The sequence below is a fragment of the Polaromonas sp. genome (assembly GCF_012927485.1).
GTDB lineage: Bacteria > Pseudomonadota > Gammaproteobacteria > Burkholderiales > Burkholderiaceae_C > Polaromonas.
Map to the genome: position 1 here is coordinate 1 of NZ_JABBPC010000018.1, position 57,671 is coordinate 57,671.

A 57,671-nucleotide genomic window follows, 5' to 3' on the forward strand; every position below is an offset into this window, starting at 1 on the left:
ATCGTCCCTTTGAACAACCGGGAGTATTTGCGGATCTCTTCAAAATCAACCGGCAACACAATCGCTTGCGGGCACAGCTTGGCGGCCTTCATCATGCCCATCGCCGAACCCACGCCAAATGTCCGCGCCGCGTAGGTTGCCGTGGTAATCACGCCGCGTCCCACATAGTCTTTGAGCAGCGGAAAATCTTCCACTGAAATAAACCGAAGCGCTCGCTCGCCCTGGGTTGCCAGCAGGGCCTCATCCACTGTGCGCCGCCCACCGCCAATCACCACCGGCAAGCCCTTCAGTTGCGGATAGCGCAGCAGCTCAACCGACGCAAAAAAAGCGTCCATGTCGAGGTGGGCGATGCGGCGAATTTTGGGCAAGGTGTTGAAGGGCAAGGTCGCGGTAACCGGATCAATGAAGCAAAAGTAAGCCAATTAAATTCGACGTCGTGAAAACCGAGCCCTCGATTATTCAATACGCCGCAATAAGGGCGGGAAAATAGTTATCCCGTTCCACGAACCGAGGGTATCGGAGGAAGCTTAAAAAGTAGAAAGATTGAGAGTGGGCGACCATAGGCGGGAACCTACAGTGTCCCTCGCTTTCCACCGACAGGCCAGCGCGGGAAGGTGTCAAAGAATAATGTTTTTTAGTCATTCCAAGGAAAGCCTCTCATGAATTACATCGCCACTGCCGATAAAACCAAGCTGTACGTTAAAGATTGGGGCAGCGGCCGTCCGGTCATTCTGCTTCATGGCTGGCCGCTGTCCTCCGATAGCTGGGATGATCAGGCCATGGCGATCGCGGATGCTGGTTGCCGCGCCATTGCCTACGACCGGCGCGGTTTCGGCCGTTCTTCGCAGCCCTGGAGCGGCTATGACTACGACACGCTTTCCGATGACCTGGCGGCGGTAATCGAACAAACTGGCGCGACGGATGCAACCCTGGTGGGGTTTTCCATGGGCGGCGGAGAAGTTGCGCGCTACATGTCCCGCCATGGCGGCAAGTCGGTCACGAAAGCCGTTCTAGTCTCTTCGGTTGTCCCTTTCATGCTCAAAACAAACGACAACCCGGAAGGCACGGACCAATCTGTTTTCGACACCATGGCCCAGGCCATGAAAGAAGACCGTGCGAAGTTTTTTGGCGGGTTCTTCAAGGATTTCTATGGTTCCAGCATGCTTTCCCATACAGTTAGTGAGGAAGTTCTTCAGTGGTCGCGCAGCGTTGCGATGCAGGCCGGTTTGAAACCAACCCTGGCATGCGCAAAAGCCTTCGCGTCCACAGATTTCCGCGGTGACCTGGCATCGTTTAAAGTTCCGACCTTAATTATTCACGGCACGGGGGACAAGACGGTTCCGATCGACGCCGCTGGCCGGGCTGCAGCCAAAGGCATCCCGGGCTCCACACTGATCGAATATGGGGGTGCGCCACACGGATTGTTCGCAACTGAAAAAGAGCGGTTTACCAAAGACCTGCTCGATTTCATCCAAAGTTAGTACGCTACGCTACGCTACGTTGCGTGCGATGACCACGGCGGGCGGGATGGCTTGATTGTCGAGGTCCCGTCTCTCGTCGGTCAAAACGTTCCCGGAAGCAGGATGCTTTGGTCGACCGTCTCGATGTCGGTCTTTCCGCAAAATGCCATCGTCAGGTCCAGTTCGTTGCGGATGATCTTTAGCGCTTTGGTGACGCCAGCCTCACCCATGGCACCCAAGCCATAGAGAAAGGCGCGGCCGATATAGGTTCCCTGGGCGCCCAGAGCGCGGGCTTTAAGAACATCCTGACCGGAGCGAATACCGCCGTCCATGTGCACCTCGATCTGGCTACCCACGGCATCGACGATGGCGGGCAAGGCGTGAATGCTGCTTTGGGCGCCGTCAAGCTGGCGGCCGCCGTGATTGCTGACGATCAGCGCATCGGCACCGGAATTGACGGCGAGCCTGGCATCCTCCACATCCTGAATGCCTTTGAGAATGATTTTGCCGCCCCAACGTTTTTTGATCCACTCCACATCGCCCCAGTTGAGTGCCGGGTCGAACTGCTTGGCGGTCCATTCGGACAGGCTCCCCATGTTTTCCACACCCTTGACGTGACCCACGATATTGCCGAACTGCCGGTGCTTGGTTCCCAACATGCCCAGTGCCCAGCGGGGCTTGCTGGCGATGTTGATCAGGTTTGCAAGGGTCAGCTTGGGCGGGGCCGACAGGCCGTTCTTCAAATCCTTGTGGCGCTGCCCAATAATTTGCAGGTCCAGCGTGACCACCAAGGCCGAACAGTTCGCGGCTTTAGCGCGATCAATCAGGCGTTCAATGTAGTCGCGGTCTTTCATGACGTACAACTGGAACCAGAACGGATGGCCATCCGTGCTTTGAGCGACGTCTTCGATGGAGCAAATGCTCATGGTAGACAGGGTGAAGGGGATGCCGAACTTTTTGGCCGCCTGCGCCGCCAGGATTTCACCGTCAGCGTGCTGCATGCCCGTCAGGCCCGTGGGCGCAATGGCCACCGGCATGGCCACCTTCTGGCCGATCATCGTGGACGCAGTGCTTCGGTTTTCCATGTTGACGGCCACGCGTTGTCGTAGCTTGATGGTCTGGAAATCGGCTTCGTTGGCGCGATAGGTGCTTTCGGTCCACGAGCCCGAATCGGCATAGTCGTAAAACATACGGGGAACGCGTTTTTGCGCCAGCACGCGCAGGTCTTCGATGTTGGTAATCACGGTCATGTCTGGTCTCCTGAAGCGCCAAATTTCAAAACATTGATGCTACCGGTTTGAGAGCGAGGGCGATTGAATAAATTTTTGACCTGGACAATTTATTTCAACAAGGCAGGATGACGCACCGCAAAACGCCGTCAAGGCGCCCGCCCGTTGACTGCGTTTATCGCCTGACACGGCAATAAAAAAGGCGGGTTCAAGCCCGCCTTTTTCCCGTTGCCCTTCAGCGGGGCAGCCGCTCAGCCGAGATTCACCGGAACAAAAATCTTGCTGTCGCCTCGTTGGATCAGCAGGGCCACCGACTTGTCCGATTTGGCGACCGCCGCTCGAACCTGATCGAGGTTTTTCATCGGCACGCCATTGATGGAGATCAGCACGTCGCCAGATTGCACGCCCGCCAGCGCCGCTGGCCCTGTGGCCTGCTGAACCAGTAAACCGCTGTCGATACCCGCCTCCTGTTTCTCATCGGGTTGCAATGGACGCAGTGCCAGGCCTAGCTTGCCTTGGTTGGGCGCGTCTTTTTTGCTGGCCACCTGGACTGATTTATCGTCGGCATTGGCAAGGCGTGCAGTGAGTTCTTTCGATGAGCCCTGGCGCCAGATGTCCAGCTTGACGGTGTCGCCAGGGGTCGCCAAACCTATCAGCGCTGGCAGGTCGCCTGAAGACACGATAGGCTGCCCATTGACCTTTCGGATCACGTCGCCCGACTGCAAGCCGGCCTTTTCGGCGGGGCTGCCTTTTTCCACTGTCGACACCAGGGCGCCTTCCGGCTTGTCCAGCTTGAAGGAGTCTGCAAAGGCCTGGTTAACTTCCTGCACCGCCACCCCCAGGCGCGCATGCTCGACTTTTCCGGTGGCCACAATCTGGTTCTTGATCTTTGCGGCGACGTCAATCGGAATGGCAAACGACAGGCCTTGGTAACCACCGCTCCGGCTGTAGATTTGCGAGTTGATGCCCACCACCTCACCGCGCGTATTGAACAGCGGTCCACCGGAGTTGCCGGGATTGATGGGCACATCGGTCTGAATAAACGGAACGGCGCTGTCGTCGGGCAACGACCGACCTTTGGCGCTGACGACGCCGGCAGTGACGGTGTTTTCAAAACCGAAGGGAGAGCCTATCGCGAGCACCCACTCGCCAACCTTGAGATCACTGGTTTTCCCCAGAGCGACCACCGGTAGATTTTTGGCGTCAATTCTCAGCACGGCGATGTCGGTTTTGGGGTCGGCACCGAGTACCTTGGCGCGGAACTCACGCCGATCTGTCAATTTGACCGTGACTTCCTTGGCATCGCGGACCACGTGGGCATTGGTCAGGATAATGCCGTCGCTACTGACGATAAAGCCGGAACCCTGGACGTGGGTCGGTGTTGACTCCTGCCCGCCTTGTTCGCCGGGTCCTCCGCCCGGATGCTGGTGCTGCTGAAAGCGCCGGAAAAATTCGAAAAATGGGTCGTTGGGCATCCCCTCTCCATCACCCCGCGCTACCGGCGAGTCATCCGCCACCTTGGTGGTGCCGGTCACGCTGATGTTGACGACTGCCGGGCCGTAGCGTTCAGTGATCTGGGAAAAATCCGGAAGTGCCATAGGGGTGGCAGGGATGCCACTGGCGACCATGGCGGCGGGTGGGGCTGCCGTGGCGGTTGAATTTATTGCGTTGAAGGCGCCAACCCCTGCGCCCCCAATGGCGCCAGCAGTCAGCAGCGCGACGACCAGCCGGGTATTTCTCAATGCAGCGGATTTCATGAATAAATTCCTTGAGTTAAAGGCACGCAGCGGGTGCTGATGTCCAAAGTATGAGGAGGCTGCCTTAGCCGAAACTTAAACTTGGCGTGCGTGAAGAGCCGAATGCGCAGCGGCTGAAGTTCACGCGTCAACGCGGCTAGGTATTGGCGTCGTAGTGGCTGGAATAGCCGGAAAACGCAGCTCGACTTTCAATCCGCCCAGCCGGGTTGAGCGGTCCAACGCGATTGTTGCGCCATGCCGCTGGGCGATGACTTTGACAATCGCCAGCCCCAGGCCACTGCCGGTTTCGGCGGGTACATCACTGGCGCGAAAGAAGCGGTCGAAGACGCGTGGGAGGTCTTCCGGCTGGATGCCGGGTCCGCTGTCTTCGATGTTCAGTACCGCTTGTGCCTCCTGGACCTGAAGGGAGACATCCACTTGGCCGGATGTGGGCGTGTATTTGATCGCGTTATCGAGCAAATTACGCAGCAAAATGCGCAAGGCCTCGCGTTGACCTTTTATCTCGATAGCGGTCTGCCCCCTCTGGTTGTCTGTCAAACCCAAGTCAATATGTTTGTTCCCGGCCTGCGGCAGAACGTCCGCCACCGCCAGTTTCACCACTTCTTGCAGGTCAACCGGCTCACCACCGGCTTGCCCCGTACCAGCCTCTTCCCGGGCCAGTAAAAGAAGCTGTTCCACGAGCCGGATGGCGCGGTCTATGCCACCGTTCAAACGGGCGATGCCGGCTTCACGGCTGGCGGGATCTTCCTCAGTGCGACGCAGGGCTTGGGCCTGAAGCTTTAATGCCGTCAGTGGCGAGCGCAACTCATGCGCTGCATCGGCCACGAAGCTGGTCTGTGCATCGAAGGCGCTGCGCACTCGTCCGAACAGCAAGTTGAGCTCGTCCACCAGGGGGCGCACTTCATCTGGAAGCCCCTCGTCGGACAGGGGTGAAAAATCGTCGGCGGCGCGGCTGGCGACCTCACGGCGTGCGCGTTCTATCGGGGCCAAGGACCGGGTGATCACCCACCAAACGGCCAGCATCAGCAAGGGCGTCAGAAAAGCGAAGGGCAGAACAGCCTTGAGGGCTAGCGATCGGGCCCGCGCCGTGCGCGCGCCCAGGTCCTGCGCGATCTGAACGGTTTGCGCGGCGGTTTGCAGCGAATAGACGCGGTAATGGTTGCCATCGGCCTCGACATCGGAAAATCCCAAGACCGCGCGGGGAGGCAGTACGGAATGGGTGGAACGGAATAGCTGGGTGCCGTCCGGTCCCCATATCTGGACGTAAAGATCAAAATTATCGTTAACGCCGCTTTCTGCCAAAGGAAATCCCGGCGGCACACCACCCTGCAACGAGCGGGCCATTTGCTGCAGATGGTCGTCGAATAAAGCGTCGGCCTGTTGCAGCGCACCCCGGTAGGCGGTGATGGCCTGCAATACGGCGGCTAGCAAAATTGCCACCAGCACAAACCAAAGCAGCCGCCCTCTGAGCGAGTGCGATGTTTTCGATGTCATTCGGTTCATTGCTTGGGCACCAGATAGCCCAGGCCCCGCACGGTCTGTATGACCTCATTGCCAAGTTTTTTACGCACGCCGTGAATGTAGACTTCGACCGCGTTGCTGCTGATCTCGTCCTTCCAGCTGAAAAGCTTTTCTTCAAGCTGTGCGCGCGACAGCACCACGCCGGGCCGGGCCAATAGCGGTTCCAGCACCGCCCATTCCCGCGCAGACAGGGACACCGGTTGGCCCTGCACGGTCGCTTCGCGGGTCGCGGGGTTCAGGCTGACACCCTTGTGTTCAAACACCGGTTCGCCCCGACCGGCACTGCGGCGTATCAACGCCCGTATACGAGCCAGCAGTTCGTCGGTGTCGTAAGGTTTAACCACATAATCGTCGGCCCCGGCATCAAGGCCGGCAATTCGGTCACCTACGGCGTCTCGCGCCGTGGCGACCAGCACTGGAACGGTGCTGCGCCTGGCGCGAAGTGCCCGCAGAACGTCCAGGCCGTCGCGCCGCGGCAGACCGAGGTCCAATAAGACCAGGTCGTACTGCGCGCTCCGCAGGGCCTCGTCCGCCATGTTGCCGTCCTTGACCCAATCCACGGCATAGTGTTCTGCGCGCAGCACGTGCAGTACCGTCTCTCCAATCATGGTGTCGTCTTCAACCAGAAGTAAACGCATTGTGGATTCCTTGCAGCCGCCCAGTGTGCAGTCTGGTGCTTAGACGAATCTTAAAGGGCAGCGCCGGAATGTCGCTCTCCGCGGAGTCAGCTTTGCGCCAGTCGCACCTGATGTCGTGCGATCTGCGCCTGCACCTGCAGCGGGGCGGTACCGCCCAAAATATTGCGGGCATTGAGCGAGCCGCGCAGACTGAGCACCCCGTAAACGTCTTTCTCAATTTTCGGGTTGAACTGCTGCAGCACTTCGAGGGGTAGTTCAGACAGGTCCACGCTGTGTGAAATCGCGGCCTTCACGGCATGCGCCACGGTTTCATGGGCGTCGCGAAAAGGCAGGCCCTTTTTCACCAAGTAGTCGGCCAGGTCGGTGGCGGTGGCATACCCTTTCAGGGCGGCGCGTTCCATCGCCTCGGGCTTGACGGTGATGCCGCCCACCATTTCAGCGAAGATGCGCAAGGTGTCCTTCAGCGTGTCCACGGTGTCGAACAGAGGCTCCTTGTCTTCCTGGTTGTCCTTGTTGTAGGCCAGCGGCTGGCCCTTCATCAGGGTGATCAGCGCCATCAAATGACCGACGACGCGGCCGGTCTTTCCGCGCGCGAGTTCGGGCACGTCGGGGTTCTTTTTCTGCGGCATGATGGACGAGCCGGTGCAGAATCGGTCGGCAATGTCGATGAAACCAAAGCTCTGGCTCATCCACAGCACCAGCTCTTCGCTCAGGCGGCTGATGTGCACCATGGCCAAGGAAGCGGCGGCGGTGAATTCAATCGCAAAGTCGCGGTCACTGACGGCGTCCAGGCTGTTTTGGCAAACTTGAGCCTGGCCTTGGTCATCGACCATGCCCAGCGTGCGGGCGACGCGCTCGCGGTCCAGCGGGTAGCTGGTTCCGGCTAATGCCGCCGCGCCCAAGGGGAGACGATTAACCCGTTTGCGCACCTCCAGCATGCGCTCAGCGTCGCGGCTGAACATTTCCACGTAGGCGAGCAGGTGATGGCCAAAGCTGACCGGTTGCGCCACCTGCAAATGGGTGAAGCCGGGCAGGATGACCGCTACATTTTTTTCGGCCATATCGACCAACGCCTTTTGAAAATCAGTCAGCAAGCCACTGATCAGGTCAATCTCGCCGCGCAGCCAAAGGCGCACATCGGTGGCGACCTGGTCGTTGCGGCTGCGACCGGTGTGCAGGCGTTTGCCCGCGTCACCGACGATTTGCGTCAGACGGGCTTCGATGTTGAGGTGCACGTCTTCAAGATCCAGCTTCCATTCAAAAGCGCCTGACGCGATCTCAGTGGTGATCTGCGCCAGGCCTTTCTGGATTGATGCGTGGTCGGCTGGCGCGATGATTTTTTGCGCCGCGAGCATGTCGGCGTGAGCCAGCGAGCCAGCGATGTCGGCTTGCCAAAGACGCTTGTCAAAAAACACGCTCGCCGTGTAGCGCTTCACCAGGTCGCTCATGGGCTCGGAAAAGAGGGCGGACCAGGCTTGGGATTTTTTGTCGAATTGATTCACGTCGGGCTTTCTTTGGGCGGTCACGGGTCGGGCGGTGCGGGCTGCAGACTAAGCGTCCAGCTGCGCTATTCTGGGTTCGGTTTAAATAGTGGTTCAACCTGTGGCGGGAAGACCATGGCCGGTGCAATACTCATGCCTGAGATTTTATCTGTGCCGAAAACTTCCTTGGAAAACCCGGTCGGTTTGGCCGAGAGGCTTCAATGTCGCCAACAATAGTAAAAGAACTGATGACACCGTCTCCTAATCCAAAGACCTTTGACGAGTCCACGCTACGGGGAACCCTCAGTATGAAAGACGAGGACATGATGCCGCGCCTGCCGGAGAGTGCGACCTTGTTTGACGCCTGTCACGTGGGGTTGGTGTTGCGTGTGGTGTTGTTTGTGGAAGCGGTGGTGGCGGTGGGGTCCCTGTTTGGGGAGGGTCAAGCGGTTGACTGGCTGCTGCGGTTTGCGCTGCTGACCGCAGGGGCGCTGCCTGCCACGTTGGCGTGGCTGGTCGCTATCTGCGCATTCAAAGTACGCCTGTGCAGGTTGAACGCTGCACTCCAATGGACGGCGGGTGTAGTGCTGGGGTTGGCGGCGGGGCTATATGGCTGCGGCTTGCTGACGGCTATGGGGTTGTTGAAACCGCCCCCATGGTGGGGCAGTGGCGCTGCAGGTGCTTTGCTCTCTGCGATGGTGCTGGCGGGCCTTTTCTGGCGCGCGAAGGCCCGCGCACCGGCGACTGCGGCGGCTCGACTGGCCCAATTGCAGTCCCGTATTCGGCCGCATTTTTTATTCAATACCCTCAACAGCGCTATCGCCTTGGTGCGTGCCGAGCCGGCCAAAGCCGAGGCTGTGCTGGAAAACCTGAGCGAGCTGTTTCGCAACGTACTGGCCGACCCGGCGGAGACGGTCACGCTGGGGCAAGAAATTGCGCTGGCCCGGCGTTACCTGGAAATTGAGCAAATTCGCTTTGGGGAGCGCTTGCAGGTGGAGTGGAGTCTGGATGCCGGCGCGGACCTGGCCAAACTGCCGCCACTGCTGCTGCAGCCATTGGTGGAGAACGCGGTTATTCACGGGGTAGAGCCCAGCCCCAGCGGCGCGAAGATCAAGATATCCACGCTCAAGCGCGGAAGCACCGTCGTCATCAAGGTGACTAATTCAACGCCCGCCGGGGTGGGCGTGCGGGGTCAGGGGCTGGCACTGGCGAATGTGCGGGAACGCCTGGCCCTGCTGCATGATGTTCAGTCCCGCTTCAGGATCAGGTTCAAGGATGGCGTATTTCAAGTCAGGCTGGAGATTCCCCTATGAGCCTGAAAGTATTGGTGGTGGACGACGAGGCGCTGGCCCGTTTGCGCCTTCGCACCTTGTTGGGGGATTGCGTGGCGCCCGCTGCCGTGGTGGGTGCCGAAGCGGCGGATGCGGTGCAGGCCATGACCGCCCTGCAGCGCGAGCACTTCGATGTGGTGTTGTTGGACATTCGCATGCCGGGGGTAGACGGCATTAAGCTGGCCCGAACCCTTGCCGCTTTGCCCAAGCCGCCCGCTATCGTGTTTGTTACGGCGCATTCCGAACATGCCGTGGAGGCCTTCGAGGTCGAGGCGGTGGACTACTTAACCAAGCCGGTGCGGCTGGATCGTTTGCAGCAAGCACTCTTAAAAGCGGAGCGCCAAACTCAATTGGAACGGGTTCTTCTACCTGATTCTCCTGATCAAGTACTGATCATCCAGGATCGGGGCAGGACCGAACGCGTACCGCTGGCCGAGGTGCTGTACTTCAAGGCTGAACTTAAATACATCACCGTGCGAACCGCCAGCCGCAGCTATATTCTGGACGGCTCGTTGAGCGAGCTGGAAGAACGCCACGCCGCGCAGTTCATGCGGATACACCGCAATGCACTGATTGCACGGCGTGCCGTGCGGGCGCTCGAAAGGCATTTCGATCCCGAGGAGGGCGAAGGCTGGGCGGTGCGGCTCAATGGCATTGATGACCTGCTGGTGGTTTCACGCCGACAGCTCAGCGCAGTGCGGGAAGTCATGGCGGGGTGATGCGGGTGCGCGGCCCGGGCCTCAGGCCTCCATCAGTTACGCGCACGCTCTTTTCCGGCGCAAGCGTCCTACAGCGTTTTGCTGCCGAGTCGTGTTGAATCAAGGCACAACAAGGGCGGCTTTATGGAGCAACAACATGACTGAAGAACACGCTGTGGACACGCCACTCGCTGATGCTGACGCTCGCGCGGTGGCCGTGCCCGACCCGGAGCGAGTGCTCCTTCACATGCCGGTAGACATCCGTAATTTGTCGCTGGTGGTGCTGGCCGCCCTGGCGAGTCTTTTCGTGCTTCACTGGGCCAAGGCGGTCTTTATCCCGGTGATGCTCAGTGTGTTGTTCAGCTACGCGCTTTCGCCGCTCGTTAACTGGATCGAGGTCCGGCGCGTGCCGCGCTGGTTGAGCGCCGCGGTGCTGCTGCTGACGATTATTTGCGCCATCGGATTCGCTGCTTATTCGCTTGCCGATCAAACGGTGCGACTCGTGGAAGCCCTGCCGGTCGCCGCGCAAAAGCTCAGACAGGCCGTGAAAACCCACGGCGGGAAATCGAACAATACGCTGGAAACCGTACAGAAAGCCGCCGCTCAACTGGAGCAGGCGGCCCAAGAAAGCAATGTGGCGGCCGGCCTCGCACGCGGCACCATGCGGGTGGTCGTCGAGCCCTCTCACTTCAACATCAAGGACTATCTATGGTCGGGTACTGTCGGTCTGATCGCCCTGATAGGCCAGGCCGCGGTAGTCGTCTTCCTGACCTATTTTCTGATGCTCTCCGGCGACACCTTCCGTCGCAAGCTGATCAAGCTGGCCGGCCCCACTCTCAGCAAGAAAAAAATCACACTTCAGGCATTGCAAGAAATCACGGGGCAAATTCAACGCTATCTGCAGATGCAGCTGCTGATCAGTGCATTGGTGGGCGTTCTGACCTGGCTAACCTTGCTGGCGATAGGACTCGACAATGCTGCGGTGTGGGGTGTTGTCGCAGCGGTATTGAATTTAGTGCCCTATGCAGGCTCGATGATCATGGCGGCGACCTCGGCGCTGGTTGGCTTTTTGCAGTTCGGTTCGCTCAACATGGCCTTGGTGGTGGGCGGCGCCTCGCTGGTCATTCACACCCTCATCGGTAACCTGCTGGCGCCCTGGCTGACCAGTCGAACCAGCAGCATGAGCCCGGTGGCGGTGTTTGTGGGGCTGCTCGCCTGGGGCTGGTTGTGGGGGGTGTGGGGCCTGTTGCTGGGCATACCCATCCTGATGATCGTCAAGTCCATTTGCGACCGGGTGGATGACTTGAAATCGATTGGCGAATTTCTGGGGTCATAGGGGCTGGCGTTTCCCCAGGGACGCCACGCTCGCCGGTAGCGATTGGTTTTAGGGCGGTCCGGGCGATCGGTGTCACCCTGATCGGCTGGGAAACGCATAGTCCGGTTGTGGGGTGGGTACCGCTTCGCCTCGCACAAGCAACACGGCTCGCGCAGGCAGGGCATCGAGCTCAACCCATTCGCCCCACGCCACCAGTTGATCGGCCACCAGCGACGGTTCAGCCTCGGCGTCGCGCTGCCAGTGCACCGTGATGTCGCGCCCCTGTAGCTGCAAGCGAATTTCCACGGCGGGCCAATGCGCCGGCAAGCGCGGCGACAAGGACAACCGCCCGGGTCGCACGGCCAGGCCCAGCAGCGTTTCTAGCGCGGCCCGATAAAGCCACGCGGCCGAGCCGGTGTACCAGCTCCAGCCACCCCGGCCGATGTAGGGGGCGGCGCTGTAAACGTCGCCGGCCATTACGTAAGGCTCAAGTTCGTAGGCCGGGCCACGTTGGGCATGCTGACTTCGGTGCGCCGGGCTAAGGTCTTGAAAACTTTGCCACGCCCCTTCGGTATCTCCGCTGAGGGCCTGGGCCATCAGCGCCCAGACACCCGCGTGCGAATACTGGCCCCCGTTTTCGCGCACGCCCGGTGGGTAAGCCTGGATGTAGCCGGGGTTGTTCTCGGAGTTTCTCAATGGCGGATCCAGCAGCCGCAGCAAACCGGCCTGTTCATCGATCAGCTGGCGCTTGAGTTCGTGCATGGCGGGGATCGTGAACGCTGGCGTGGAGGCGCCTGACAGCACCGCCCAAGCCTGCGCGATGAGGTCGATGCGGCATTCGCTGTTGGCGGCCGAGCCCAGCGGTGCGCCGTTGTCGAAAAAGGCGCGGCGAAACCAGGCGCCGTCCCAGCCTGCATCATGGAGCGCGGCGATCCAGCCGCTGCGCGCCTCGATCCAGCGCGCCGCACGCGTATCGTCGCCGCGCCTTTTGGCCAAGGGCTGGAAGATCTCGACCACGCTGCACAAAAACCAGCCTAGCCAAATTGATTCTCCGCGGCCCTCATGGCCCACCCGGTTCATGCCATCGTTCCAGTCGCCGGTGCCCATCAGGGGCAAGCCGTGCGCGCCCACCGCCAGGCTGTGGTCGATGGCGCGGGCGCAGTGCTCGTAAACAGTGGCAGACTGCGCACTGACTTGCGGTGCATAGTAAGCGTCCTCGGCGCCCCCGGGAATCTGCGGGCCGTCGATGAAAGGGACGGTTTCATTGAGCAAGGCGACATCGTCAGTCACCTGGATATAGTGCGCGCAGGCGTAAGGCAGCCAGAGTAAGTCGTCGGAAAAATGCGTGCGCACGCCTTCCCCGCTGGGGGCGTGCCACCAGTGCTGAACGTCTCCTTCGGGGAATTGGCGCGATGCATTCAGCATGATTTGCTCGCGCAGGCGCGCTGGATCGGCCAACGCCAAGGCCATCGCGTCCTGCAACTGGTCCCGAAAACCGAAAGCGCCGCCGGCTTGGTAGAAACCGGCCTTGGACCAGAGGCGGCACACCACCGTCTGGTAAAGCAGCCATCGGTTGACCAAGGCGTCGAACAGGGGGTCGGGCGTTCGCACCTGCACCTTGCCGAGCAGTTGCGACCACCAGTTCTTCACCTCGGTCAGGGCTTTGTGGGGATCGCGCCGGGTCCATTCCAGAACCATTTGCTCCGCAGCCGTGGCATTGCCGGCATGGCCCAGGATGAAACTGAATTCCGCCGCATGGCCGCTGACGAGGTCGAATTCGCCTGTGAGCGCGGCGCAGGGATCCAGTGCGCCGCCATAACGACGCCCCAATGTGGCGGGAAGCACCAGGCGTCCCAAGGCGTCGAAGAATTCGCCTCGGTCGCAGGTCCATTGAATGTCGGCCGCTGCACCGAAATCCTGCTGAAGAGCAAGGAACGCCGTGGAGCCGCCAAAGCCGTCCTGGCTCTCGCGTTGCTGCGCCAACACGGCCGCCTGCGTTGGGCTGTTCCAGGTCTGGAGCGTCCGGCGCGCGCCGCGCGATGCGCCCAGCTGCCATTCCACCATGCCGATGGCGCGCAATCGGCGCCGGCCAGTGCCTTCAAGCCGGACCTGCACCTGCACGACTTTTACCGCCTCGTTGAGGTCGGCGTAAAAAGTCGTCTCCAGTCGCAGGCCCCCTTGCAGTCCTTCAAACACTGAATAACCTTGACCATGGCGCACGCGCCAGCGGCTTTCCGGTGCAGCGAACAAGGACGGCGCCAATGGAAAGACCTGGCCGCTGTCCACGTCCTGCAGCAGCCAATGCTCAAAGGCGGGGTCGCTGACCGGATCGTTAGACCACGGCGTGATCTGGTGCATTCGACTGTTGGTTGCCCAGGTGTAGCCACTGCCGGTTTCGGACACCTGGAAGCCGAAGCTCGGATTGGCAATCACGTTGACCCAGGGCTTGGGCGTTCGCTGGCCGACTTGCAACTCGAAAGAGAATTCGCCGTTGGCCGGGTCGAAGCGGCCTCTGGGTGCCATATCGGTCGCCATCGTGGCCGGCGGCACCGCGCCGGAAAGTAGTTTCCGGGGAATGGCGCGATTGCGTTGCGGAAGCCAACTCTCGTGCAGCGCCGCCACCTGCATTTCCAGGGGTCGGCCATCGGCCGTGAGCACGACACGCGCCAGCCCGGCCAGCGCGGTTTTTTCGGTGGTCGCCGTTTCCTGCTCGCGCAGCAGATAAAAACCGGCGGAGGAGGCCGCCGCGTCATTGCGCGGAAAGCTGTGTTGCACGTCCTCTATCAACCGATCGCGCAGCGCCAGAATATCGCGCTGCAGCGGCATCAGGTAAGAGTTGGGTTCACTGTTAAGAACCACCACATCCACCGCCAGCCCGCCAAAAGCCCACCAGGGTTGCGCCCTCAATAGCGAATGTACCAACGGTATTCCGCTGGGCGAATGAATGTGTACCAGCACGATCGGCTTGTCACCCGAGAGGCCGAAGCGCCAGAGTTGGCGTTGGTCCAGCGGCAGGCGTTCAGCCCCTGGCCGGGGCATGCTGTACATCAGCGCGGTGGTCAGGTCCTGCAACGCCAGATTTTCCTCGGGGGTCAATGCCAGGTCGCGCAAGCGCACCTGCGCCAGCGTGGCGGCCATGCGGGTCGCCCGCTCCACATGCATCGGCTGCAGGTACTTGTCGATGCGCGCTGCCAGCTCGTCTTCGGTTTCCGCAGCGGCGGTGGCGAAGCTCAACTTTGCCATGGCCCCGGGTGCCAGTCGCAGCTTCACGCGCAGGCTGGCCACCGGGTCGAGACCGTTGATCGGGTTGCCCTCCGCGCTCTTGGGTTGCGGCATCAGGGCCGGCTGGTGCGCGGGGTAGTTACGGCCAGCGAATACCCGGCGGTCGACGATGCAGTCCACCGAAATCAGGTCGGCCTCTGCCTCGGCCAGGAAGTGCGCCACGGCCATTTTGGGGTCCCCGTGCAGCCGAGGCTGGCGCGTCAGCATCAGCGTGCGCCATGACGGCTCCCAGCGGGTCTGCACGAATAGATTGGAGAAAGCGGGGTGCGCTTCATCGGCGCGCGGGTCGGCCAGCACGGCCTCGAAGCACGAAAGCAATTCCAGGGTTTGTTCGGTGCGGCCTGAATTGTGCAGAGTCACCGTGCGCAGTTCGGTGTCATCCTCAGGGCTCACGAGCACGGTGATGGTGGCGCTCAGATCGTCGTCCTGAGCATCAAATTGGACCCGGTCGGCCATGAACCGCGCCTGGTAGCGCCAGCCGGGGCCAGGCGCTGGCATGCTGGTGAGCGAGGTCACGTCGGGTCGCCCGCTCTGGCGCAGGTAAAAGAAGCTGCCGTAGCCGTCTCGCAACAGGTCGTCGCGCCAGCGCGTGACGTTGCGGCCGCTCCAGCGGCTGACGCCAGCGCCGTTGGCGCGCAGCGCGACGCTGTAACGGCCGTTGGACAAAAGATGAGTAGGTTGCCAGCCCGGGTTAAGGGGATTGACGTCGCGCGACTGGAACACCGGCTCCGGCACGTAGCCACCCGGCTCCGGCGGCAAGCGCGGCTCCGCGCTCTCGACGATCTGGCGCGGAGTACGCTCATGCAGCAGCGCCTCGTGCGCGGCCACCTGCGGGTCGGCAGAAAACCAGCGCCGTGGCGCATCGCCGCACAGCACATTGCACAAAGCCGCCAGCGCCATGCCCTGATGGTGCGCCATGTAGGCCTCCACGACGCTGAAAGCCTGATCGTCGGATTGGCGCGAGACGGTGAAGTCGAGTGACTCGAACAGACCCAGTTCGCCGCGCGCACCCAGCCGCTCCAACTGCTGGAGATTGAGTACGGCTTCACGCGGTTCGAGTGCAGTGGCCAAAAGGGTCGCATAGGGCGCGACCACGCGGTCGGTGGGTGGTGTGCGCCGCAAGGCCAGGCGGGGTACGCCAAACGGCGAATACTGAAAAGCCAGCGAATGGTCCTGCGCGAAATAGGCCGACTCGGAAACGCCCCAAGGCAACTGCTGCGCCGCGCCGAACGCCCGCTGCTCGGACACCGCCGCAGACGCTGCCGTGTTCAGCAGGCCGTGCTCGGGCTCATGCATCAGCAGCGACGGCATCAGGTATTCGAACATGGATCCGGACCACGACTTCAGCCCCGGTACCACGCCGACCGACAGGAAGGGCCGACCAAGGGCGGCCCAGTGGCGCCGCGGCACGTCGCCCTTGGCGATGGCCAGAAAGCTGGTCAATCGCGATTCAGAGGCCAGCAGGTCGTAGTAGCTCGCGTCGAGCACTTGCTCCTGCACCCGCAGACCGATGTGGAAAAGGTGACGTTTGCTGTCGTACAGACCGCGAAAGTCCATCGCGGAGTACAAAGACTGGCAGCGCTGCGACAGGCGTAGCAAGGCGGCCTGCGCTGGCTTGCCGTCGGTAGCCCCCTGTCCCAGGTCGATGCAGGCCTGCGCGACCGCCAGCAAGAGGCCTGCAAGGTTGCCGCTGTCGACCGCTGACACGTAGCTCGGCTGAAGAATTTCAAGCGTGCGCGTGTCGTACCAATTCAGCAGGTGACCTTCGTGCTTCGGGAGCCGTTCAATGGTGTCGAGAGAGGATTCCAGCCGATGGATAAGCTCGCCCGTGCTAATCCAGCCAAACTCACGCGCGCAGCAGACTGCCAGCAGGTATAAACCGACGTTGGTAGGGGAGGTACGGTGTGCCAGCGTGGGCTCCGGCACCAGTTGCAGGTTGTCTGGTGGCAGGTGGTTGTCTTCGGGGCCGACGCAGCGCTCAAAATAGCGCCAGGTGTCGCGCGCCAAAGCCTGCAGGTAAAGCCGGTCCTTGCTTTGCAGATTTTGTGCGGCGCTGCGTAAGCTGGGCACGCTGGCCCACCAGGCCGGCAATGGTGATAAGGCCCACAGCATGAACAGCGCAATTCCGGCCAGCGGATGCACCCCCGCCGGCGCGGCCATTACAAGCGCGGCGCAAATCAACGAAGCCGCGGCATGCTGCCGCACGAACACCGCCAATTCGTTGCGGGACGAGGCCCGGGCCTGCGCGGCGGTGGTCCATTCGAGAAGCATCGTTCGACTCACCGCCATGCGCCAGAGCGAACGAAAAGCCGCGTCCAGCAGAATAGTCGCCTGCGCGGGGATTTGGCTGAACTGCCAGAGCGCGCTGACAAAGGTGCGCAGCAGTTCGTTGCGACCCACGTGAAAGAAGTGGCGCCAGGCAATGCCCCGGCGTGTGGGCACCAGTCCGGCCAGCGCCCCGAGCAGGGGTCCGGCCAGCAGGGCGGCGAAGGTTGCAAGCAGGGCCGTGGACAGCGGCATCGCCCCTGTAAAGACGACCCAAACGAGCAGGCCGAACGTGGCGGGCACCACCAGTGAGCGGCGCAAGTTGTCGGCCATCTTCCACAGGCCCAGCGCGTCCACCCCGTAATGCCTGGCGTGCCACATGAGGGGCAGCAGCTGCCAATCGCCGCGGGTCCAGCGGTGCAAGCGTGACGCAGCCACGCCGGCATGGTGCGGATGATCTTCAATCAAGATCACGTCGCTGACAAAGCCACAGCGCGCGATGCTGCCTTCCAGCAGGTCGTGGCTAAGTACGGATTCTTCCGGCAGGCGCGCGTCGAGCACCGCGTGAACTGCCTCAACGTGAATCAGCCCTTTGCCGCTAAAGCTGCCGGTGCCGAACAGGTCCTGGTAGACATCCGAGACCCCGCTGTTGTAGGGGTCGATGCCACATTGGCCGGCAAACAGTTGATGGTAGGGGGTGCGTTCTGCAGCACCCGGCAGGGGCGTGACAATGCGCGGCTGAAGAATGCCGTAACCGCCGACCACGCGGCGTGAGTCGGTATCGATCCGGGGCGCGTTCAGCGGGTGGGCCGCGACGGATACGAGCTCGCTCAGCGCACCGGGTGGCAGGCCGGTGTCGCTGTCCAGGGTGACCACGTAGCGGATGCCGTCTGCCAGCCTGAGGCCTGGTGCCATCGGCGCGAAACCTGCCATGCTGCCCGTAACCAGCGTGCGCAGTAATTGTTCCAGCTTTCCACGCTTGCGCTCCCAGCCTAGCCAGCGCTGCTGCGTCTCGCACCAGCTGCGCGGTCGGTGAATCAGCAGAAAGCGCGGTGGGTGACCTTCAGGTGCCAAATACCGTGCGTTCAGCACCGCTATGTGTGCCAGCGCGTCCTGGATCAGCGTGACGTCGCCGGGCACACTGGCGCTGGGCGCATCGTCCCAGTCCGTAAGCAGCGCAAACTGCGCTTCCTGCTCGCGGTTGGCCAGCCAATGCATTTCAAGCCGCTGCGCCAGTTCCCGCGTGGCAGCTGCCGAGGTGAGCAAGGTGGGCACCACCACCAGCACCCGGTGTTCTGGCGGGATGCCACTAGCGAAGTCCAGCCTCGGCAGGAAATGCATCTTTAGTGATTCTGCGATCAATCGATGTACGAAGGCGGCGGCGGCTTCAGACGCTGGCCATGCCAACAGAAATAGTGCGATCCACCCTTGCCAGGCAATGACGCCCATGCGTTGTGCGGCTGCGAACAAAAGGACTGCGGTACCCAGCACGATGGCACCGATGTAGAGACCCAGTCGCCAGTCGCGGGGTAGCGGGCCTGTCGCGACACCGCGCCCGGGCATGCCAAGCACCGCTTCCAACCGAGGCCGGCCGGAAACGATCAGGTGAAAGCCGGCAGTGCGCTCCGCGGCGGCTGCGGGCATAGCGAAAGGGACCGCCTGCGCCGCAGCGACGACGGCCTCAGCCACTTCGCACTCGGATTTGCGACTCTGCCGCGCCAGCCGCTCCATCGCCTGAGTGATTTGCTGGCGTGTGAGTTCGCTTTCCAGCGCGAAGCTGGGCAGCCGCCTCAGCAACCGCAACGAACAGCTCACCGGCTCGATGAGATCCGCCCAATCGATCTGGCCGATCAGGCGCAAGGTGGTGATGATGTTGCCGACGGTCAGGTTGGCCGCCACTTGCGCGGTCTGACTTTCAGCCATCAACGCGTGCCCGTTGGGGCAGTGCCGCTCAGTCCACAGCACCAGCGCGGGCGAACTGTCGAGCCGCTCCGTGGGCATGCGTTGCCACAGCTGCGTCAGGTAGTTGCGCTGCAGGCCGCGCTGCTTCATCAGCGCATCAAGCGAGTCAAGGGCGGCATCATCCAGCTGGGCGGAACAATCCCAAACGGCATGAGCTACTTCGCGCGCGACCTTGCCTTGGGCAATCTCGTCGGCCATTCGGCGCAGGTTCTCAAGCAGTACCACGCGCAGCGTTGTCGGCAAGGCCCATAGTTCGTTCAGGCGCAGTTCGCTGTGTTGCTGGTAAGCGTTGAGAAATGCCGTGAAGACATCCGGGTTCAGGACGCTGTCCGTGTGCGCGACGTAGGCCCACGCGATGCCATAGACGCGAGGTAGTCCCTGTAAAGGCGCAGCCGCCAGTTTGGGCAGGCTGGCGTAATAGCGACGCGGTACGCCTTCCCGGATCTGCTGCAACTGGGCTTCGACCAGCGGAAAATTGTCCAGCAGCCACTCGGCGGCCGGCGTGACGTAATGGCCGCTGCGCGAAGTGAGCGCTACATAATCGTAGGCCTCGCGCAGGGCGGCGAGGTTTTCCTCAACGCGTGGGAAAAAGGAGAGGTGGTGGCGCGAGTTGCCATCGGCTTCAACCACCTGAGCCTGCGCCAGACTGCGCCCGTGCTCCTCAAAGCGCTGGATACCGAACAGTTCAGCCCGAATCGGCGGTTCCGCTTCGCCCAGGCGCGACAGAAGAGTTTTGCGGGCGTGTGGGGTTAGTGCTTCGAGCCGGTCAAGGACGGACGCGTCCACCCGTCAGTCCGCTCAGGCCAAGGCCAGTAGGACCAGGCCGCAGATGACGAACAACGCTCCCGTGGTCACGATTCGCGGCGACACGAGGGCATGAAGTGACTCCACCGCGGCGCGCAGGAAGAAAAGACGTCCGCGCGATCGCTCGCAGTCATTCATGTGCGAAGCCAGGGCGATAAAGTCACTAGAGACGAATTCATTGGCAATTGCAAAGCGACTTGTTGCTGGTGTATTGGACGGGATCATGATTGTCGGTCTCCTGAGGGGTGCCGCCTGAACCGCGAACCAGTGGCAGGTTTGTGGGGCGCATTATCTATCCTAGGAGCCGAAAACGTTGAACGCCATCAGACGCGTCCGCCCCGGCTGTAGGACCGGACCGACAGTAAGGCGTCAGCCGGTATTTCGCAGCCCGGCTGCGATCCCGTTGATCGAAATATGAATGCCCGTTTGTACTCTCTGGTCGGCCTGGCCTGCACGGTAACGACGCACCAGCTCGACTTGCAAATGGTGCAAAGGATCGATGTAAGGAAAACGGTGGCGGATGGAGCGCTGCAGTGAGGTGTTACCGGCTAGCCGCTGCTTTTTCCCAGTGATCAGAGTCAGGGCTTCTGCGGTACGGTGCCACTCCGCCTCAATCGCAGTAAAAATCTTTTTACGCAGTTTGGTATCGCTTACCAACTCGGCATAGCGCGAAGCCAGCGCCAGATCGCTTTTGGCCAGCACCATGTCCATGTTGCTCAGCAGGGTGCGAAAAAAGGGCCATTGCCGGTACATTTTTTGCAGCAAGCCGAGCGCTTCTTTGCGACTCGCGGGCGAACCGCCTTGCTGCAAAAATTGCTCAATTGCAGAGCCAAAGCCCAACCAGCCGGGTAAGGTCAGACGGCATTGGCCCCAGCTGAAGCCCCAGGGGATGGCGCGCAGGTCTTCAATTTTCTGCGAGGCTTTGCGTGAAGCCGGGCGCGAGCCGATGTTGAGTTCGGCAATCTCGCGGATGGGAGTAGCGCTAAAAAAATATTCCGTAAAGCCGGGGGTTTCGTACACCAGCGCGCGGTAGGCCGCCATGCTGGCTTGCGACAACTGGTCGGCGGTCTCCAGAAACACCTTGGTTGCGGGTTTGGTCGGTTGAAGCAGGGTGGCTTCTAATGTGGCGGCGACCAGGGTTTCCAGATTGCGGCGGCCAATTTCGGGATTGGCGTATTTGGAGCCAATCACTTCGCCTTGTTCCGTCAGGCGAATCTGTCCGCGTACGGTGCCGGGAGGCTGCGCCAGGATGGCCTGGTAGCTGGGGCCACCGCCGCGGCCCACCGTGCCGCCGCGCCCATGGAACATCCTTAACTGGATGCCGTGGGAGCGGGCTAACTGGTCGAACAGTTCCACCAAGGCGATTTCGGCGCGGTACAACTCCCAGTTGCTGGTAAAAATTCCGCCGTCCTTGTTGCTGTCGGAATAGCCGAGCATGATGTCCTGCTCACTGTACTGATCAGGACAGCTGCGCTGCACCATCGGTGCCACGCCGGGCAGCGCGTAAAACGCCCGCATGATGGGTGCCGCATTGCGCAGGTCTTCAATGGTTTCAAACAACGGCACCACAATCAGGTCGCAGGTCGCCTGGTTGTCCAGCGTGCCGTGCATCAGCCCCACTTCTTTTTGCAGCAGCAACACTTCGAGCAGGTCGCTCACCGTTTCGGTGTGGCTGATGATGTAGTGGCGGATGGATTCCTTGCCGAAACGCGCCCGCGCCGTACTGGCAGCTTCAAAGATGGCCAGCTCACTTTGAGTGTGCGCCGAGTAGGGGGCGCCCACCACGCGCAGAGGCCGTGCGTCGTTAAGCAGTCGCATCAGCAGCGCGCGTTTCGCGGTCTCGTCCAGCTTGCCGTATTGGGCCTCGATGCGCGCCACGGCCAGCAGCTCGGCGACGACTTCTTCGTGCTTGTCGGAACTCTGACGCAGGTCCACGGTGGCCAGGTGGAAACCAAACACTTCCACCGCGCGGATAAGCGGGTGCAGGCGCCCGGCGCTCAGCGCTTCGCCATGGTGGCTTCGCAGTGAGTCCTCAATGGTGCGAAGGTCGGCCAGAAAATCTTCAGCCAGGGCGTAAGCGTTTTGCGGCGCCACCGCATGACGGGCAGCATCGCCTCCCGTCAGATCCTTCAGCGTAGCCGCCAACCTGGCGTAAATCCCGGTCAGGGCACGACGGTAGGGTTCGTCCTTGCGGTGCGCGCTGGTGTCGGGTGAACTTTCGGCCAGGGCGCGCATCCCGGCGCTGAAATCCACCAGCATCGCCGATAGTGACAGCTCACTGCCCAGAAAATGCACCTCGGTCAGGTAGTGGCGCAGCGCCACTTCGGCCTGCCGACCCAGCGCATAGTTGAGTGTTTCGGCGCTGACATTCGGATTGCCATCGCGGTCTCCGCCTATCCACTGACCCATGCGCAAAAAGCTGTGTACGGGGAGGTTGCTTAATTCGCGCTCAAGGTTGGCGTAGATTTTGGGGATCTCGCGCAGAAAAGTGGCCTCGTAGTAGCTCAGTGCGTTTTCGATTTCGTCGGCTACCGTGAGCTTGGAAAAGCGCAGCAGGCGCGTTTGCCACAGCTGCATCACGCGGGCCCGCAGTTGGGCTTCGTTGGCCGCCAGTTCGCGCGGAGTCAGCGCATCTTTGGCGGCATTTACAGCGTGCGCGAGCGCCTTGATTTCATCGCGCGCAGTCAGCAGCTGCGCAATCGCGCGTTCGGCATCCAAAATGCTTTTTCGTTGCACTTCGGTCGGGTGGGCGGTGAGCACCGGCGAGACAAAGCTGTGGGCCAGGGTGTCGGCTATGGTCGCGGGGGCGATTCCCGCCCAGCGCAAACGGGCCAGTGCCACTTCTATGCTCCCCTCCTGGGTGTCGCCCGCGCGCTCGTGGATCGCCCGGCGGCGAATATGGTGCCGGTCTTCGGCCAGGTTGGCCAGATGGCTGAAGTAGGTGAACGCGCGGATGACGCTAACGGTTTGATCTCCCGACAAACCTTTGAGTAGTTTTTTAAGCGCCTTATCGGCCTCATGGTCGGCATCGCGGCGAAAGGCTACGGAAAGCTTGCGCACCTGTTCGATCAGTTCGTAGGCGGGCACGCCAACATGGTCGCGAATCACATCGCCGAGAATCCGGCCCAACAGCCGAATGTCCTCCACCAAAGGACGCTCGTTGTCTCTGGCTCGGCTGGGCGCCTTGTCTCTGGCGTCCTCCGCAACGTCTTCCCTGATTGCTTTTGCACGCACGGAATTGACCATCTTTACCCTCTGTTTCTGAAGCTCGCATGCTAGCATTCACCTTCTTTCAAGATTACAGATGGGCTACGAGTGTCTCCAGAGTTTCAAACCGTCAAGAAAGTTGTGAAAAGAGTGGTGATCGCGACGCGCGAAAGTCGTCTCGCGCTTTGGCAGGCGGAGTATGTCAAGGCTTTGCTTGAATCGCGTCTGGGCTGGCAGGTGGATCTGCTGGGAATGACGACCCAGGGCGATCAGATTCAGGACCGGTCTTTAAGCAAAGTGGGCGGCAAGGGCTTGTTCGTCAAGGAACTCGAAGTCGCGCTCAGCGAAGGCCGGGCCGACCTCGCGGTGCATTCCTTGAAGGATGTACCGATGGATTTGCCGGAAGGATTCGCGCTGGCATGTGTGTTGGCGCGCGAAGACCCGCGCGACGCCTTTGTGTCGAACCAGTTTGCGTGCTTGTCCGATTTGCCGCAGGGCGCGGTGGTGGGTACTTCCAGCTTGCGCCGACTGGTGCTGCTCAGGGCTTTGCGACCAGACCTAAAAATAGAACCGTTACGCGGCAACCTCGACACACGCCTGCGCAAACTCGATGAAGGCCAGTACAACGCGATTGTGCTCGCCGCTGCCGGGCTCAAACGGCTGGGCCTGGAGGCGCGCATTCGCAGTACTTTTGCGCCCGCTGACATGCTGCCCGCAGCCGGGCAGGGCGCTTTGGGGATTGAAGTTCGGACCGAGCGCGGCGACTTGATGGAGGCGCTGGCAGCCTTGGCGCATCAGCCTACCTGGCTGGCGGTCACGGCGGAACGAACCGTTTCGCGCGCCATGGGCGGCAGTTGCTCCATGCCTTTGGCGGCCTTCGTTGCCGCTCCGGTTCCCAGTCCGGGAAGCGCAGACGGCAGCTGCGCCATGCGACTGGAAGCGGCTTGGGGGGACCCGACAAGCGTTCCGGTTTCATCTGGGGGTATCGAGTCGTCGAGTGGTTTGCCAGTCCCCCTCGTCCGGGCCCAAAAAACTGCAATGGTTCGCAACTTTGAAGAGGCGGAGGCCTTAGGCGAGGAGGTCGCTGCGCAGTTGCGCGCGGGCGGCGCGGTCTGGGCCAGCAACCCCGCCGTCCTGTGATGTCTGGGGCCGGTGTGAACGCTGCCCGCGTCATCGTGACGCGGCCGGCGCGTGAGGCTCAGCACTGGGTCCAGCAGCTACAACAAAGCGGCGTACAGGCCGAAGCCTTGCCCCTGATCGAAATTGTCGCGGCCTCTGCCGCCGCCAATCTGGAGGCACTGGAGCAAGCCTGGAAAACACGGGACCAATACGCCGCTTGTTTGTTTGTCAGTGGCAATGCGGTGGAGTACTTTTTTAAGGGAAAAGAGGCGTTAAGCTTTTTTTCTTGGTCACAACCAGCGATGGATAAGGTAGCAAACACCGGGAGTCCAGTCGTCAGTGGCCTGCGTTGTATGGCCCCCGGCCCAGGCACCGTGACGGCGCTGTTGGCCGCCGGCATTCCTATCGAGCAAATTGATGCGCCGGCTGCGGATGCCCGTCAATTTGACTCTGAAGCCTTGTGGAGCGTCGTTGGCCAGCGAGACTGGCGGGGGCGGCGAGTGCTGGTGGTGCGCGGGGAAAGCCTTGCATCTGCGGGGGTTTCTGAGGGCGGTGACGGCGCATCACCGGGGCGCGACTGGATCACCCGTCAGTGGCAGTCTGTCGGTGCGCAGGTTGATTTTGTGGGGGTGTACCAGCGCCGCGCCCCCCAGCTGACCGATGCGCAGATCCGGCGCGCGCAGGCGTCCAGCACGGATGGATCGGTGTGGCTTTTTAGTAGCTCGGAAGCGGTCGCGAATTTGACCAGACTGCCAGCACTGTCCGCCATGGACTGGCGTTGTGCGCGTGCTGTGGCAACGCACCCGCGTATTCTTGAGGCCGTGCGGGCCGCTGGCTGGGGTGTTGCTGTGGAGTCACGCCCGGCACTGAAGGACATCAGGGACACGCTTCGATCGATAGAATCGACTTATCCATGAGTGACCTCCAGCCCGCACAGCCCGAACCACTTGCACCTGACGGCGAAGCCGTGGTGCCAGACACTTGGCGGCTGCCCCGAAAATGGGCGCTTTTAATGGCTGCGGTGGCTGCCGCAAGTTTACTGTTCAGTGGTTTGCTGTGGCAAAAACTCGGCACTATCCAGGAGGAACTCGCCCGCCGCAGCGCGGATTCGGGCGCCCAGGCGATTGAAGCGCGAACTCTGGCCCGCCAAGCCCAGGACAGTACGCGTGAACTGTCGACGCGTTTGGCGATGCAGGAATCCCGCATCAGCGAAGTCAGCCTGCAGCGCACCCAGCTCGAAGAGTTGATGCAAAGCCTGTCCCGATCCCGGGATGAAAATCTGGTGGTGGATGTAGAGTCGGCGCTGCGGCTAGCGCAGCAGCAGGCGCAGCTTACCGGCAGCGCGGAGCCTTTGCTCGCCGCACTTAAATCGGCCGACCAGCGCCTGTCACGCGCCGCTCAGCCCCGGCTGAACCCCTTGCAGCGCGCGATGGCGCGGGACATGGATCGCATCAAATCGGCCAGCCTTACCGATGTGCCCATGTTGCTGATCAAACTTGACGAGCTGGCACGCCTGACTGACGAACTCCCCGTGGCCAACGCAATGGTGACGGGTAGCGCGGCCCGCAGCGCTGGCTCGTCCGCTTCGACCGTGCCCGCACCAAGGGCCTCGGTCCCCGGCTCCGGCAAGACCTCGCTGCTGGTGTTTGACAAACAGGTGTTCGCTGCCTGGTCGCAGCGCACGCTGGACAGCGTTTGGGAGGAGGCTCGCGGGCTGCTCCGGGTAAGTCGCATCGACCAGCCCGAGGCCGCCTTGCTGGCACCTGACCAGTCCTTTTTTCTGCGTGAAAACCTCAAGCTGAGGCTGCTCAATGCGCGCCTGGGCTTGTTGTCGCGCCAGACCGAAGTCGCGCGCGCCGATTTGGCCCGAGCCAACGCCTGGTTGGATAAATACTTTGATCCGACTTCGCGCAAAACCCAGTTGGCGGTTCAGTTGCTCGCCCAAGTGCAGAGCCAGCTGAAAACCAGTGAGTTGCCGCGTCTGGACGAAACCATGGCCGCGCTGACCACCGCGGCTGCAGGCCGCTAAAGGGCAGAGGCTGACCATGCGTGCTGCTCTTTGGTTTCTGGCCTTGTTTGGCGTGGCGGTCGCGGTGGCCCTGTTTGCGGGCAACAACCAGGCCGTGGTCAGCATCTTCTGGCCACCCCACCGGGTCGATATTTCGTTCAACCTGATGGTGCTGCTGCTGGCGGGGCTGTTCCTGCTGATGTACCTGGCCTTGCGCGCTATTTCGGCCGTATTCTCCTTGCCGGCAGAAGCCCAGCGCTGGCGCGCCCAACAAAAAGAGCGCGCCATGTACGGTGCGCTCATGGACGCGCTGGCGCACTTGCTGGCCGGGCGTTACATCCGTTCAGCCAAGTCGGCCCAAAACGCGCTGGCTCAGGAAAAAAGTCTCGGGGTGTCCGCCGATCAATCTGGTCTTGCAACCGGTCATAGTGAGAGCCGCGCCAGCCAATTGCGTTCGCTGGCGCACCTGCTGGCGGCTCAAAGCGCGCAATCGCTGCAAAACAAGGCGCTGCGGGACCAGCACCTGCAATTGGCGCTTCAGAGTTCGGCCCAGCGGAATGCGCAGGAGGCGCGTGAGGGCGTACAGTTTCGCGCGGCGCGCTGGGCGCTGGATGATCGGGACGCGGGTGCGGCACTCGATTGGCTGGCCCAATTGCCGCAAGGCGCTGCGCGGCGCACGCTCGCGCTGCGCATGAAGCTACGCGCCGCTCAGCAGGCCCGGCAAACCGCCCAGGCGCTGGAAACCGCACGCCTGCTGGCGAAGCACCGCGCCTTTTCTCAGACCGCTGCGCAGAGCATTGTGCGCGGCTTGGTGCTGGAGTTGCTCAATGAGGCGCATGACCCGGCGCAACTGCAGCAGGCTTGGCGCTCGCTGGACGAAAATGAACGCGCCATGCCCGAGCTGGTGGTGCATGCGGCATCGCGCCTGATGGCGCTTCACGGCGATGCCGAGCTCGCCCGTTCGTGGTTGCTGAAGGTTTGGGACCAGACAATGCAGCCTGGTTATAGCTTGGGCGATAACTTGGGCATCAAGCTGATCACCGTGCTGGAGGCCAGCCTCGATTCCTTGGATGCCGCCTGGCTGGCCCGAATTGAAACGGCTCAGCTCAACCGTCCGCGTGATGCCAACCTCCAGTATCTGGCCGGCATGGCCTGTCTGAGTCGTCAGTTGTGGGGCAAAGCCCGCCAGCTCCTGTCGCAAGCCGCACCGGCTTTGCAGGATACAACGCTACGCCGCAATGCTTGGCGAGCCCTGGCGGCCTTGGCCGAGCAGCGCGAGGATGAAGCGGCCGCCGCGCAAGCGTACAAGCAGGCCGCGCAGGTATGACCGCAGTGCGCCTTTAGTCTCAGCACGGGCTTAAACAACTTCAAATTCCCGACCAAAAGTTACGTCGGTAGGCTTGGTTTTCCCTTTCACCTCCCATTCCTACAGGGTTCTTTGCAGGCGCTGGCTATGCCTCACTCGGGAACAAAGGACGTCGGCGCGCGAAATCGGCCATGGCCACAAAAAAAGGCCTGCAAAGGCCTTTTTTTACGGAGGACGCTACTTCTTTCCGGGAATCAATCTGCCAATTTTTCAAACGGCAGCGGCATGGTGCTCAAATCACGCTTGGTTTCAACCAGCACCAGCGGAGCTTCGTCCGATACCACCCGTGGAGCGCGAAGGCGTGGCACCTGAACAGGCTTGACTTCCGCGGCCATGGCGGCTTTCGCCTCGGCAATCTTGGTCGCGTCAGAATTGATCCACTGGAGACCTGAACCCTGGGCAACCTGCGCTAAATCCTGCAAGGACAGGTCGTAGGATTGAACCTTGGGCAGTGCAATGACCGTCGATACGGAAGTCGCCGCTTGCGTTGGAGCAGGCGCCGGCGCAGCGGCGGGCAGTGATGTTGCGTATGCTGGTGGCGCTGCAGTTGCTATTGATTCAGTAGCAGATGGAGCCCTCTCCTGAGGAGCTTTAGCCGGATTCGACTCCAAGGCTTCCGAATTAGCGGAAGCACCGGAGCCGTCAGCCGGCGTTTCGATGCGCTCGCCCCGTTCGCGGCGGTCGCGGCCATAGCGGTCGCGGCTGCGACGTTCGCGAGGCTGGCGGTCTGGACTCTCTTCCTGTCCTTCGGTGCGACCTTGCAGGTCCCTGGATGAAGCGGGGACAACCGGATTGCCGGCCTCATCCAAAACCGCTACGACTGCAGGGTGAGCGGCATCAAAGCTGTCAGTGCGAGTGCTTGCGACGGGCGGTGTATTGCCATCCGTGCGATCGTTGCGCTGATCGTTGCGTCGTCCGTTGCGCTCGCCACCGCGTTCACGTCGGCCATCGCCGCGCCCATCTTGCTGGCGTTCGCCGTCACGGCCCATTTCCTGAGCGGCTCTCTGGGTGGGTCGGTCCTGGCGCTGTCCAGTCGCTTCGCCACTTGCGGCTGCTGCCATCGCGGCCTGGTTGGCCAGCGCGAGATCCTGCTCGACGGCATCGCGCGGGATGCGGTCACCCCGCTCACGGCGATTGCGGTCACCCCGTTCACGCCCTTCACGGCCGTCGTTGCGAGGTTGTTCGTCGTTGCGGCCTTCCTGGCGATTTTCGCTAACCGGACGTTCCTGGCGATCCGGGCGGCCTCCTTCGACACGTCCTTCGGGATTGCGCTCACGGCGTTCGCCAGTTCGGCCGTCGTTGCGATTTTCGCTGCGACCTTCGGCGCTGCCTTCAACCCGGTTTTCAGGCCGCCCATCACCGCGGCCACGGCCGCCGCGACGTCCATCCCGGCCACCGCGCTCTGAACGCTCGCCGCGCTCCGGCCGCTCGCTGCGTCCATCAGGGCGTCCGTCGGGGCGGGCGTCACGTCGTCCTTCGCCGCGCTCGCTGGTTGGGACTTCCTTGACCGCCGGTGCCACAGCGGGTGTTTCCGTACCGCTAAACAGGCTCTTCAACCAGCTGAACATTCCTTTTTCAGCAGCTGCCGGTGTACGAGCGGATGAGGGGGTCTCGGGGCGTGGAACTGCTCGGGGTGCAGCAACGGGCTGCGCCTGCGGCCTAGGCTGAGCTGCAGGGGCGGGTGCGTCGGGCAACACGCCCTTGATGATCGGTTCCTGCTTGTTGTGCTTTTCCTGGCTGCGGCGCGTCACCGTCGTCGGATCCTCAATTTCTTCGGCCAGCTTGTAGCTGGCTTCAATATTGTCCAGGCGCGGGTCATCGTGCTTCAGTCGCTCAAGGCGGTAGTTGGGCGTTTCCAGGGTCTTGTTGGGCACCAGCAAGACGTTGATGCGTTGTTTGAGCTCGATCTTGGCGATTTCAGATCGCTTTTCGTTCAGCAGAAATGACGCCACGTCGACAGGCACCTGGCACAGCACGGAAGCGGTACTGTCCTTCAAGGATTCTTCCTGAATGATGCGAAGAATCTGCAGCGCGGAGCTTTCAGTGTCGCGGATATGGCCGGAGCCGCCGCAACGTGGGCAGGGGATCGAAGCGCCTTCATTCAGTGCCGGGCGCAGGCGCTGGCGGCTCATTTCCATCAGACCGAATTTACTGATGGTGCCGAACTGTACGCGTGCCCGGTCTTGCCGCAGGGCGTCGCGCAAGCGGTTTTCAACATCGCGGCGGTTGCGCGACTCTTCCATGTCAATAAAGTCGATCACGATCAGGCCACCCAAATCGCGAAGACGCATCTGGCGAGCCACTTCATCGGCGGCTTCCAGGTTGGTGCGAGTGGCCGTTTCCTCGATGTCGCCGCCTTTGATCGCGCGGGCCGAGTTGACGTCGACCGATACGAGCGCTTCGGTGTGGTCAATCACAATTGCTCCGCCGGAAGGCAGTTGCACGGTACGTGCGTAGGCCGACTCAATCTGGTGCTCGATCTGGAAGCGGCTAAACAGTGGCGCGTCGTCCCGGTAGCGCTTCACGCGGTGCTCGTGCTCAGGCATCACATGGGCCATAAACTGGCGCGCTTGTTCGTACACATCGTCGGTGTCAAACAGGATATCGCCGATGTCGCTGTTGAAGTAATCGCGGATCGCGCGGATGACCAGGCTGGATTCCTGGTAAATCAGGAATGCGCCTTTACCGCCTTTGCCCGCGCCGTCAATCGCGGTCCAGAGCTTTAGCAGGTAGTTCAGGTCCCACTGCAATTCGGGTGCGCTTCGGCCAATGCCGGCGGTGCGCGCGATGATGCTCATGCCGCCCGGGTATTCGAGTTGGTCAAGAGCTTCCTTGAGCTCCGCGCGGTCCTCGCCTTCGATGCGGCGCGACACACCGCCGCCACGGGGGTTGTTGGGCATCAGCACTACATATCGACCGGCCAGAGACACAAAGGTCGTCAGGGCCGCGCCTTTATTTCCGCGCTCTTCTTTTTCGACCTGTACCAGCAGTTCCTGACCTTCTTTGATCACATCGCTGATGCGCGCCTGGCTGACCGGTACGCCTTGCGCAAAGTATTGTTTGGAAATTTCCTTGAAGGGCAGAAAACCATGGCGGTCTTCGCCGTAATCGACAAAACAGGCTTCCAGCGAAGGTTCGACGCGGGTAACGACGGCCTTGTAAATATTGCCTTTGCGTTGCTCACGCCCTTCAATTTCAATTTCGTAGTCGAGGAGTTTTTGTCCGTCAACAATCGCCAGCCGGCGTTCTTCGGCCTGTGTGGCATTTACCAGCATCCGTTTCATGGTGCTTTTCCTTTATCGTTCTTCATTCTGATGGTTCGACCCGTCTCTTGGACGTTTCGAAGCATCGCATGCCCAAAATGAACCAACGATGCCAGAGTGGACGCAGTGCGAACGTGGGGAATTGCCGGAGAGCTTTTGACAGCACCGAGGCCAACTGAAAAATCAGTCAGCTAAGTGGTCTGGGCGTTGGCGCGTGGATGGAGTGAGCAGGGGTCCGACAGATAATTGCTACCAAGAAGATAGCTTCATATGCCTTCTGTACAAGATCTACAAGCTGATTTCTGCCCAAACCGAGGGCCAAAAGGCGCCGGTGGCATATGAAAATCAGACTGACCAGTGTTGTCATCAGAAGGCTACCCGTTGAAGGACTTGAACTCAGCTGGATCCGCATGCAGCCCTTCGTGAGGGACTTGGGCTGCACACATGGTATTCCGTAGTTGTATTCGCAAAACGTCGACTCGTCTGCCGTGCAATATGCTCGCCGCGAGGTGTCTGGCACCCGTCGCTTGCGCGCCATTGTCAGCATTGGCATCGACCTTCCAGCGAGGCTGTTTGTGGCCTTTTTAGGGGCTTGGGATTGGCGTGGATTAAACTCCAAGCAAATCAACTACTTACAGCTTATCGCTAGTGAAACACATTATAGGGGCAGCTTCAAGCAAGGTAAAACGAACGGTTAAAGCGCCCTTCCAGACCGCCATGCCCCAACGCCAAGCCAAGCCCGATCTTGAAATTCCTGTTGACGTAGCGAAGGCCGCTCCACAGGCGACCTTGGTGACGGTGGACGAGGATTACGCGGGGCAACGGCTCGACAATTTTCTGATTCGCCAGCTCAAGGGCGTGCCTAAAACCCATGTTTACCGCATCATCCGCAGTGGCGAAGTGCGGATCAACAAGGGCAGAGCGCAGGCTGACACCCGTCTGAAAACAGGGGATATCGTGCGCCTACCGCCTGTTCGGACCTCGGAGCGGGCTGAACAAAAAGCCCAGGCTATGGCCGAAGAGGTGGCCCGGCACGGTGCCAGTTCCACCGTCGGCGGTTATGCGCCCTCGCGTGAATTTCCGGTTCTTTTCGAAGACGACTTTCTGCTGGCCATTGACAAACCGGCGGGTGTTGCGGTGCACGGCGGCAGCGGCGTGAGCTTTGGAGTGATAGAGCAACTGCGCATGGCGCGGCCCGAGGCTGATTTTTTGGAGCTGGTGCACCGGCTGGATCGCGACACCAGCGGCATTTTGCTGATTGCCAAACGACGTATGGCCCTAAAATTACTGCAAGAGCAGTTCAGGGAGCGCGAAACCGATAAGGTTTATCTGGCGCTGGTGAGTGGCAATTGGCCGGCCAATCACCGTGTCATCGACCAGGCGCTGCACAAATACCTGCTGCCTGACGGCGAGCGTCGCGTGAAGGTGGTCGCCAGCGATCATCCCGACGGGATGAGGTCGGTCACCTTGATCAAGGTGAAGGCTGCCATTGCGGCCAATCCTGCCGCACCATCGACGCCATTTACATTGCTGGAAGTGACCATCAAGACCGGCCGCACGCACCAGATTCGAGTGCACTTGGCCAGCGAAGGACATCCGATTGCCGGAGACGATAAATACGGCGACTTTGAACTGAATCGGGCGCTACAAAAATCCGGCGCTGGTGGGCCCTCGTTGAAACGTATGTTTTTGCATGCCGCGAGTCTGAAATTCAGTCATCCCAAGACGCGAAAAGCCATTCATCTGGAGGCGAGATTGCCCGAAGAGCTGCAGCAGTTTTTACCCGCTCGACCTGTGAAGGACTGAGAAATCGCGACGACTGCGCCCGGCAGCGTTTGGCCGGGCCAGCGACAATACCGGGATGAAACTTAGAAATTTCGACCTGATTGCATTCGACTGGGACGGTACGCTGTACGATTCCACCAAAATTATCGCGCGCTGCATCCAGGCTGCGGTGCGTGACGTGGGTGGTACGGTCCCTAACGACGAGGCGGCAGGCTACGTGATCGGCCTGGGTCTGATGCAGGCATTGGCCCATGCCGCGCCCGATGTACCGCCCGAAAAATATCCGGAACTGGGCCTGCGCTATCGTCACCACTATGCCGCTCACGCCAACGACCTGAGCCTCTTCGAGGGCGTTTTGCCTTTGCTTGATGGGCTAAGGGCGCGCGGCCATCTGTTGGCTGTGGCGACCGGAAAATCAAGGCTTGGGCTGGACGAAGCGCTTCAAAGCGTTGAACTCAAGGGTGTTTTTGACGCCTCCCGCACCGCCGATGAGACGGCCGGAAAGCCGGATCCGCGCATGCTTCACGAGCTGATGGCGCAGCTTGATGTTCCGCCCGAACGGGTCTTGATGGTGGGAGACACCACGCACGATCTTCAGATGGCCCTCAATGCGGCCTGCGCCAGCGTCGGGGTGAGCTACGGTGCGCATCAGCCGGACGCTTTTGTGGCCTTTGGCCCGCGCCATGTCGCGCACTCGGTGCAGGGTCTGCACGACTGGCTTCTCGCCCACGGTTAGCGCGCAGCGCCTTACCTGACTTTTAATCCACCGATGAACCAGTTGTTGCCCCTTTGCAATTCCAGTGATCTGCTGGAGGGCGGCCAGGCAGTGCCGTTTGATCTCAACTATGCCGGCGAGACCTGTCGGGCCTTTGCAATCCGTTATGAAGGTTTGCCCCATGCTTACTTGAACCGCTGCACGCATGTGGCGATGGAGTTGGACTGGCAGCCTAACCGGGTTTTTGACGACAGTGGCCAGTGGCTGTTGTGCGCCAGCCATGGCGCGGTGTACCAGCCCGAGACCGGCCAATGCGCAGGTGGCCCGTGCCATGGCGGACTGGTCAAAATAATGCTTTCAGAAAGTTGCGGAATTGTTTATTGGCATTCCGCTTACAACCTCAAGCCAGTACAGTTCTAATACTTCTCTAAACTAGCGACTATGAACGATTCAAACCGCCCCGGCAACACCGACCCTTCTTTTGATCCGCCACACGATCCAGGCCATCCAAATCAGCCTGTCTCCCGTTCTCAAAAATCGGATGGAATTGACCCGTCGGCCGCTCCGGGTTGGGAGCGGGCGGCGCTAGAGAAGCTGGCGTTTGCATCGCTCAGCGAACAGAAAGCCTCGCGTCGCTGGAAAACATTTGTTCGCCTCTCTTGGCTGGCGTTCTTTGTAGTCCTGGTGTGGATTGGATTGCACCGCGGTGCGCCGGTCAGTGACGCGACCACCCCGCATACGGCGGTGGTGGAGATCAAAGGTGAAATCGCTGCCGGCGCTGACGCCAGTGCCGAGTTTGTGAATGCGGCGCTGCGTGCTGCGTTTGAAGACGAGGGTGCCAAGGCTATTGTGCTGCTGATCAACTCGCCTGGCGGTAGCCCGGTGCAGGCCGGCATGATGAATGACGAAATCTTGCGCCTCAAGGCGAAATATAAAAAACCGGTTTACGCCGTGGTGGAAGAAACCTGCGCTTCAGCTGCGTACTACATCGCCGTGTCAGCTGACAAAATTTATGTAGACAAGGCGAGTATCGTTGGCAGCATTGGCGTGTTGATGGATGGTTTTGGATTTACGGGTTTGATGGAAAAGCTGGGCGTGGAGCGTCGGTTGCTGACCGCCGGTGAAAACAAGGGCTTTCTTGACCCCTTCAGCCCGCAAAGCGAGAAGCAGCGCGCCTTCGCGCAGAGCATGCTGGACCAGATTCACCAGCAGTTCATCGCAGTGGTCAAAGCCGGGCGTGGCAAGCGCTTGAAGGAAACGCCGGAGATGTTCAGTGGCCTCTTCTGGAGTGGTCAGCAGGCGGTGGAGCTGGGCTTGGCCGACCAACTAGGCAACTTGGACTACGTCGCGCGCGAAGTGGTCAAGGCCGAGGAAATCATCGATTACACGCGTCGCGAAAACGTGGCGGAGCGGCTGGCCAAAAAGTTTGGTGCCGCCATGGGGGAAGGTGCCGTGAAGGCTTTCAAGGCGATCCCTGCGATTCGATAAGCGCTTGGGTGGGCGGCTCTCCACGCCGCTTTAAGCAGTCGCAAAAAAGTGTGGCGGGAGTTTTTTGCCGACTTTTTGACTTCGACTGCGGCTGGATGCTCGTCAGCGGCCTATGGAAAAAACCGTGGGTAAGTCCAGCGCTGCGACCGGTTTACCCTGTTTCCAAGCACTCACCTGTGCGCTGCGCGACCACCCCGTGTCCATCGTCAGACCGCAACTTAGTGCCAGCCGGGTAGTTCCCTGCAGCGTTTGCAGCAGCGACTGGAAAAGGGCGGCATTGCGGTAGGGCGTTTCAATAAAGAGCTGTGTCTGACCGGTTTTGAGGACCAGCGACTCCAACTCACGGAGGCGCTGTGTCCGTCCGGCGGGGTCTTGCGGCAGATAGCCGACAAACGCGAAGCTCTGGCCGTTGAGACCGCTCGCGGCCAACGCCAGCATCAGCGACATAGGACCTGTCAGTGGCACCACCTGCAGACCGAGGTCATGGGCTGCGCGCACTACCGACGAGCCCGGGTCGGCAATGGCAGGCATACCCGCTTCGCTAACCAGACCCATGTCGCGGCCTTCTACCGCAGCCACGAGCAACGGTCGCGCGTCGAAGTTGCCGGTGTGGTCCCCCTTTTTATGAACTTCGCGCGGCAACTCTTGAATTTGCAACGTTTGCAGTGTGTGCGCCAAGGGCTGGAGCTCGTTTATGCGCTTCAAATAAGCACGCGTACTTTTGGCGTTCTCGCAAATCCAGCAGGGCAACTGGGCGGCGATCTGCAACGTGCGCAAAGGCATCACATCCTGCAGAGGCGCTTGAACCTTGCAGCCAAAATCAAGCGGGGCGGGTACCAGGTAGAGCTTGCCAAGCACCGCATTTGACGCTTCATTCATGATTGGACCTCGCGGTTGGCTAGAACGGCCACGCCGGCTGCCCGAATCATTCTGCAGGTACGAATCAGCGGTAGCCCGACCAGTGCTGTAGGGTCATCGCTGTCAATCGATTCCAGCAGTGCAATTCCCAAACCCTCGCTTTTGGCGCTGCCTGCGCAGTCATAGGGTTGCTCTGCACGCAGGTAGTTTTCAATCTCGTCATCAGTCAGATCGCGAAACCTCACTTTGACTGCGGCCAGACTGCTCTCCTCAAAACCGCTTTCCAGGCACACCACGGCTACTGCGGTTTGAAAAACCACGGTTTGCCCCCGCATCCTGCGCAATTGGGCGACTGCCCGTTCATGGGTACCCGGTTTGCCCAGCGACAGACCGTTCAGGTCTGCCACTTGGTCGGCTCCAATAACCACCGCATGCGGGGCGGAGTGAGCAACCGCCCGCGCCTTGCTCAGTGCCAGACGCGTGGCGAGCAGCCGGGGGGTTTCGCCGGGTAACGGGGTCTCGTTCACCTCGGGGGCGACCACGGTAAACGGTACTCCGAGTCGCTGCAGCAGTTCGTGGCGATAGCGCGAGGTTGACCCCAGAATAAGTGGGCGGGTTCTTGGCGATACGTTTACCAATAAGGTGTCAGGATTCATGCCTCGATTCTCTTACACTGCAAGGATGTCCAGATCTCATCAAGCCAACCGGCTCAACATGCAGGGGCTCGCTCAAGACGGCGTGCCGCTGATCGAAACCACTTTGCTGCAAAATTTGGAGCGCCTTGCACAAGAAACGCAAGGGCTACAACCCGATTCGGCCGTTCAGTGGCAGGCTCGCGGTGAATTGCGTCCCCACGACGGCGCTGATGACGAGGTGTGGTTGCATCTTCAGGCCAAAGCCTTGATCCCGTTGACTTGTCAGCGTTGTATGGGTGTTGTTTTCACGCCCGCAGAAGTCAATCAGTGGTACCGTTTCGTGGCCAGCGAAGACATCGCCATGGCGGAAGACGACCAGTCCGAAGAAGACCTGCTGGTGATGACCCCTCAATTTGATCTGCTGGCTGTCCTGGAAGATGAGTTGTTGATGGCCCTGCCACTGGTACCTATGCATGACAGCTGCCCAGTCGCTTCTGCGTTGCAGGCTGGCGAGGCTGACATTGCAGGTGACACTGGTGTGAAAGTGAATCCTTTTGCCGTGCTGGCGCAACTCAAGAAAAAAAATTAGTTGCGGGGTGTTAAATTAAGAGTCTCGAATGCAGCGATTGTCTGGACGCCTAGAAAACGGAAGTAAGTCACCCTGTATCGAGCTATAATCAAAAGCTTCGCGTACCGACGTAGTGACACGGCCTCATACGGTCCCGCTATCCGTTGTGCGTAATTTACCAACCCCTACACCCCCTCAGGAGCGGATTATGGCCGTCCAGCAAAACAAAAAGTCACCTTCGAAGCGCGGGATGCACCGCTCGCACAATGCACTGACCGTGCCAGGTATCGCTGTGGAATCAACCACCGGTGAAACCCATTTGCGCCACCATATCAGCCCAACGGGTTTTTACCGTGGCCGCAAGGTGCTGAAATCCAAAAGCGAAGCGTAATTTCACGCTTTAAGTACTGGCCCGCACTTATACTGCGGGCCTTTCTCTTTTTAAAGTCAAATTCTTGACTGCGCGGGTTTGCTCATGATTAGGATCGCTGTAGATGCCATGGGGGGCGACGTCGGCCCCTCCGTCACTTTACCGGCAAGTCTGGCCTTTCTGGACGGCCACCCCGAGGCGGCTTTGGTGCTGGTGGGTAAACCAGAGCTTATGGCTGCGCATCCGCTATATGCCCGGCTACGTTCACATGAACGTTGCAAAATAGTTGATGCCAGCGAGGTCGTCACCATGGATGATCCGATAGAGATAGCCTTACGGCGCAAGAAGAATTCATCCATGCGGGTGACCATTAATCAAGTTCAAAACGGTATTGCCCAGGCTGCAGTGTCTGGCGGCAATACGGGCGCTTTGATGGCAATCGCTCGCTATGTACTTAAAACGATGGACGGTATCGATCGTCCGGCAATTGCCTCACAGTTGCCCAACGCGGCGGGTGGGGCCACAACAGTGCTCGATCTGGGTGCCAATGTGGACTGTACCGAAGACCATTTGCTTCAGTTTGCGGTGATGGGGTCTGCACTGGTCGCTGCCATTACCGACAACCCCGCGCCCAGTGTCGGGCTGCTGAATATTGGTGAAGAGGCCATAAAAGGCGGCGAAACCATCAAAAAGGCGGGAAAACTGTTGCGATCCGCCTCTGATTCTGGCGATATAAATTTCTATGGAAATGTTGAAGGAAACGATATTTTCAAGGGCACGACCGATATTGTGGTCTGCGATGGCTTTGTTGGTAATGTGGCGCTCAAAACCAGCGAAGGGCTGGCCAATATGATTAGTGACTTTATCAAGGCAGAATTTTCGCGCAATATGTTGACGAAGATTGCGGCTATCGTTGCTTATCCGGTGTTAATTGCATTTAAAAATAGATTTGACCATCGCCACTACAACGGCGCCGCGTTACTCGGCTTGAAGGGGTTGGTATTCAAAAGCCATGGCTCGGCGGACGCCTTTGCTTTTGAGCGGGCGCTCAATCGGGCTTATGATGCGGCTCGGAATAACTTGCTTGAGAGGGTTCGCGAGCGTATCGCCCATGCCGCGCCGTTGCTGGGTGCGGCGCAAATAGCGCTGTCAACCAAGATGGCGCTTCCGGTTTCTTCAATACCCGTCGATTCTCCAGTTTCGACACCGGCACATTAATCCATGACTCGTTATTCACGCATTACCGGCACGGGTAGTTATTTGCCACCCCGCCGACTGACCAACGCCGAACTTGCTGCCGAACTGGCGGTCAAAGGTGTTGAAACGTCCGACCAATGGATTGTGGAGCGTACCGGGATTCGGGCCCGCCACTTCGCCGCCCCAGATGTTTCCAGCAGTGACCTTGCTTTTGAAGCCGCCAAAAAGGCACTTGAAGCCGCGGGTTTGCAAGCGTCCGACATTGATCTCATCATCGTTGCCACCTCAACGCCGGATATGGTGTTTCCATCAGTGGCCTGCATCCTGCAGAACAAGCTGGGTATTAGCGGATGTCCGGCTTTTGATATCCAGGCCGTTTGCAGCGGATTTATCTATGCGTTAACCGTGGCTGACGCCATCATCAAAACCGGTTCGGCGACCAAAGCCTTGGTCATAGGCGCGGAAGTGTTTTCGCGCATTCTCGATTTTTCAGACCGGACCACCTGCGTGCTCTTCGGCGATGGAGCGGGCGCCGTGGTGCTGGAGGCATCCGACACGCCCGGCATCCTCGCCAGCGATCTGCACGCCGATGGCAAACACGTCGGTATTTTGTGTGTCCCCGGCCATGTATCGGGTGGCCAGGTGTTGGGCGACCCGCTACTGAAAATGGACGGGCAGGCCGTGTTCAAGCTGGCCGTAGGCCTTTTGGAAAGTACGGCCCGCGCCACACTGGCGAAAGCGAATCTGACTGACGCCGATGTGGACTGGATGATTCCCCATCAAGCGAACATCCGCATCATGCAAAGCACAGCCAAGAAGTTGAAAATGCCATTCGAGAAAGTCATTGTGACGGTCGATCAGCACGGCAATACTTCTGCGGCGTCGATTCCGTTGGCGCTGGATGTGTCGGTGCGAAGCGGCAAGGTCAAAAAAGGCGACACCCTTTTGTTTGAAGGGGTGGGCGGCGGCTTCACGTGGGGTGCCGTGCTTCTTAATTATTGAGATGCTGGCATTAATCCACCGTCCAGCTTCTGACAGACAGGTGGTCCCTTGGCTCTCAGACCGTCAGTTTTAACAATCTGGGCAGACCGTTTCACAGCCCTGTTGCTGGCGGGCGCTTTTGCCGTTGCGGGCTGGAAAATTATTAATCGTGATCCCGCTGGAAACTTTTTAGCAGTTCCTCAGCAGTCTGCGTTTCCGCCAGGCGCTCAGCGCGCCGTCGCGACAGCCGCGCCGGCTAAAAGCGCTCTAGCACGACATCTGTCACCGGATGGGAGGTTCCGGTTTGATGCGCAGTTTGTTTCAGCAAAACCAGGCCAAGCGGTGCATGCCGCCTCCATCGTCGAGTTGAACGATGGCCAATTGCGGGCCGTCTGGTTCTCGGGGTCTCGCGAGGGTGCCGGCGACGTCACCATTCAAACCGCAGTGATGGATGCCACCAGCCAGCATTGGAGTGGGGAAAGCACGATCTTCAACCGGCAGCAAGTTCAACAGGGCCTGTGGCGCTATGTCAAAAAACTGGGTAATCCGGTAATCGCCCGTGCACCTGATGGATCACTTTGGTTGTGGATGGTCAATGTTTCCTTGGGCGGATGGGCCGGCAGTTCCATTAGTTGGGCGCGTTCCGTGGACGATGGCGTCACTTGGAGCGTTCTCCGGCGACTGGTCACCTCCCCCTTTCTCAATATCAGCACCTTGGTCAAAGGCGCGCCGATTTTTTACCAAAACGGTTTTATTGGACTGCCGGAATATCACGAGTTTGTGACGAAATTTGGCGAAATTTTGCAAATCAACGCTCAGGGGCAGGTGGTCGATAAAATCCGCATCCCGGGCAGCCGGACCAGCCTGCAACCGGTGATGCTGGTGTCAGGATCAGAACAGGCGCAGGTGTATATGCGCTCGGGCAGTGCCCGCAACGTGATGACGTCAGCCACAAACGATGCTGGCAAAAATTGGCAGACAACGCATGAAACGACGTGGCCCAATCCCGATTCAGCGCTGGCTGGGGTTGTGACCAGTACGGGAACGCAGTGGATGGCCTTAAACCCGACCCACCGGAGCCGCGAGATTCTTGCGCTGTTGCAGACAAGCGCAGGGGGTGATTTTGAGGGCGCTCCAGAATGGGTCGTGGAATCGTCGACCAGCCCCCAAACAAACCTCTCAATCGGCAATTACGAACGTTTATTAGCTAACGAACTCAGGAGCGAAGGGGCGAGCGAAGAACAGAACCAAGCCTATGTGGCCAGCGCCAAGCGCCAGTTGTGCGGCGCTCAGAACTGCGCAGAGGAGTTTTCATACCCCTATTTATTGCAGAGCCGCGACGGCTATATTCACCTTGTGTATACGTGGCACCGTACGCGCATCAAGCATGTGCGGTTTGATCCGTTGCAGTCCCTCCAACCTGTTCGCGCCGCCCTGGCCAGCCCCCTCGATGCTCCCGCCCCTCACTGATCTGATTGCTTTGCTGGGCATCGATTTGGTGCTATGCGCCGGGTGCTTGCGCGGGCTGAACGGGCGGTCCGGAGTGACGCGTGTCAGCGGACCTGCCAAGTGGATCACCGCAATGGTTTTTGTGGTCTTGTGGTTCCCTTTGGGAGCTGACCACCTTCCGATCCTGGCTTATGTGCGCGGCATCAGTTCAGACTTAAGTGTTACGTTAGTGGCGCTCGCTGCTCTGGACTTGTCCCGTCGCTTTTTTGGGCTTCGGGCAGTGGGTCAGCAGGAGTGGAGGACGCTGAGCGGTGTGGTCGCTTGCGCAGCCTTGGTTTTATATCCGCTGGCGCTGGGGTGGGGTGATTGGGACGCCTATCGGGCCGGGTGGGGCACTCCCGGCATGTGGTTGGCTTTGTTGACGATAGCGCTTTTTTGTTGGGCCAAAGGATTGCGGCTTTTGCCGGTATTAGTCGCCCTGGCCTTGCTCGCATGGAGTGCTGGACTCCTTGAGTCCACCAATCTGTGGGACTATCTGATGGATCCCTGGTTGGCCACTGCGGCGCTTTTTCAATGCATAAGGTGGGGCGTGGTGCAATGGCTGGCACGATCCAAGCGACCAGCTTCGGGTCCTGTACCCTCGTCGCCCTGACCCGCCGCAAGCAAATCTATTTCAGCATTGAATGGCTATGGCGCGTTTTCTTAAAATGGTCGTCGATACTCTCGGGGCTGGAAGAAGTTAATAACTGGAGTAATTATTTGAAACCGTTCGCTTTTGTGTTTCCCGGGCAGGGCTCGCAGTCGGTGGGCATGCTGGATGCTTGGGGCGACCACCCTGTTATCGCGCAAACTCTGGCGGAAGCCTCTGAAGCCCTGGGTCAGGATATTGGCAGGTTGATTAAAGAAGGACCGAAAGAAGCGTTGGCCTTGACCACCAACACCCAGCCTGTGATGTTGGTCGCGGGTGTGGCCGCTTACCGAATGTGGATAGCTGAAACCGGCGTAGCGCCGACTTTGATGGCCGGCCACTCTCTGGGCGAATATTCCGCCCTAGTGGCTTCGGGCGTACTGTCCTTGTCGCAGGCCGCGCCGCTGGTGCGTTTTCGGGCGGAGGCGATGCAGGATGCCGTTCCTGTGGGTGTGGGCGCGATGGCCGCGATCCTGGGCATGGAGGCAGTTAGGGTCATTGAAGGATGCGCGGAGACGGTGCGGGCGTTTGGGCCTGATAGTTCTGAGGTGGTTGAAGCCGTCAATTTCAACGATCCTATGCAAACAGTCATTGCGGGCACGAAAGCGGCCGTGGAAAGAGCTTGCGAAGTGCTCAAAGCCAACGGTGCCAAACGTGCCCTGCCTTTGCCGGTCTCGGCGCCTTTCCATTCCAGCTTGATGAGGCCGGCTGCCGAAAAACTTAAAGAAAGATTGGCCGCGGTGGATTTTGCGGCGCCCCAAATTCCGGTCATCAACAACATCGCAGTCGCCGTCGAGATACAAGCTGACCGCATTCGGGAAGCGCTTTATGCACAGGCGTTTCGCCCGGTGCGCTGGGTAGAATGCGTCCGGGCCATCAAGGCGCAGGGGGTGACCACCCTGGTTGAATGCGGACCGGGCAAAGTGCTCGCCGGGATGGTTAAAAGAATTGATTCAGAATTGACGGGGGCGCCGTTGTTTGATCCAGTTTCGTTGGCTGCAGTGAAGGAGATGCTGGCATGAACGACGTGAAGTTTGACGGTCAAGTTGCGCTAGTCACCGGTGCATCGCGCGGAATAGGTGCCGCCATTGCGCTCGAATTAGCCGAAAAGGGTCTGAAGGTTGTTGGTACGGCGACGAGCGATGAAGGGGCTGCCAAGATCAGCAACATGCTCGCTGCATTTCCAAGCTGTATCGGCAAGAACCTGAATGTGAACGACGGGGCGGCTGCTGAGGCGCTTATAGACAGTATTGTAAAAGAGCATGGTGGCTTGCAGGTGCTTGTAAACAATGCGGGCATCACGCGCGACATGCTGGCGATGCGCTTGAAGGACGATGATTGGGACGCGGTACTGGATACCAATCTCAAAGCCGTGTTCCGCATGAGCCGTGCGGTGATGCGAACTATGATGAAGCAGCGCTATGGCCGCATCATCAGCATTACGTCGGTGGTAGGGGCGTCAGGCAATGCCGGTCAAGCCAATTACGCCGCAGCCAAGGCCGGCGTGGCAGGCATGACGCGTGCACTGGCGCGCGAATTGGGTCCCCGTAACATTACGGTAAATTGCGTGGCGCCAGGCTTTATTGAGACTGACATGACGGCTAGCTTGCCAGAGGAACAGCAAAAAGCACTTTTGGGACGAATTCCATTGGGCCATCTTGGAAAGCCCCAAGATATTGCTCATGTGGTGGCATTCGTCGCCAGTCCGCAAGCTTGCTACATCACCGGCCAGGAAATTCATGTGAATGGCGGCATGTACATGTAGTCTCCAGTCAGTGATGGGCTAGTGTGACCTTGCCTAGGGTATGAAAACGGCGGGTTGATATTGAAAAAAAAGAAATCGGAGCCGGTTTTTATTCGTCCGGCCCGGCGCCGAGGGAAACGCCGCTAACGCGGTAAAATAACGAATTAATTTACAACCCTCAGAGGGAACTATGAGCGATATCGAAGCACGTGTTAAGAAAATCATTGCCGAACAACTCGGCGTGGAAGAAGGTCAAGTCACCAGTGAAAAGGCCTTTGTGGCCGATCTGGGCGCTGACTCCCTTGACACCGTTGAACTGGTCATGGCTCTGGAAGACGAGTTTGGCATTGAGATTCCCGACGAAGACGCCGAGAAAATCACAACTGTCCAGAACGCGATTGACTACGCGAACACCCATCAAAAGGCCTAAGACTTTAGGGCCTTTGCCGTCATCAAACCTGAAAAGCCAATCACGGTCTTTTCAGGCTTTTTTCCAGGAATACTGAATGAGCCGTCGTCGTGTCGTCGTGACAGGTCTGGGTTGTGTCACCCCGGTAGGGAATACCGTGGCCGATTCCTGGGCTAATTTGCTTGCCGGGACGCCCGGTATTGACTTAATTACGCAATTTGATGCAAGCAATCTTGCCTGTAAATTCGCCGGGGAGGTCAAGGGTTTCAATATTGCGGATTACATCCCCGAAAAAGAAGCTCGGCACATGGACCGTTTCATTCATCTCGGGCTTGCCGCGGCCTTTCAGGCGGTGGCTGACAGCGGTCTGCCCACGGGCGAAGCACTGGGCGATGAGCAGGCGACCCGTATCGGTTGCAATATTGGTTCGGGTATTGGCGGTTTGCCGATGATCGAGCAGATGCATTCCGAATTGGTGAATCGTGGTCCACGCCGAATTTCACCATTTTTTGTACCTGCAACGATCATCAACATGATCTCCGGTCACGTGTCGATCAAGTTTGGCTTCAAGGGTCCCAACATCGCAGTCGTAACGGCTTGCACTACCGGCCTTCATGCAATCGGCTTATCCGCACGCATGATTGAGTATGGGGACTGCGACGCGATGGTGGCCGGCGGTGCTGAAGCGACAGTCTCGCCTCTTGGCGTTGGCGGCTTTGCAGCGGCTCGCGCACTTTCAACCCGCAATGAAGACCCGAAAACGGCTTCCCGTCCTTGGGATAAAGACCGCGATGGCTTTGTGCTGGGAGAGGGCAGTGGCGTCGTGGTGCTCGAGGAATATGAACACGCAAAAGCGCGTGGCGCCAAGATCTATGCCGAAGTCAGTGGTTTTGGTATGAGCGCCGACGCCTATCACATGACCGCACCCGATGTCGACGGTCCCCGCCGTTCGATGGTCATGGCGTTGAAAAATGCCGGCGTTAATGCCGATCAGATTCAGTATCTCAATGCGCATGGCACTTCCACGCCGTTAGGTGACCTGAACGAAACGAATGCCATTAAAGCGGCCTTCGGCAGCCATGCCAAAAACATGGTGGTCAGCTCGACCAAATCCATGACCGGCCACTTGCTGGGCGGCGCTGGCGGCATCGAGTCGGTGTTCACGGTGCTCGCATTGCATCATCAAAAAATACCGCCCACCATCAACATCTTTAATCAGGATCCCGAATGCGATCTGGATTACTGCGCCAACACAGCGCGAGATGCCAAAATCGAGATTGCGGTCAAAAACAATTTCGGATTTGGAGGCACTAATGGCACGCTGGTATTCAAGCGCGCGTGACGCAATCAGATTTAGTTTCGTTAAACATCCGTCGAACCACCAATCGCCTTGAGCACACACAACGCCCCGCCGGTTGTCTACCCGCTGGGGCGTTCGCATTTTCAGGGTTGGTTCTTGCTCGGGTTTTGGGTCGCAGGCCTGCTGTCGCTGCTGCTCTGGTTTTACGTCACCCGGCAACTGGATTGGCGGATGGATCTGGCTGTAGCCGCCGTTGTAGGTGCAGGCGTGGCAGCGCGAGCTGGCTGGAATAGTGCACCCGCTGGTCAGTTGGCATGGGATGGGGAAGTCTGGCGCTGGGAAAGTTTGAGTTACCAGACAGGAATCGCGGAGCAAGAACTCTCAGTGATTGCTGATTTCCAGCAACTGCTGCTGCTCCGGCTCGAAAACCATGCGGGCGCCAAGCTTTGGCTCTGGGTGGAGAGACGGGCATCGCCAGAGCGCTGGCTGGATTTGCGCCGGGCGGTATATTCTCCGCAGAAGTCGTCGGCCACTTCACTGCCGCGTAATTTGCTGCAGGCAGAGCCGCAGTTGGCTGTGGCAGTATCGAGTCCTGTGCCGCCTGTCGATGTCACGCAAATAAAGTCATGAGTGCCGATATCCCACCCTTGCAAGCCGAGCGTGCGGTCGATAGCGACGCCCTGCTGGTGGAGCGCGCGGTAGCGGGCGATCAAAAGGCATTTGAACTGCTGGTCATCAAATACCAGCGGCGCATTCAGCGTTTGATAGGGCGCATGGTCCGCGATGTGGATCTTGTGGAAGATATTGCCCAGGAGACGTTTATCCGGGCTTACTGTGCATTGGCGCAGTTCAGGGGCGAGGCCCAGTTCTACACTTGGCTGTACCGGATCGCGGTCAACACCGCCAAAAAGGCCTTGATGGACCTCAAGCGGAATCCGACCGTTTCGGAAAATTCCTTCAAATCTGGGGACGACGATGAAACTTCCCCGTTGGAAAACGAACTAATTAGTTCCGAAACGCCAGATGCCGTGCTGGCAAGCAAGGAAATAGCGGAAATTATTAATGCGGCGATGGACGCGTTACCGGAAGAGCTCCGCCAAGCAATCTCCTTGCGCGAAATAGAAGGGTTGAGCTACGAAGAGATATCGGAGGCCATGAATTGCCCCATTGGTACGGTTCGATCACGCATTTTTAGGGCCCGCGAAGCTATTTCGGAGAAAGTTAAGCCCTTGCTGGAAAACCAGTCGGGCAAGCGCTGGTGAAACGTGCGGATCAAAGAGTCAGAAATGCGTCCCTGTAAGTCTTGAGCGATCAAAAAAAACGGGCAGACTCGCTGCCCACGAACATGGTGAAACCGTCTATGCAAACCAGCGAACTAATGTCGGTCTTGGCGGATGGCCAATTGGCCGGTAAGGACTTTGTAGCGGCTTTGCAGACCTGCCAGCAGGATGAGTCTGCACTGGCCTGCTGGAACACCTACCACTTGATCGGTGATGTACTGCGATCTCCCGCCTCGTTGGTGTTAGGTGGGGACCTGGTTTTTGTTAGTCGGATCAGCCAGCGTTTGGCACAGCTATCCCTGGATGGGGTGGAGCTTCGTTCTCTTGAATTCGGTTCTGTACTGCCGACCGAGGGACCAGCCGCCGAGGAAGTTACCCATCGCCGCGGCCCGGCGTCCAACGATGGTAATTTCCGTTGGAAGCTGGTGGCTGGTTTTGCTTCTTTGGCGGCCGTCTCGGCACTTGCTTGGGACGTATCCAGCTTTCTGACTACGGTCTCTGCTCCGCAGCAACTCGCCCAGATTTCAGGGCCCCACCAATTGGTTGTGGATTCACCACGGGGCCCGATGGCGGGCGACGCCCGGCTTTATGAGTTGCTGGCTGCGCACAAGCAGTTGAGCGGTATGTCCGCCTTGCAGGAGCCCTCAGGCTTTTTGCGAAATGCTACTTTTGAAACGTCGCAAAACACGGGGCGCTGACTCCACGTTGAGTTCCGGTAATGTTCGCAAAAATCCATGAAATTTAAGTCTTTTTGTTTTCTGACCATTGCAGGATTTGTGCTCTTTGCTATGAATTATGTAGCAGCTCAGGCACCTTCATCGGTGGCCCAATTTCCAGCCGAAACGACTCAGGGAAAAATAGCGCCCTCGGGCGGTAGCGCAGGACGGGAGGCGATAAGCCTGGGAGCCAGTTCCAACGCACCGGCTTTAGCGGCAGAGTCCAAGAGCGTCAATGACTGGTTGATGCGCATGCACGATGCTTCAAGAAAACGGGCCTATATCGGAACCTTTGTCGTGTCGTCAGGCGGCGTGATGTCAAGTGCGAAAATCTGGCATGTCTGCGAAGGCAACCAACAGATGGAACGGATTGAAACGCTTACGGGTGCCCCGCGGTCTATTTTCCGGCACAACGATCAGGTGATCACCTTTATGCCCGACCAGAAGGTGGTTCGCAGTGAAAAACGGGAGTCGTCAGACATGTTTCCCGAGTTTCTTCAGTCGGCCGATAGCCACATCGCCGACTTTTACAAGATTCGGTCGGACGGCGTCGAGCGGGTGGCGGGGGTCAAGTCTGACATCATCATGCTCGTTCCCAAGGACAACATGCGATTTGGCTACCGTGTCTGGACCGAGCAGAAGAAAGGCTTGGTGGTAAAACTGCAGACACTGGACATCGATGGCAAGGTGCTTGAGCAGGCCGGGTTTTCAGAGCTGCAACTCGATGCGCCCGTCAAGATGGATAAACTCATTCGGATGATGGGCAAAGTAGAGGGCTACCATGTTGAAAAAGCCGTCTTGGTGAAGACGACGGCAAGTGTCGAAGGCTGGGTTTTGAAGGCGCCCGTGGCCGGCTTTAAACCGATGAGTTGCTATAAGCGTCCGCCTGTCTCGACTGTGGGCGATGAACCTCTACAGTGGGTTTTTTCCGATGGCCTTGCCTCTGTTTCCATCTTTGTGGAGCCCTTTGATCCGCAGCGTCATGGTAAGGAATCCACGTTGTCATTGGGCGCTACCCAGACGATAACTAAGCGCATGGATGGGTACTGGATAACCATCATGGGAGAAGCGCCCATTACAACTTTACGGCTCTTCGCCAGTGGGCTGGAGCATAAGAAGTAAGACGGGGCGCTCCAGCAAGAATTTCCGAAAAACGTTGCGCCTATGGGCGGATTGTTTTTCTTGCTGCTGACCCCCAACTGCCTGACTTGATGTAACGATAACTTTTTTTGCCTGACTACCAATACTTATGACGAGGTTGATGATGCATGAATCGAATTTAAAATCCCTGCGTTCCTATCTCGCGGCGGGTTTATTGACCGTTGTTGCCGCGACCGCCGCGCTGCCTGTCACACCCGTGTGGGCGCAAACGCGCACCTTGCCCGACTTCACCGATCTGGTTGAGCAAGTTGGCCCCTCGGTGGTTAACATCCGTACCCTTGAAAAAGTCAAGACCTCTGCCGGAGGAGGTGCCGATGAGCAAATGCTCGAATTCTTCCGGCGTTTCGGCATTCCCGTGCCGCCCAACATGCCCCGAACACCACATCCTGATCGCAACCAGCCGCAGTTGCCCGACGAGGATCAGCCCCGTGGCGTGGGTTCTGGGTTCATCCTGACGGCGGACGGCTTCGTCATGACCAATGCGCATGTGGTTGAAGGCGCGGATGAGGTGGTCGTCACGCTGACCGACAAGCGTGAATTCAAAGCCAGAATCATTGGCGTTGACAAACGCAGCGATGTTGCCGTGGTGAAGATTGAGGCTAATGGACTAGCGGCCGTGAAAATTGGCGATATAAACCGCCTTAAGGTGGGCGAATGGGTCATGGCTATCGGCTCACCGTTTGGCCTTGAAAACACGGTTACTGCGGGGATTGTCAGCGCAAAGCAGCGCGATACCGGCGACTACCTACCCTTCATCCAGACCGATGTGGCGATCAACCCCGGGAACTCGGGTGGACCTTTGATCAATATGCGCGGAGAGGTCGTGGGCATTAACAGCCAGATCTATTCACGTTCAGGCGGCTTTCAGGGCATATCCTTTGCCATCCCCATTGACGAGGCGACCCGCGTGGCTGACCAGTTGCGCGTTAGCGGCAAAGTAACGCGCGGGCGCATCGGCGTTCAGATTGACCAGGTAACCAAAGAGGTGGCCGAATCTATAGGGCTTGGCAAGACCCAGGGCGCGCTTGTGAGAGGCGTGGAGAGCGGCGCACCTGCGGAAAAAGCGGGCATAGAAGCTGGCGACATTATCATTAAGTTTGACGGCAAGCCGATTGAGAAAGCCGGTGATCTCCCGCGTATGGTCGGCAATGTGAAGCCGGGTGTCAAAGCGGTGGTGACTGTATTCAGACGCGGATCGACCAAAGATTTGGCCGTCATCATCGGCGAAATGGAATCCGAAAAACCAGTTCAGAAAACTTCGGGGCCAGAGCCCAAACCGCCATCGGCTGGCCCCGCGAAAGTGCTGGGTATGGTTCTGAGCGAGCTACCTGATTCGCAGAAAAAAGAGCTCAAGATCAAGGGCGGCGTGAAAGTGGAAACCGCTGACGGCGCAGCTGCCCGGGCCGGGCTTCGGGAAGGCGATGTGATCGTGGCGATTGCAAATTCTGAAATCAAGAGTGTCAAAGAGTTCGACGCTGCGCTGGCGAGGATCGACAAATCGAAGGCGGTCAACGTGTTGTTTCGGCGCGGCGAGTGGGCGCAGTATGCGCTGATCCGACCTGCACATTGAAGGGCACGGTTTCTCTGGTTGGAAGCCAAACCAATTAGCTAAGTTTTTAATTCCCGCAAAACCCCGTATTTTTTTAGCAAGGGGTTTTTCTGAGCGAGCCAACACTTTTCTAGGCTTAAAACAACTTTTTATTGAGAGAGAAATTCATAAATTTGTTTGTAGCCACCTATTTAAGGCTTCGTCATGGATCGATTTCTATATAATTCTGCAAGACTTCTGCATTTTTTAGATATAAAGAAACCGGGAACAAATGGGTTCAAGTTTATTGGAGCTATCCCGGGCTGATCCACAGGTCATCCACATGTTGTCCAGAGGTCATCAACATAAAATTGTGAATAAGTTGTGCATAAGTTTCCTGTTGCTAGCTTGCAACGACAAAAATATGGCTGTTTTGGGGCTGTTCGCTAAAGGCTTTTTGCCTACAATGAACTTCCAACTATCGCAGTTGCCATAGATTGTTGGTTCAGGGCGCGTCGCTACTTGACGCGCCCTTTTTTATGGTCTTTTGCGAATAGTCTTTAATCTCTTCGCAATACTTTCAAGTACTTAGGCGTTCTCGTTGATGAATCACATCAGAAATTTTTCGATCATTGCACACATTGATCATGGCAAATCCACGCTTGCAGACAGGATCATCCAGCGTTGTGGTGGCCTGCAAGATCGCGAGATGAGTGCTCAGGTGCTTGATTCGATGGATATCGAAAAAGAGCGTGGGATAACTATCAAGGCGCAGACCGCCGCGTTGAAATACAAGGCACTCGATGGTCAGATTTATCACCTCAATCTGATCGACACCCCGGGACATGTCGACTTTTCTTACGAGGTCAGTCGCTCGTTGTCTGCCTGTGAAGGTGCGTTGTTGGTGGTGGATGCCAGCCAAGGTGTCGAGGCACAGACTGTTGCCAACTGCTACACGGCATTGGAGTTGGGTGTGGAGGTTGTACCCGTGTTGAATAAAATGGATTTGCCGCAGGCCGACCCAGACAACGCCAGGCAGGAAATCGAAGACGTGATCGGTATTGATGCGACCGACGCGATTCCGTGCAGTGCCAAGACCGGCATGGGTATTGACGAAATTCTGGAAGCTGTGATTGCTCGGATCCCACCCCCCAAAGGCAACCCGAACGGCGCCCTGCGCGCGATGATTATTGACAGCTGGTACGACGCCTACGTGGGCGTGGTCATGCTGGTACGTGTGGTGGATGGGCGCTTGGCCAAGGGTGATCGGATCAAGCTCATGGCCAGTGAAGCCACCTACAACGCAGATCAGTTGGGCGTCTTCACCCCCCACACCGAGGAGCGTCAGTCACTCGAAGCCGGAGAAGTGGGCTTTGTGATCGCAGGCATCAAGGAACTTCAGGCGGCGCGGGTCGGCGATACCCTGACCATGATCAAGCCCGGTACGGGTGGCGCTGCTTTCACGGCCACCGAGCCGTTGCCTGGCTTCAAGGAAATCCAGCCTCAAGTGTTCGCCGGCCTCTATCCGAGCGAGGCTAGCGAGTACGAGTCGCTGCGAGACGCGCTGGAAAAGCTCAAGCTCAACGATGCATCGCTGCATTACGAGCCTGAAGTCAGTCAAGCCCTTGGCTTTGGATTTCGTTGCGGATTTCTGGGCCTGCTTCACATGGAAATTGTCCAGGAGCGGTTGGAGCGGGAGTTCGATCAGGATCTGATCACGACGGCGCCTAGTGTGGTGTACGAAGTGGTCAAGGCCGATGGCGAAATCATGCGGGTCGAGAATCCGTCGAAAATCCCCGACGCCGGAAGAGTCAGTGAGATTCGCGAACCCATCGTCACAGTGCATCTTTATATGCCGCAAGATTGTGTAGGCGCCGTCATGACGCTGGCCAATCTCAAGCGCGGCGTTCAGTTGAACATGGCCTACCACGGCAAGCAGGTCATGCTGACGTACGAGATGCCTCTGGGCGAAATCGTGCTGGACTTCTTTGACAAGCTGAAATCCGTCTCTCGCGGCTACGCATCGATGGATTATGAGTTCAAGGAATTCAGGGCCTCCGATGTGGTGAAAGTCGATATTTTGCTCAATGGCGAGAAAGTAGACGCGCTGTCCATCATCGTTCACCGCAGTCAGTCGGCCTATCGGGGGCGAGCCGTAGTGGCCAAAATGCGTGAAATTATTTCTCGACAGCAATTCGACGTGGCGATCCAGGCAGCCATCGGGGCCAACATTATTGCGCGTGAGACAATTAAGGCGCTGCGCAAGAACGTGATCGCCAAGTGCTACGGCGGCGATATTTCACGTAAGCGCAAACTCCTTGAAAAACAAAAAGCAGGAAAAAAACGCATGAAACAAATCGGTTCTGTGGAGGTACCTCAAGAGGCGTTCCTCGCCATATTGCAGGTAGAAGATTAATGCGCAGCGTAATGAGTTCAATCACGGCGGTGGTGCTGGCGGCGTTTGTGGGTTACGGCGCGGCCTGGTATTTGGGTGCTGTAGAGGGCAATTTTTCTCTGCTGCTGTTTTTGGCCACGGTGGTCACTGGCATCTACTGGCTTGCCGAGCGATTTTATTTTCTGCCACAGCGGCGACAAGCCGTTGTAGCGCTCGAAGTGAGCGCTTTGAGTCGCCAGGCTGAACTAACCAAAATGGGCATTAGCCAAGTCGACGACAACACCAAGGAAGTCAAAGCTCGCCTCATCATGCAGCCGTGGTGGCTGGACTGGACCGCTGGCTTGTTTCCGGTGATTGTCGTGGTGTTTCTGCTGCGTTCTTTTCTGTTTGAGCCTTTCAAGATTCCGTCTGGTTCCATGATCCCGACCTTGCTCGTCAACGACCTGATTTTGGTTAATAAATTTCACTATGGTGTGCGCCTGCCGGTCATTAACACCAAGATATTTGACAACCACAGCCCGGAGCGCGGTGATGTGATGGTATTCCGCTATCCACCCAAACCTAGCCTGGATTACATCAAACGCGTTGTCGGCATCCCTGGCGACGAGGTGGCTTACCTTAACAAGAAGCTCACCATCAATGGGAAACCTTTGGTCAAGACACCCTTGCCCGATTTTTTTGATGAGGATGCGCTGCGCTACGCAAAGCAGTTTCAGGAGGTCAATGGCGACCGGAAATACCGACTGCTCAACGACGAAGATCGTCCGGCTTTCATCCCGGGTGCTGATGACTTTCCCTTCAAAGAAAATTGCCGTTACAGCAGCGAGGGCGTCGTGTGCAAGGTGCCGGAAGGGCACTATTTCATGATGGGGGACAACCGCGATAATTCACTGGATTCCCGCTATTGGGGTTTTGTCCCAGAGAAGAACATTGTGGGTAAGGCCTTTTTTGTATGGATGAATTTCGGCAACCTGAAACGTATTGGTGCTTTCCAGTAATTTCGACCTTGGGGCAGGCACTAGGGAGTGCTCAGCTAACTGTTTAATAGGACTCACATGGCTTTCTAGTCAACGCAGGAGAAAAAAATGAAATATCAGCAGCATGGAATTTCCTTCATCGGCCTCTTGTTTGTGGGGGGCGTTTTGGCGGTCGCTAGCGTCTTGATTGTCCAGGTTGTGCCAACGCTGATTGAATTCCAGGCCATTACCAAGGCGGCCAGCAAAGCCACCGAGGGCGGCACAGTCGCAGAAATAAGAGCTATTTTCGACAAGGCCGCAGCGGTTGATGACATTAAATCAATTTCGGGAAAAGATTTGGAAGTGACCAAGGAAGGCGATAAGACCGTTGTCGGTTTTGCGTACACCAGAGAAATTCACTTGGCTGGCCCTGCGTACCTGCTGCTTAAGTACAACAGTCGATCGAAGTAAGTGCGAGCCACTGCCACCTCAAGCGCCGACTTGCTTGCCCTGCAAAAGTGCCTTCAGCACGATTTTTCCAATCCCAAGCTGCTCGCACAGGCGCTGACGCATCGCAGTTTTTCAGCCGACAACAACGAACGAATCGAGTTTTTAGGTGATTCCGTCCTGAATTTGGCCGTGGCCGCCCTGTTGTACGAACAGCTCAGCGAGGTCCCCGAGGGCGATTTGTCGCGGGTACGTGCCAACCTTGTCAAGCAGGACACCCTTCACAAACTGGCTTTGGTGCTCGGTCTGCCGGACCGGTTGCGGCTGGGCGAAGGGGAAGCCAAATCTGGTGGACAGAATCGGCCGTCCATATTAGCCGATGCCTTGGAAGCGGTGATTGGCGCGGTGTACCTGGATGCGGGCTTCGACAAGGCCGACCAGTTGGTGCGGCGCCTATTCAAGGATGTCGAAATCAACCCCCAGATGCAGGCCATCGGCAAAGACCCGAAGACCGAATTACAGGAGTGGTTGCAAGGCCGCAAAATGAAGTTGCCGATTTACCGCGTGGTAGGCACCATGGGGGCTGCGCACAAGCAGACATTCGAGGTGGAGTGTGAGATAACCGAATATGGTCGGGCTGAGCGCGGCATCGGCGGCTCTCGCCGAGTCGGCGAGCAGGCGGCCGCAACGGCCATGCTGATGTTTGTCAAAACGCTGGATTCCTGACTCAGCGCTATAAAAACTTTAGCCCAACACCTTTAAAGATTATGAGTACAGGTAAAAAAGAACCTAAAAAACCAATAAAAGCGGCCGCAAAAGCGCCGATCAATGCGCCGGGGGTGAAGTCCCTTGAACCAGGGCCTGGTCAAGATGCGCTCGGAGCCATGCTGGCTAACGCGTTGTTGTCCCGGGGCGCGGCGGTGCCTGCCGCCGATCTCCTTTCCACCGTCGACATTCCACCCGTCGGCGATCAGCGGTGCGGCCTGATTGCCATTGTCGGCAAACCCAATGTGGGTAAATCAACCTTGCTGAATGCGCTGGTGGGCCAGAAAATCAGCATTACATCGCGCAAGGCTCAGACCACACGGCATCGCATCACAGGCATGCGCACCGTCAACGCAACCCAGTTTGTATTTGTGGACACGCCGGGATTTCAGACCCGGCATGCCAACGCTTTGAACCGTTCGTTGAATCGCACGGTCGTCGGAGCCGTCAACGATGTGGATTTGATCGTGTTTGTTGTGGAAGCGGGCCAGTTCAACCAGGCCGATGCCAGGGTGCTGTCTTTGTTGCCCGAAAAAACACCCGCAATTTTGTTGGCTAATAAGTTTGACCTGATTCATCGCCGCGCTGAAATTGCTCCATGGCTTAAGGAGATGCAGGAGCGCCACAACTTCGCAGAGTTTGTGCCCATGTCGGCCAACAGTAGCAAGGATGTCGAGCGCTTGTTCGGTATTTGCGAAAAATATCTTCCGCTACAACCGTGGATGTACGGCGCAGACGAACTGACCGATCGCAGCGACCGCTTTATGGCCGCCGAGATCATTCGCGAAAAACTGTTTCGTCTTACGGGCGACGAGTTACCTTACACCTCGACCGTGTTGATTGACCAGTATCAGGAAGAGGGTAATCTGCGCAAGATCGCTGCGACCATCGTGGTTGAACGCGACGGTCACAAGGGCATGATCATTGGCGAAAAAGGCGAGAAACTGAAACGTATCGGAACCGAAGCCCGGCACGAGTTGGAAGCGCTGACGGGGGGCAAGGTGTTTCTTGAGATATGGGTGAAGGTTCGCTCGGGCTGGGCTGATGATGAGGCTCGGGTTAAAACTTTTGGCTATGAGTAACTTGTTGGACACCCTGTTTTTCACTTTGTGCCGGGCGCTGCTCCCAAAAGGTTTTGAACCTTCTTGGAAGGGGCCGGCGCGGCGTTCTGAGGCATTCCCGACCGCGTGTGCGCTGCTACCGCCCGCTAGAGTCGCCATCACTCGGTATGTTGAAGCGGTTGCATGAGGACTTAGGCTGTGGCGGTTAAACGCATCAGTGACGAGCCCGCTTATGTGTTGCACCGCTACGACTGGAGCGAGTCCAGCCTGATCCTGGAGGTTTTCACCCGCCAGTACGGGCGGCTGGCGCTGGTTGCACGAGGCGCAAAAAAGCCCAGCTCCCGTTTCCGTCCGATTTTGCTGCCCCTGCAGCCTCTGCATGTTGCTTTTGGCGGGGATGCTGAAATCCGCACCCTCAAAAGTGCTGAATGGCAAGGTGGCCATGTCATGCCTACGGGCGACGCCCTGTTGTCGGGCTACTATGTCAATGAATTGCTGATGCGCCTGCTGGCCCGCGATGACCCGCATCCAGCCCTTTTCGACAGCTATTCCGCCACGGTCCAACTGCTTGCCAGTCAGAGCATCGACACGCTGCAGCTGGCGCTGCGGGCGTTTGAACTGCGCTTGCTGCGCGACATCGGCCTCTTGCCCATGCTGGATGCTGAAACCGCGACGCTGGGCCGTCTAGAAAGCCACACCCGCTATGTATTGGTGCCGGAGGCTGGTCTTAGACAGGCGCACGACGACGACCGTGCCAGCCTGCCGGGGGAGCAATGGGAGTCACTTCAGCGGGCGCTGGACAATGACGCCCCGTTTTCCGACACTGTTCGAGCCTGTATTCCCAGCCTTGGTGAACTTAAAATCCAGCTTCGCGCGTTGCTGCACTACCATTGCGGTGTGAAGGTTTTAAAAACTCGGCAAATGATGATGGATCTGCAAGCTCTCTAACAATCAATATCGCCATGACAACCTTTTCTCCATCCGCGCCTAAGGCTGCTCCCGAGGTCAATCACAAGACGGTCCTGTCGGTCAACGTGAATAAAGTAGCATTGCTTCGCAATACGCGGCACCTCGACATCCCGAGCGTCACGCGAGCCGCCGAGTTGTGTCTGCAGGCCGGCGCGCACGGTATTACGGTGCATCCGCGACCCGACGAGCGTCATATTCGTCCCGCCGATGTGTACGAAATCGCCGCGCTGATGAAAGACTGGCCTCACTGCGAATTCAATATTGAAGGTAATCCGTTCCAGAATCTGATGCACTTTGTGCGGGACCTATCAGCCCGAGGCTTGCCGCTGCATCAATGCACCTTTGTGCCGGATAGCGAGGATCAGTTCACCAGTGACCATGGCTGGAACTTTCCAGACGACGCAGAGCGTCTCAAACCCCTTATTGAGCAGGCGCACGCGCGGGGAGTGCGGGTGAGCCTTTTCATGGATCCAGTCTCTGAAGCAATGGCCGCAGCAAAAGCTGTGGGCGCCGACCGGGTTGAGTTCTATACCGCTTCCTACGCGCATCCCGGGTCAGCGGCCGAAAAAAAAGGTGTTTTAAGCCGTTTCGTCCTTGCCGGAAAAGCCGCAGCAGTTATGAATTTAGGGGTGAATGCCGGTCATGACTTAAACCGTGACAACCTTACGGCCTTCCTGCGGGCAATGCCTGGCGTGAGGGAGGTATCCATCGGTCACGCGCTGATCGCCGATGCGCTGGAGCTGGGTTACAGTGCTGCGGTCAAAGATTACCTGCGATGCATTGACGAGGCTTTTATTAAGGTTCTTCCTGCTACCCCCGTCTCAGTTGCCCGATGATCTACGGCATTGGGACTGACATTTGCGATGTGCGCCGTATTCGAGCGAGTTTTGAACGCCATGGCGAGCGGTTTGCCCGCAAGATCCTCAGCGATGGCGAACTCGACACTTGGAAGGCCCGTGGTACGCGCTGGCCGGACCGGGGCGTCAGTTACCTTGCTACGCGCTTTTCCGCGAAGGAAGCCTTCAGCAAAGCCATTGGCCTGGGAATGCGTCTTCCCATGACTTGGCGCCACTGCGAAATTGCCAATGCGGCAGCCGGACGGCCCGAGATAGTGTTGCACGGCACGTTGAAGGCCTGGTTTGAGGCGCGCCATCTCACTGCCTTTGTCACCGTGACCGACGAAACCGATTACGCCGCCAGTTTTGTGGTGGTAGAACGCGGCCGGTTTCCAGGCTAAGACTCCCACTCTGTAAACCATGACTTCACTCGTTTCTGAACACGCCCCTCTCATCATTGACATTGCCGGCCTGTCGCTTAGCAAAGCCGATCGCCGTCGACTCAAGCATCCGCTCACCGGCGGCGTCATATTGTTTGGCCGCAACTGGAAAGACCGCCAGCAGCTCGTTGACCTCTGCGCTGAAATCAAAAGCGTGCGCGAAGAGCTGCTAATCTGTGTTGACCACGAAGGCGGCCGCGTACAGCGCTTTCGTACCGATGGTT

Annotated in this window: 47 protein-coding genes and 1 pseudogene (1 of these 48 running past the window's edge); 36 read left to right on the top strand and 12 right to left on the bottom strand. The window is 58.8% G+C overall.

Annotated elements, in window-relative coordinates:
- A pseudogene (locus HHJ16_RS07565) lies at positions 1 to 335 on the bottom strand (DNA polymerase IV); the annotation flags it as partial.
- 324 nt (positions 336 to 659) lie between these two features.
- Here HHJ16_RS07565 and HHJ16_RS07570 point away from each other — a divergent pair.
- Positions 660 to 1,481 (top strand): alpha/beta hydrolase, encoded by an 822-nt coding sequence (locus HHJ16_RS07570; protein WP_293641990.1) that lies wholly within the window; start codon positions 660 to 662, stop codon positions 1,479 to 1,481.
- An 80-nt stretch (positions 1,482 to 1,561) separates the two neighbouring features.
- Here HHJ16_RS07570 and HHJ16_RS07575 read toward each other — a convergent pair whose 3' ends face one another.
- From HHJ16_RS07575 to argH, 5 genes are all read right to left on the bottom strand, one after another.
- Entirely contained in the window at positions 1,562 to 2,710 is a 1,149-nt protein-coding gene (locus tag HHJ16_RS07575; RefSeq protein WP_293641991.1) for an alpha-hydroxy acid oxidase, read from the bottom strand.
- 230 nt (positions 2,711 to 2,940) lie between these two features.
- The gene (locus tag HHJ16_RS07580) at positions 2,941 to 4,446 is read right to left on the bottom strand and encodes a DegQ family serine endoprotease (protein WP_293641992.1); all 1,506 of its coding nucleotides are present in this window, start codon (positions 4,444 to 4,446) and stop codon (positions 2,941 to 2,943) included.
- 120 nt (positions 4,447 to 4,566) lie between these two features.
- The gene (locus tag HHJ16_RS07585) at positions 4,567 to 5,940 is read right to left on the bottom strand and encodes an ATP-binding protein (RefSeq protein WP_293641993.1); all 1,374 of its coding nucleotides are present in this window, start codon (positions 5,938 to 5,940) and stop codon (positions 4,567 to 4,569) included.
- A 5-nt stretch (positions 5,941 to 5,945) separates the two neighbouring features.
- On the bottom strand, positions 5,946 to 6,605 hold the full coding sequence (locus HHJ16_RS07590) for a response regulator (RefSeq protein ID WP_293641994.1): 660 nt from the start codon (positions 6,603 to 6,605) through the stop codon (positions 5,946 to 5,948).
- Between the two features lie 86 nt (positions 6,606 to 6,691).
- Entirely contained in the window at positions 6,692 to 8,107 is a 1,416-nt protein-coding gene (argH, locus tag HHJ16_RS07595; RefSeq protein WP_293642069.1) for an argininosuccinate lyase, read from the bottom strand.
- Between the two features lie 227 nt (positions 8,108 to 8,334).
- Between argH and HHJ16_RS07600 the strand changes: the two genes are divergently transcribed.
- The 3 genes from HHJ16_RS07600 to HHJ16_RS07610 all read left to right on the top strand — a co-directional run bounded on the left by HHJ16_RS07600 (position 8,335) and on the right by HHJ16_RS07610 (position 11,451).
- Positions 8,335 to 9,399 (top strand): histidine kinase, encoded by a 1,065-nt coding sequence (locus tag HHJ16_RS07600; RefSeq protein WP_293641995.1) that lies wholly within the window; start codon positions 8,335 to 8,337, stop codon positions 9,397 to 9,399.
- Positions 9,396 to 10,136, top strand: a complete 741-nt coding sequence (locus HHJ16_RS07605; protein WP_293641996.1) for a response regulator — start codon at positions 9,396 to 9,398, stop codon at positions 10,134 to 10,136. The genes HHJ16_RS07600 and HHJ16_RS07605 overlap by 4 nt, the downstream gene beginning before the upstream one ends.
- 136 nt (positions 10,137 to 10,272) lie before the next feature.
- On the top strand, positions 10,273 to 11,451 hold the full coding sequence (locus HHJ16_RS07610; protein WP_293641997.1) for an AI-2E family transporter: 1,179 nt from the start codon (positions 10,273 to 10,275) through the stop codon (positions 11,449 to 11,451).
- Between the two features lie 72 nt (positions 11,452 to 11,523).
- Here the strand turns inward: HHJ16_RS07610 and HHJ16_RS07615 are convergent, their stop codons facing one another.
- The 3 genes from HHJ16_RS07615 to ppc form a co-directional block, all read right to left on the bottom strand.
- On the bottom strand, positions 11,524 to 19,725 hold the full coding sequence (locus HHJ16_RS07615; RefSeq protein WP_293641998.1) for a glucoamylase family protein: 8,202 nt from the start codon (positions 19,723 to 19,725) through the stop codon (positions 11,524 to 11,526).
- Positions 19,726 to 19,737: 12 nt separating this feature from the next.
- Positions 19,738 to 19,968: a hypothetical protein gene (locus HHJ16_RS07620; protein ID WP_293641999.1), complete on the bottom strand. Its 231-nt coding sequence runs from the start codon at positions 19,966 to 19,968 to the stop codon at positions 19,738 to 19,740.
- 144 nt (positions 19,969 to 20,112) lie between these two features.
- Positions 20,113 to 22,989 (bottom strand): phosphoenolpyruvate carboxylase, encoded by a 2,877-nt coding sequence (gene ppc, locus HHJ16_RS07625; RefSeq protein ID WP_293642000.1) that lies wholly within the window; start codon positions 22,987 to 22,989, stop codon positions 20,113 to 20,115.
- 102 nt (positions 22,990 to 23,091) lie between these two features.
- Between ppc and hemC the strand changes: the two genes are divergently transcribed.
- Genes hemC through HHJ16_RS07645 form a run of 4 tightly spaced genes read left to right on the top strand, consistent with a single transcriptional unit; the run spans position 23,092 to position 27,404 of the window.
- The gene (gene hemC / locus HHJ16_RS07630; RefSeq protein ID WP_293642001.1) at positions 23,092 to 24,090 is read left to right on the top strand and encodes a hydroxymethylbilane synthase; all 999 of its coding nucleotides are present in this window, start codon (positions 23,092 to 23,094) and stop codon (positions 24,088 to 24,090) included.
- Positions 24,090 to 24,986, top strand: a complete 897-nt coding sequence (locus tag HHJ16_RS07635) for a uroporphyrinogen-III synthase (protein WP_293642070.1) — start codon at positions 24,090 to 24,092, stop codon at positions 24,984 to 24,986. The genes hemC and HHJ16_RS07635 overlap by 1 nt, the downstream gene beginning before the upstream one ends.
- On the top strand, positions 24,983 to 26,098 hold the full coding sequence (locus HHJ16_RS07640) for a uroporphyrinogen-III C-methyltransferase (RefSeq protein WP_293642002.1): 1,116 nt from the start codon (positions 24,983 to 24,985) through the stop codon (positions 26,096 to 26,098). The genes HHJ16_RS07635 and HHJ16_RS07640 overlap by 4 nt, the downstream gene beginning before the upstream one ends.
- Before the next feature lie 16 nt (positions 26,099 to 26,114).
- Positions 26,115 to 27,404: a heme biosynthesis HemY N-terminal domain-containing protein gene (locus HHJ16_RS07645; RefSeq protein WP_293642003.1), complete on the top strand. Its 1,290-nt coding sequence runs from the start codon at positions 26,115 to 26,117 to the stop codon at positions 27,402 to 27,404.
- 233 nt (positions 27,405 to 27,637) lie between these two features.
- Here HHJ16_RS07645 and HHJ16_RS07650 read toward each other — a convergent pair whose 3' ends face one another.
- Entirely contained in the window at positions 27,638 to 30,727 is a 3,090-nt protein-coding gene (locus tag HHJ16_RS07650; RefSeq protein WP_293642004.1) for an Rne/Rng family ribonuclease, read from the bottom strand.
- A gap of 696 nt (positions 30,728 to 31,423) precedes the next feature.
- Here HHJ16_RS07650 and HHJ16_RS07655 point away from each other — a divergent pair.
- From HHJ16_RS07655 to HHJ16_RS07670, 4 genes are read left to right on the top strand one after another with little or no spacing between them, the layout of a single operon-like run.
- Positions 31,424 to 32,512, top strand: coding sequence for an RluA family pseudouridine synthase (locus HHJ16_RS07655; protein WP_293642005.1), 1,089 nt, complete (start codon positions 31,424 to 31,426; stop codon positions 32,510 to 32,512).
- 55 nt (positions 32,513 to 32,567) lie between these two features.
- Entirely contained in the window at positions 32,568 to 33,227 is a 660-nt protein-coding gene (locus HHJ16_RS07660) for an HAD-IA family hydrolase (protein WP_293642006.1), read from the top strand.
- A gap of 33 nt (positions 33,228 to 33,260) precedes the next feature.
- Positions 33,261 to 33,626 (top strand): Rieske 2Fe-2S domain-containing protein, encoded by a 366-nt coding sequence (locus tag HHJ16_RS07665; protein ID WP_293642007.1) that lies wholly within the window; start codon positions 33,261 to 33,263, stop codon positions 33,624 to 33,626.
- Between the two features lie 21 nt (positions 33,627 to 33,647).
- Positions 33,648 to 34,694 carry a S49 family peptidase gene (locus HHJ16_RS07670; RefSeq protein WP_293642008.1) on the top strand — a complete coding sequence of 349 codons (1,047 nt, stop codon included), beginning with the start codon at positions 33,648 to 33,650 and terminating at the stop codon, positions 34,692 to 34,694.
- A 102-nt stretch (positions 34,695 to 34,796) separates the two neighbouring features.
- On the opposite strand, the gene HHJ16_RS07675 is transcribed toward HHJ16_RS07670, so the two are convergent.
- Entirely contained in the window at positions 34,797 to 35,573 is a 777-nt protein-coding gene (locus tag HHJ16_RS07675) for an SAM-dependent methyltransferase (protein WP_293642009.1), read from the bottom strand.
- Entirely contained in the window at positions 35,570 to 36,208 is a 639-nt protein-coding gene (locus HHJ16_RS07680; protein WP_293642010.1) for a Maf family nucleotide pyrophosphatase, read from the bottom strand. Before HHJ16_RS07680 ends, HHJ16_RS07675 begins: the two co-directional genes overlap by 4 nt.
- Positions 36,209 to 36,233: 25 nt before the next feature.
- On the opposite strand from HHJ16_RS07680, the gene HHJ16_RS07685 reads away from it, so the two are divergent.
- The 24 genes from HHJ16_RS07685 to nagZ all read left to right on the top strand — a co-directional run.
- On the top strand, positions 36,234 to 36,776 hold the full coding sequence (locus HHJ16_RS07685) for a YceD family protein (RefSeq protein ID WP_293642011.1): 543 nt from the start codon (positions 36,234 to 36,236) through the stop codon (positions 36,774 to 36,776).
- Between the two features lie 187 nt (positions 36,777 to 36,963).
- Complete coding sequence (rpmF, locus tag HHJ16_RS07690; protein WP_293642012.1) at positions 36,964 to 37,146, top strand: 50S ribosomal protein L32; 183 nt, start codon at positions 36,964 to 36,966, stop codon at positions 37,144 to 37,146.
- An 84-nt stretch (positions 37,147 to 37,230) separates the two neighbouring features.
- Positions 37,231 to 38,343, top strand: coding sequence for a phosphate acyltransferase PlsX (gene plsX / locus HHJ16_RS07695; protein WP_293642013.1), 1,113 nt, complete (start codon positions 37,231 to 37,233; stop codon positions 38,341 to 38,343).
- Between the two features lie 3 nt (positions 38,344 to 38,346).
- Positions 38,347 to 39,324: a beta-ketoacyl-ACP synthase III gene (locus tag HHJ16_RS07700; protein ID WP_293642014.1), complete on the top strand. Its 978-nt coding sequence runs from the start codon at positions 38,347 to 38,349 to the stop codon at positions 39,322 to 39,324.
- A 48-nt stretch (positions 39,325 to 39,372) separates the two neighbouring features.
- The gene (locus tag HHJ16_RS07705; protein WP_293642015.1) at positions 39,373 to 40,773 is read left to right on the top strand and encodes a sialidase family protein; all 1,401 of its coding nucleotides are present in this window, start codon (positions 39,373 to 39,375) and stop codon (positions 40,771 to 40,773) included.
- A complete protein-coding gene (locus HHJ16_RS07710) occupies positions 40,754 to 41,404 on the top strand; it encodes a hypothetical protein (protein ID WP_293642016.1) in 651 nt (216 codons plus the stop codon). The genes HHJ16_RS07705 and HHJ16_RS07710 overlap by 20 nt, the downstream gene beginning before the upstream one ends.
- Positions 41,405 to 41,511: 107 nt before the next feature.
- Complete coding sequence (fabD, locus tag HHJ16_RS07715; protein ID WP_293642017.1) at positions 41,512 to 42,462, top strand: ACP S-malonyltransferase; 951 nt, start codon at positions 41,512 to 41,514, stop codon at positions 42,460 to 42,462.
- Positions 42,459 to 43,205 carry a 3-oxoacyl-ACP reductase FabG gene (fabG, locus tag HHJ16_RS07720; RefSeq protein WP_293642018.1) on the top strand — a complete coding sequence of 249 codons (747 nt, stop codon included), beginning with the start codon at positions 42,459 to 42,461 and terminating at the stop codon, positions 43,203 to 43,205. The genes fabD and fabG overlap by 4 nt, the downstream gene beginning before the upstream one ends.
- A gap of 169 nt (positions 43,206 to 43,374) precedes the next feature.
- Positions 43,375 to 43,614, top strand: a complete 240-nt coding sequence (gene acpP, locus HHJ16_RS07725) for an acyl carrier protein (RefSeq protein WP_011484542.1) — start codon at positions 43,375 to 43,377, stop codon at positions 43,612 to 43,614.
- Between the two features lie 76 nt (positions 43,615 to 43,690).
- A complete protein-coding gene (fabF, locus tag HHJ16_RS07730) occupies positions 43,691 to 44,935 on the top strand; it encodes a beta-ketoacyl-ACP synthase II (protein WP_293642019.1) in 1,245 nt (414 codons plus the stop codon).
- Between the two features lie 48 nt (positions 44,936 to 44,983).
- On the top strand, positions 44,984 to 45,523 hold the full coding sequence (locus HHJ16_RS07735) for a hypothetical protein (RefSeq protein ID WP_293642020.1): 540 nt from the start codon (positions 44,984 to 44,986) through the stop codon (positions 45,521 to 45,523).
- On the top strand, positions 45,520 to 46,155 hold the full coding sequence (gene rpoE / locus HHJ16_RS07740; protein ID WP_293642021.1) for an RNA polymerase sigma factor RpoE: 636 nt from the start codon (positions 45,520 to 45,522) through the stop codon (positions 46,153 to 46,155). Before HHJ16_RS07735 ends, rpoE begins: the two co-directional genes overlap by 4 nt.
- 98 nt (positions 46,156 to 46,253) lie before the next feature.
- Positions 46,254 to 46,871: a sigma-E factor negative regulatory protein gene (locus HHJ16_RS07745; protein WP_293642022.1), complete on the top strand. Its 618-nt coding sequence runs from the start codon at positions 46,254 to 46,256 to the stop codon at positions 46,869 to 46,871.
- A gap of 90 nt (positions 46,872 to 46,961) precedes the next feature.
- A complete protein-coding gene (locus HHJ16_RS07750; protein WP_293642023.1) occupies positions 46,962 to 48,011 on the top strand; it encodes a MucB/RseB C-terminal domain-containing protein in 1,050 nt (349 codons plus the stop codon).
- 142 nt (positions 48,012 to 48,153) lie between these two features.
- Positions 48,154 to 49,620 carry a DegQ family serine endoprotease gene (locus HHJ16_RS07755; protein WP_293642024.1) on the top strand — a complete coding sequence of 489 codons (1,467 nt, stop codon included), beginning with the start codon at positions 48,154 to 48,156 and terminating at the stop codon, positions 49,618 to 49,620.
- Between the two features lie 562 nt (positions 49,621 to 50,182).
- A complete protein-coding gene (gene lepA, locus HHJ16_RS07760; protein ID WP_293642025.1) occupies positions 50,183 to 51,994 on the top strand; it encodes a translation elongation factor 4 in 1,812 nt (603 codons plus the stop codon).
- Between the two features lie 11 nt (positions 51,995 to 52,005).
- A complete protein-coding gene (gene lepB, locus HHJ16_RS07765) occupies positions 52,006 to 52,971 on the top strand; it encodes a signal peptidase I (RefSeq protein WP_293642026.1) in 966 nt (321 codons plus the stop codon).
- Between the two features lie 87 nt (positions 52,972 to 53,058).
- A complete protein-coding gene (locus tag HHJ16_RS07770) occupies positions 53,059 to 53,400 on the top strand; it encodes a DUF4845 domain-containing protein (protein ID WP_293642027.1) in 342 nt (113 codons plus the stop codon).
- Complete coding sequence (rnc, locus tag HHJ16_RS07775; RefSeq protein WP_293642028.1) at positions 53,401 to 54,102, top strand: ribonuclease III; 702 nt, start codon at positions 53,401 to 53,403, stop codon at positions 54,100 to 54,102.
- A 158-nt stretch (positions 54,103 to 54,260) separates the two neighbouring features.
- Complete coding sequence (gene era / locus HHJ16_RS07780) at positions 54,261 to 55,223, top strand: GTPase Era (protein WP_293642071.1); 963 nt, start codon at positions 54,261 to 54,263, stop codon at positions 55,221 to 55,223.
- A 177-nt stretch (positions 55,224 to 55,400) separates the two neighbouring features.
- Complete coding sequence (gene recO / locus HHJ16_RS07785) at positions 55,401 to 56,150, top strand: DNA repair protein RecO (RefSeq protein WP_293642029.1); 750 nt, start codon at positions 55,401 to 55,403, stop codon at positions 56,148 to 56,150.
- 14 nt (positions 56,151 to 56,164) lie between these two features.
- Positions 56,165 to 57,007, top strand: a complete 843-nt coding sequence (locus HHJ16_RS07790; RefSeq protein WP_293642030.1) for a pyridoxine 5'-phosphate synthase — start codon at positions 56,165 to 56,167, stop codon at positions 57,005 to 57,007.
- Entirely contained in the window at positions 57,004 to 57,408 is a 405-nt protein-coding gene (gene acpS / locus HHJ16_RS07795) for a holo-ACP synthase (RefSeq protein WP_293642031.1), read from the top strand. Before HHJ16_RS07790 ends, acpS begins: the two co-directional genes overlap by 4 nt.
- A gap of 19 nt (positions 57,409 to 57,427) precedes the next feature.
- Positions 57,428 to 57,671 carry the 5' end (the start) of a beta-N-acetylhexosaminidase gene (gene nagZ / locus HHJ16_RS07800; protein WP_293642032.1) on the top strand. Its footprint extends 827 nt past the window's final position, so 244 of the gene's 1,071 nt are visible here — the first part of the coding sequence; the start codon lies at positions 57,428 to 57,430; its stop codon lies off the right edge, out of view.

Excerpts from the sequence above, each read along its gene's own strand:
- HHJ16_RS07640 (WP_293642002.1), top strand. The coding sequence starts at position 24,983 with ATGAGTGACCTCCAGCCCGCACAGCCCGAACCACTTGCACCTGACGGC.
- HHJ16_RS07600 (WP_293641995.1), top strand. The coding sequence starts at position 8,335 with ATGACACCGTCTCCTAATCCAAAGACCTTTGACGAGTCCACGCTACGG.
- acpP (WP_011484542.1), top strand. The coding sequence starts at position 43,375 with ATGAGCGATATCGAAGCACGTGTTAAGAAAATCATTGCCGAACAACTC.
- HHJ16_RS07590 (WP_293641994.1), bottom strand. The coding sequence starts at position 6,605 with ATGCGTTTACTTCTGGTTGAAGACGACACCATGATTGGAGAGACGGTA.
- HHJ16_RS07755 (WP_293642024.1), top strand. The coding sequence starts at position 48,154 with ATGCATGAATCGAATTTAAAATCCCTGCGTTCCTATCTCGCGGCGGGT.
- fabG (WP_293642018.1), top strand. The coding sequence starts at position 42,459 with ATGAACGACGTGAAGTTTGACGGTCAAGTTGCGCTAGTCACCGGTGCA.
- HHJ16_RS07685 (WP_293642011.1), top strand. The coding sequence starts at position 36,234 with ATGTCCAGATCTCATCAAGCCAACCGGCTCAACATGCAGGGGCTCGCT.
- HHJ16_RS07635 (WP_293642070.1), top strand. The coding sequence starts at position 24,090 with ATGTCTGGGGCCGGTGTGAACGCTGCCCGCGTCATCGTGACGCGGCCG.
- HHJ16_RS07650 (WP_293642004.1), bottom strand. The coding sequence starts at position 30,727 with ATGAAACGGATGCTGGTAAATGCCACACAGGCCGAAGAACGCCGGCTG.
- HHJ16_RS07585 (WP_293641993.1), bottom strand. The coding sequence starts at position 5,940 with ATGACATCGAAAACATCGCACTCGCTCAGAGGGCGGCTGCTTTGGTTT.
- plsX (WP_293642013.1), top strand. The coding sequence starts at position 37,231 with ATGATTAGGATCGCTGTAGATGCCATGGGGGGCGACGTCGGCCCCTCC.
- HHJ16_RS07660 (WP_293642006.1), top strand. The coding sequence starts at position 32,568 with ATGAAACTTAGAAATTTCGACCTGATTGCATTCGACTGGGACGGTACG.
- HHJ16_RS07745 (WP_293642022.1), top strand. The coding sequence starts at position 46,254 with ATGCAAACCAGCGAACTAATGTCGGTCTTGGCGGATGGCCAATTGGCC.
- HHJ16_RS07710 (WP_293642016.1), top strand. The coding sequence starts at position 40,754 with ATGCTCCCGCCCCTCACTGATCTGATTGCTTTGCTGGGCATCGATTTG.
- HHJ16_RS07670 (WP_293642008.1), top strand. The coding sequence starts at position 33,648 with ATGAACGATTCAAACCGCCCCGGCAACACCGACCCTTCTTTTGATCCG.
- HHJ16_RS07675 (WP_293642009.1), bottom strand. The coding sequence starts at position 35,573 with ATGAATGAAGCGTCAAATGCGGTGCTTGGCAAGCTCTACCTGGTACCC.
- lepB (WP_293642026.1), top strand. The coding sequence starts at position 52,006 with ATGAGTTCAATCACGGCGGTGGTGCTGGCGGCGTTTGTGGGTTACGGC.
- HHJ16_RS07645 (WP_293642003.1), top strand. The coding sequence starts at position 26,115 with ATGCGTGCTGCTCTTTGGTTTCTGGCCTTGTTTGGCGTGGCGGTCGCG.
- ppc (WP_293642000.1), bottom strand. The coding sequence starts at position 22,989 with ATGGTCAATTCCGTGCGTGCAAAAGCAATCAGGGAAGACGTTGCGGAG.
- HHJ16_RS07570 (WP_293641990.1), top strand. The coding sequence starts at position 660 with ATGAATTACATCGCCACTGCCGATAAAACCAAGCTGTACGTTAAAGAT.
- HHJ16_RS07770 (WP_293642027.1), top strand. The coding sequence starts at position 53,059 with ATGAAATATCAGCAGCATGGAATTTCCTTCATCGGCCTCTTGTTTGTG.
- HHJ16_RS07610 (WP_293641997.1), top strand. The coding sequence starts at position 10,273 with ATGACTGAAGAACACGCTGTGGACACGCCACTCGCTGATGCTGACGCT.
- HHJ16_RS07665 (WP_293642007.1), top strand. The coding sequence starts at position 33,261 with ATGAACCAGTTGTTGCCCCTTTGCAATTCCAGTGATCTGCTGGAGGGC.
- rpmF (WP_293642012.1), top strand. The coding sequence starts at position 36,964 with ATGGCCGTCCAGCAAAACAAAAAGTCACCTTCGAAGCGCGGGATGCAC.
- HHJ16_RS07580 (WP_293641992.1), bottom strand. The coding sequence starts at position 4,446 with ATGAAATCCGCTGCATTGAGAAATACCCGGCTGGTCGTCGCGCTGCTG.
- rpoE (WP_293642021.1), top strand. The coding sequence starts at position 45,520 with ATGAGTGCCGATATCCCACCCTTGCAAGCCGAGCGTGCGGTCGATAGC.
- HHJ16_RS07575 (WP_293641991.1), bottom strand. The coding sequence starts at position 2,710 with ATGACCGTGATTACCAACATCGAAGACCTGCGCGTGCTGGCGCAAAAA.
- HHJ16_RS07790 (WP_293642030.1), top strand. The coding sequence starts at position 56,165 with ATGACAACCTTTTCTCCATCCGCGCCTAAGGCTGCTCCCGAGGTCAAT.
- era (WP_293642071.1), top strand. The coding sequence starts at position 54,261 with ATGCTGGCTAACGCGTTGTTGTCCCGGGGCGCGGCGGTGCCTGCCGCC.
- HHJ16_RS07620 (WP_293641999.1), bottom strand. The coding sequence starts at position 19,968 with ATGATCCCGTCCAATACACCAGCAACAAGTCGCTTTGCAATTGCCAAT.
- HHJ16_RS07680 (WP_293642010.1), bottom strand. The coding sequence starts at position 36,208 with ATGAATCCTGACACCTTATTGGTAAACGTATCGCCAAGAACCCGCCCA.
- HHJ16_RS07750 (WP_293642023.1), top strand. The coding sequence starts at position 46,962 with ATGAATTATGTAGCAGCTCAGGCACCTTCATCGGTGGCCCAATTTCCA.
- fabF (WP_293642019.1), top strand. The coding sequence starts at position 43,691 with ATGAGCCGTCGTCGTGTCGTCGTGACAGGTCTGGGTTGTGTCACCCCG.
- acpS (WP_293642031.1), top strand. The coding sequence starts at position 57,004 with ATGATCTACGGCATTGGGACTGACATTTGCGATGTGCGCCGTATTCGA.
- lepA (WP_293642025.1), top strand. The coding sequence starts at position 50,183 with ATGAATCACATCAGAAATTTTTCGATCATTGCACACATTGATCATGGC.
- HHJ16_RS07655 (WP_293642005.1), top strand. The coding sequence starts at position 31,424 with ATGCCCCAACGCCAAGCCAAGCCCGATCTTGAAATTCCTGTTGACGTA.
- HHJ16_RS07700 (WP_293642014.1), top strand. The coding sequence starts at position 38,347 with ATGACTCGTTATTCACGCATTACCGGCACGGGTAGTTATTTGCCACCC.
- HHJ16_RS07605 (WP_293641996.1), top strand. The coding sequence starts at position 9,396 with ATGAGCCTGAAAGTATTGGTGGTGGACGACGAGGCGCTGGCCCGTTTG.